The 56,394-nt window shown below is 64.0% G+C and carries 50 protein-coding genes, 1 other RNA gene and 1 riboswitch (1 of these 52 only partly in view); of the genes, 27 read left to right on the top strand and 24 right to left on the bottom strand.

What is annotated here, in order from left to right; all coding sequences use genetic code 11:
• The 6 genes from flgF to ABS769_RS13060 all read right to left on the bottom strand — a co-directional run.
• Positions 1 to 669, bottom strand: the 5' portion of a protein-coding gene (flgF, locus tag ABS769_RS13085; RefSeq protein WP_006450210.1) for a flagellar basal-body rod protein FlgF. It extends 87 nt beyond the left edge of the window; 669 of the gene's 756 nt are visible here — the first part of the coding sequence; it begins with the start codon at positions 667 to 669; its stop codon lies off the left edge, out of view.
• A 142-nt stretch (positions 670 to 811) separates the two neighbouring features.
• On the bottom strand, positions 812 to 2,035 hold the full coding sequence (flgE, locus tag ABS769_RS13080; RefSeq protein WP_317062069.1) for a flagellar hook protein FlgE: 1,224 nt from the start codon (positions 2,033 to 2,035) through the stop codon (positions 812 to 814).
• A gap of 31 nt (positions 2,036 to 2,066) precedes the next feature.
• Positions 2,067 to 2,732 carry a flagellar hook capping FlgD N-terminal domain-containing protein gene (locus ABS769_RS13075; RefSeq protein ID WP_023903961.1) on the bottom strand — a complete coding sequence of 222 codons (666 nt, stop codon included), beginning with the start codon at positions 2,730 to 2,732 and terminating at the stop codon, positions 2,067 to 2,069.
• A gap of 37 nt (positions 2,733 to 2,769) precedes the next feature.
• Positions 2,770 to 3,177 (bottom strand): flagellar basal body rod protein FlgC, encoded by a 408-nt coding sequence (gene flgC / locus ABS769_RS13070; RefSeq protein ID WP_023903962.1) that lies wholly within the window; start codon positions 3,175 to 3,177, stop codon positions 2,770 to 2,772.
• A gap of 3 nt (positions 3,178 to 3,180) precedes the next feature.
• Positions 3,181 to 3,582: a flagellar basal body rod protein FlgB gene (flgB, locus tag ABS769_RS13065; protein WP_023903963.1), complete on the bottom strand. Its 402-nt coding sequence runs from the start codon at positions 3,580 to 3,582 to the stop codon at positions 3,181 to 3,183.
• Positions 3,583 to 3,914: 332 nt separating this feature from the next.
• Positions 3,915 to 4,859, bottom strand: coding sequence for a chemotaxis protein (locus tag ABS769_RS13060; protein ID WP_006450205.1), 945 nt, complete (start codon positions 4,857 to 4,859; stop codon positions 3,915 to 3,917).
• A gap of 363 nt (positions 4,860 to 5,222) precedes the next feature.
• On the opposite strand from ABS769_RS13060, the gene flgA reads away from it, so the two are divergent.
• The 4 genes from flgA (at position 5,223) to ABS769_RS13040 (ending at position 7,973) form a co-directional block, all read left to right on the top strand.
• Positions 5,223 to 5,867: a flagellar basal body P-ring formation chaperone FlgA gene (gene flgA / locus ABS769_RS13055; protein WP_006450204.1), complete on the top strand. Its 645-nt coding sequence runs from the start codon at positions 5,223 to 5,225 to the stop codon at positions 5,865 to 5,867.
• A gap of 66 nt (positions 5,868 to 5,933) precedes the next feature.
• A complete protein-coding gene (flgM, locus tag ABS769_RS13050) occupies positions 5,934 to 6,245 on the top strand; it encodes a flagellar biosynthesis anti-sigma factor FlgM (RefSeq protein ID WP_006450203.1) in 312 nt (103 codons plus the stop codon).
• Between the two features lie 15 nt (positions 6,246 to 6,260).
• Positions 6,261 to 6,593, top strand: coding sequence for a flagellar protein FlgN (locus tag ABS769_RS13045; RefSeq protein WP_006450202.1), 333 nt, complete (start codon positions 6,261 to 6,263; stop codon positions 6,591 to 6,593).
• A gap of 153 nt (positions 6,594 to 6,746) precedes the next feature.
• Complete coding sequence (locus tag ABS769_RS13040) at positions 6,747 to 7,973, top strand: ATP-binding protein (protein WP_268211637.1); 1,227 nt, start codon at positions 6,747 to 6,749, stop codon at positions 7,971 to 7,973.
• A 156-nt stretch (positions 7,974 to 8,129) separates the two neighbouring features.
• Here the strand turns inward: ABS769_RS13040 and ABS769_RS13035 are convergent, their stop codons facing one another.
• A complete protein-coding gene (locus tag ABS769_RS13035) occupies positions 8,130 to 9,851 on the bottom strand; it encodes an EAL domain-containing protein (protein WP_006450200.1) in 1,722 nt (573 codons plus the stop codon).
• A 3-nt stretch (positions 9,852 to 9,854) separates the two neighbouring features.
• Positions 9,855 to 11,987 carry a sensor histidine kinase gene (locus ABS769_RS13030; RefSeq protein ID WP_080949677.1) on the bottom strand — a complete coding sequence of 711 codons (2,133 nt, stop codon included), beginning with the start codon at positions 11,985 to 11,987 and terminating at the stop codon, positions 9,855 to 9,857.
• Positions 11,988 to 12,106: 119 nt separating this feature from the next.
• Here ABS769_RS13030 and ABS769_RS13025 point away from each other — a divergent pair, with 119 nt between their 5' ends.
• Together ABS769_RS13025 and ABS769_RS13020 are read left to right on the top strand one after the other, a co-directional pair.
• Positions 12,107 to 14,893, top strand: a complete 2,787-nt coding sequence (locus ABS769_RS13025; protein WP_317062068.1) for a bifunctional diguanylate cyclase/phosphodiesterase — start codon at positions 12,107 to 12,109, stop codon at positions 14,891 to 14,893.
• 89 nt (positions 14,894 to 14,982) lie between these two features.
• A non-coding RNA gene (locus tag ABS769_RS13020) (sX9 sRNA) lies at positions 14,983 to 15,060 on the top strand.
• A 972-nt stretch (positions 15,061 to 16,032) separates the two neighbouring features.
• Here ABS769_RS13020 and ABS769_RS13015 read toward each other — a convergent pair.
• The 5 genes from ABS769_RS13015 to ABS769_RS12995 all read right to left on the bottom strand — a co-directional run bounded on the left by ABS769_RS13015 (position 16,033) and on the right by ABS769_RS12995 (position 19,947).
• Positions 16,033 to 16,317, bottom strand: a complete 285-nt coding sequence (locus ABS769_RS13015; protein ID WP_176340900.1) for a hypothetical protein — start codon at positions 16,315 to 16,317, stop codon at positions 16,033 to 16,035.
• A gap of 85 nt (positions 16,318 to 16,402) precedes the next feature.
• Positions 16,403 to 17,680, bottom strand: a complete 1,278-nt coding sequence (locus ABS769_RS13010; protein ID WP_317062074.1) for a methyl-accepting chemotaxis protein — start codon at positions 17,678 to 17,680, stop codon at positions 16,403 to 16,405.
• 61 nt (positions 17,681 to 17,741) lie between these two features.
• On the bottom strand, positions 17,742 to 18,356 hold the full coding sequence (gene hflD / locus ABS769_RS13005; protein ID WP_023903971.1) for a high frequency lysogenization protein HflD: 615 nt from the start codon (positions 18,354 to 18,356) through the stop codon (positions 17,742 to 17,744).
• Positions 18,356 to 19,492, bottom strand: coding sequence for a tRNA 2-thiouridine(34) synthase MnmA (gene mnmA, locus ABS769_RS13000; RefSeq protein ID WP_317062067.1), 1,137 nt, complete (start codon positions 19,490 to 19,492; stop codon positions 18,356 to 18,358). Before mnmA ends, hflD begins: the two co-directional genes overlap by 1 nt.
• Positions 19,489 to 19,947, bottom strand: a complete 459-nt coding sequence (locus ABS769_RS12995; protein WP_317062066.1) for an NUDIX hydrolase — start codon at positions 19,945 to 19,947, stop codon at positions 19,489 to 19,491. The genes mnmA and ABS769_RS12995 overlap by 4 nt, the downstream gene beginning before the upstream one ends.
• A gap of 262 nt (positions 19,948 to 20,209) precedes the next feature.
• Here ABS769_RS12995 and clpS point away from each other — a divergent pair, with 262 nt between their 5' ends.
• Both clpS and clpA read left to right on the top strand, forming a co-directional pair.
• Positions 20,210 to 20,530, top strand: a complete 321-nt coding sequence (clpS, locus tag ABS769_RS12990) for an ATP-dependent Clp protease adapter ClpS (protein ID WP_043889778.1) — start codon at positions 20,210 to 20,212, stop codon at positions 20,528 to 20,530.
• Between the two features lie 142 nt (positions 20,531 to 20,672).
• On the top strand, positions 20,673 to 22,955 hold the full coding sequence (gene clpA, locus ABS769_RS12985) for an ATP-dependent Clp protease ATP-binding subunit ClpA (RefSeq protein WP_115038957.1): 2,283 nt from the start codon (positions 20,673 to 20,675) through the stop codon (positions 22,953 to 22,955).
• Between the two features lie 147 nt (positions 22,956 to 23,102).
• Here the strand turns inward: clpA and infA are convergent, their stop codons facing one another.
• The 4 genes from infA to trxB all read right to left on the bottom strand — a co-directional run bounded on the left by infA (position 23,103) and on the right by trxB (position 26,488).
• A complete protein-coding gene (infA, locus tag ABS769_RS12980; protein ID WP_002813418.1) occupies positions 23,103 to 23,321 on the bottom strand; it encodes a translation initiation factor IF-1 in 219 nt (72 codons plus the stop codon).
• A gap of 80 nt (positions 23,322 to 23,401) precedes the next feature.
• Positions 23,402 to 24,151, bottom strand: coding sequence for a leucyl/phenylalanyl-tRNA--protein transferase (gene aat, locus ABS769_RS12975; RefSeq protein ID WP_317062065.1), 750 nt, complete (start codon positions 24,149 to 24,151; stop codon positions 23,402 to 23,404).
• A 192-nt stretch (positions 24,152 to 24,343) separates the two neighbouring features.
• The gene (locus ABS769_RS12970; protein ID WP_317062064.1) at positions 24,344 to 25,462 is read right to left on the bottom strand and encodes a GNAT family N-acetyltransferase; all 1,119 of its coding nucleotides are present in this window, start codon (positions 25,460 to 25,462) and stop codon (positions 24,344 to 24,346) included.
• A 57-nt stretch (positions 25,463 to 25,519) separates the two neighbouring features.
• Positions 25,520 to 26,488: a thioredoxin-disulfide reductase gene (trxB, locus tag ABS769_RS12965; RefSeq protein ID WP_055826724.1), complete on the bottom strand. Its 969-nt coding sequence runs from the start codon at positions 26,486 to 26,488 to the stop codon at positions 25,520 to 25,522.
• A 282-nt stretch (positions 26,489 to 26,770) separates the two neighbouring features.
• Between trxB and ABS769_RS12960 the strand changes: the two genes are divergently transcribed.
• From ABS769_RS12960 to ABS769_RS12945, 4 genes are all read left to right on the top strand, one after another.
• On the top strand, positions 26,771 to 29,128 hold the full coding sequence (locus tag ABS769_RS12960; RefSeq protein WP_006448849.1) for a DNA translocase FtsK: 2,358 nt from the start codon (positions 26,771 to 26,773) through the stop codon (positions 29,126 to 29,128).
• A 289-nt stretch (positions 29,129 to 29,417) separates the two neighbouring features.
• Positions 29,418 to 31,343 (top strand): DUF3857 domain-containing transglutaminase family protein, encoded by a 1,926-nt coding sequence (locus ABS769_RS12955; RefSeq protein WP_317062063.1) that lies wholly within the window; start codon positions 29,418 to 29,420, stop codon positions 31,341 to 31,343.
• Positions 31,344 to 31,407: 64 nt separating this feature from the next.
• On the top strand, positions 31,408 to 32,079 hold the full coding sequence (lolA, locus tag ABS769_RS12950; protein WP_317062062.1) for an outer membrane lipoprotein chaperone LolA: 672 nt from the start codon (positions 31,408 to 31,410) through the stop codon (positions 32,077 to 32,079).
• A 159-nt stretch (positions 32,080 to 32,238) separates the two neighbouring features.
• Positions 32,239 to 33,525, top strand: a complete 1,287-nt coding sequence (locus ABS769_RS12945) for a replication-associated recombination protein A (RefSeq protein WP_317062073.1) — start codon at positions 32,239 to 32,241, stop codon at positions 33,523 to 33,525.
• Between the two features lie 42 nt (positions 33,526 to 33,567).
• On the opposite strand, the gene ABS769_RS12940 is transcribed toward ABS769_RS12945, so the two are convergent.
• From ABS769_RS12940 to ABS769_RS12925, 4 genes are all read right to left on the bottom strand, one after another.
• Positions 33,568 to 34,902: a voltage-gated chloride channel family protein gene (locus tag ABS769_RS12940; RefSeq protein WP_317062072.1), complete on the bottom strand. Its 1,335-nt coding sequence runs from the start codon at positions 34,900 to 34,902 to the stop codon at positions 33,568 to 33,570.
• Positions 34,903 to 34,987: 85 nt separating this feature from the next.
• A riboswitch (Fluoride riboswitch) is annotated at positions 34,988 to 35,063 on the bottom strand.
• Positions 35,064 to 35,232: 169 nt separating this feature from the next.
• Positions 35,233 to 36,438, bottom strand: a complete 1,206-nt coding sequence (locus ABS769_RS12935; protein ID WP_317062061.1) for an acetyl-CoA C-acyltransferase — start codon at positions 36,436 to 36,438, stop codon at positions 35,233 to 35,235.
• Positions 36,439 to 36,594: 156 nt separating this feature from the next.
• Positions 36,595 to 38,967, bottom strand: a complete 2,373-nt coding sequence (locus ABS769_RS12930; protein ID WP_317062060.1) for a 3-hydroxyacyl-CoA dehydrogenase/enoyl-CoA hydratase family protein — start codon at positions 38,965 to 38,967, stop codon at positions 36,595 to 36,597.
• A 25-nt stretch (positions 38,968 to 38,992) separates the two neighbouring features.
• Positions 38,993 to 39,625: a TetR/AcrR family transcriptional regulator gene (locus ABS769_RS12925; RefSeq protein WP_317062059.1), complete on the bottom strand. Its 633-nt coding sequence runs from the start codon at positions 39,623 to 39,625 to the stop codon at positions 38,993 to 38,995.
• A gap of 219 nt (positions 39,626 to 39,844) precedes the next feature.
• Between ABS769_RS12925 and ndk the strand changes: the two genes are divergently transcribed.
• The 8 genes from ndk (at position 39,845) to ABS769_RS12885 (ending at position 47,900) form a co-directional block, all read left to right on the top strand.
• Complete coding sequence (gene ndk, locus ABS769_RS12920; RefSeq protein WP_006448732.1) at positions 39,845 to 40,270, top strand: nucleoside-diphosphate kinase; 426 nt, start codon at positions 39,845 to 39,847, stop codon at positions 40,268 to 40,270.
• Between the two features lie 18 nt (positions 40,271 to 40,288).
• Entirely contained in the window at positions 40,289 to 41,494 is a 1,206-nt protein-coding gene (gene rlmN, locus ABS769_RS12915) for a 23S rRNA (adenine(2503)-C(2))-methyltransferase RlmN (RefSeq protein WP_023903986.1), read from the top strand.
• 10 nt (positions 41,495 to 41,504) lie between these two features.
• Complete coding sequence (locus ABS769_RS12910) at positions 41,505 to 42,278, top strand: tetratricopeptide repeat protein (protein ID WP_317062070.1); 774 nt, start codon at positions 41,505 to 41,507, stop codon at positions 42,276 to 42,278.
• Complete coding sequence (locus ABS769_RS12905; RefSeq protein WP_317062058.1) at positions 42,275 to 43,135, top strand: RodZ domain-containing protein; 861 nt, start codon at positions 42,275 to 42,277, stop codon at positions 43,133 to 43,135. The genes ABS769_RS12910 and ABS769_RS12905 overlap by 4 nt, the downstream gene beginning before the upstream one ends.
• Positions 43,136 to 43,205: 70 nt before the next feature.
• On the top strand, positions 43,206 to 43,844 hold the full coding sequence (locus ABS769_RS12900) for a YfgM family protein (protein WP_023903989.1): 639 nt from the start codon (positions 43,206 to 43,208) through the stop codon (positions 43,842 to 43,844).
• Positions 43,844 to 45,061 carry an outer membrane protein assembly factor BamB gene (gene bamB / locus ABS769_RS12895; protein ID WP_317062057.1) on the top strand — a complete coding sequence of 406 codons (1,218 nt, stop codon included), beginning with the start codon at positions 43,844 to 43,846 and terminating at the stop codon, positions 45,059 to 45,061. The genes ABS769_RS12900 and bamB overlap by 1 nt, the downstream gene beginning before the upstream one ends.
• Positions 45,062 to 45,071: 10 nt before the next feature.
• A complete protein-coding gene (der, locus tag ABS769_RS12890) occupies positions 45,072 to 46,469 on the top strand; it encodes a ribosome biogenesis GTPase Der (protein ID WP_006448726.1) in 1,398 nt (465 codons plus the stop codon).
• 210 nt (positions 46,470 to 46,679) lie between these two features.
• The gene (locus tag ABS769_RS12885; protein WP_317062056.1) at positions 46,680 to 47,900 is read left to right on the top strand and encodes a molybdopterin molybdotransferase MoeA; all 1,221 of its coding nucleotides are present in this window, start codon (positions 46,680 to 46,682) and stop codon (positions 47,898 to 47,900) included.
• A 158-nt stretch (positions 47,901 to 48,058) separates the two neighbouring features.
• Here the strand turns inward: ABS769_RS12885 and moeB are convergent, their stop codons facing one another.
• Positions 48,059 to 49,258, bottom strand: coding sequence for a molybdopterin-synthase adenylyltransferase MoeB (gene moeB / locus ABS769_RS12880; protein ID WP_317062055.1), 1,200 nt, complete (start codon positions 49,256 to 49,258; stop codon positions 48,059 to 48,061).
• Between the two features lie 47 nt (positions 49,259 to 49,305).
• Between moeB and ABS769_RS12875 the strand changes: the two genes are divergently transcribed.
• Both ABS769_RS12875 and xth read left to right on the top strand, forming a co-directional pair.
• Positions 49,306 to 49,521 carry a hypothetical protein gene (locus tag ABS769_RS12875; RefSeq protein ID WP_317062054.1) on the top strand — a complete coding sequence of 72 codons (216 nt, stop codon included), beginning with the start codon at positions 49,306 to 49,308 and terminating at the stop codon, positions 49,519 to 49,521.
• A 194-nt stretch (positions 49,522 to 49,715) separates the two neighbouring features.
• Positions 49,716 to 50,696, top strand: a complete 981-nt coding sequence (xth, locus tag ABS769_RS12870; protein WP_317062053.1) for an exodeoxyribonuclease III — start codon at positions 49,716 to 49,718, stop codon at positions 50,694 to 50,696.
• Here the strand turns inward: xth and ABS769_RS12865 are convergent.
• Positions 50,689 to 50,964 (bottom strand): hypothetical protein, encoded by a 276-nt coding sequence (locus ABS769_RS12865; RefSeq protein WP_115038990.1) that lies wholly within the window; start codon positions 50,962 to 50,964, stop codon positions 50,689 to 50,691. The two genes, xth and ABS769_RS12865, sit on opposite strands and share 8 nt — an antisense overlap.
• A gap of 193 nt (positions 50,965 to 51,157) precedes the next feature.
• Here ABS769_RS12865 and ABS769_RS12860 point away from each other — a divergent pair, with 193 nt between their 5' ends.
• Genes ABS769_RS12860 through ABS769_RS12850 form a run of 3 tightly spaced genes read left to right on the top strand, consistent with a single transcriptional unit; the run spans position 51,158 to position 53,373 of the window.
• Positions 51,158 to 52,411: a molybdopterin molybdotransferase MoeA gene (locus tag ABS769_RS12860; protein ID WP_350498175.1), complete on the top strand. Its 1,254-nt coding sequence runs from the start codon at positions 51,158 to 51,160 to the stop codon at positions 52,409 to 52,411.
• Positions 52,412 to 52,457: 46 nt separating this feature from the next.
• A complete protein-coding gene (gene mobA / locus ABS769_RS12855; protein WP_317062051.1) occupies positions 52,458 to 53,027 on the top strand; it encodes a molybdenum cofactor guanylyltransferase in 570 nt (189 codons plus the stop codon).
• Complete coding sequence (locus ABS769_RS12850; RefSeq protein ID WP_006448716.1) at positions 53,011 to 53,373, top strand: hypothetical protein; 363 nt, start codon at positions 53,011 to 53,013, stop codon at positions 53,371 to 53,373. The genes mobA and ABS769_RS12850 overlap by 17 nt, the downstream gene beginning before the upstream one ends.
• Positions 53,374 to 53,401: 28 nt before the next feature.
• Here ABS769_RS12850 and ABS769_RS12845 read toward each other — a convergent pair whose 3' ends face one another.
• Positions 53,402 to 54,400 (bottom strand): NAD(P)-dependent oxidoreductase, encoded by a 999-nt coding sequence (locus ABS769_RS12845; RefSeq protein WP_317062050.1) that lies wholly within the window; start codon positions 54,398 to 54,400, stop codon positions 53,402 to 53,404.
• 82 nt (positions 54,401 to 54,482) lie between these two features.
• Here ABS769_RS12845 and ABS769_RS12840 point away from each other — a divergent pair, with 82 nt between their 5' ends.
• Positions 54,483 to 55,055 carry an ANTAR domain-containing response regulator gene (locus tag ABS769_RS12840; protein WP_317062049.1) on the top strand — a complete coding sequence of 191 codons (573 nt, stop codon included), beginning with the start codon at positions 54,483 to 54,485 and terminating at the stop codon, positions 55,053 to 55,055.
• Between the two features lie 4 nt (positions 55,056 to 55,059).
• On the top strand, positions 55,060 to 56,124 hold the full coding sequence (locus ABS769_RS12835; RefSeq protein WP_317062048.1) for a CmpA/NrtA family ABC transporter substrate-binding protein: 1,065 nt from the start codon (positions 55,060 to 55,062) through the stop codon (positions 56,122 to 56,124).
• Positions 56,125 to 56,394 lie beyond the last annotated feature (270 nt).

Here is a 56,394-nt window from a genome sequence, read left to right as displayed (position 1 = left end):
TTGCAGCTGGATCATTTCCACCAGCGCGCCGGCGGCGTCCACGTTGCTGCCTTCCAGCATGCCGCTGTTGATGGTCTTGCCGGTGGCAATCTGGAACGCCTGCGCCGGGTCGGTGCTGGTGTTGCGCATCAGCCCGTCCGGGCGCCGCGTCAAACGGTCGGCGGGGGCATCGACCACCTTCATCTTGCCGACGATGGCCATGGTCTGCGGGCCTTCGCCCTGCGGAATGATCGAGATGCTGCCGTCGCTGCCGATTTCCATCGCCTGGTGCGGCGGAATCGTCATCGGGGCACCGCCCTCATCCAGCACCGCGTGCCCATTGGCAGTGACCAGCTGGCCATTGGCGGTGAGCGCCAACTCGCCGTTGCGGGTGTAGGCCTCACTGCCGTCGGGCGACTGCACCGACAGCCAGCGGTCCTGTTGCAGCGACACATCCAGCGGGTTGCCGGTGACCTGTTGATGGCCCTGGCTGCGATCGAAGCCCTGGTCTACATGCAGCGCATCGATCCGCGACGGATAACCCTTGCCCTGGATCTTGAACGCCTCGGTGTTGGCCAACGCGGCCTTGAACCCCACCGTATCGACGTTGGCGAGATTGTGCGACACGGTGCCCTGCGCCTGCAGGGAGGCGCGGGCGCCGGTCATCGCAACGTAGAGAGCTTTGTCCATGGGGCACCGGGATTCGAGAGTCGGGATTCGGGATTCGTAAAAGCAGGGTTGCTGCGAGTGGAGAGAAGGGAGGCGGGGCCGGTATCCGAATGACGCAATACCGGCTCCTGCCAATCCCTAATCTCCAATCACCAATCCCGGCTTATCGGATATTAATGATCGTCTGGGTGACCTGATCCTGGGTCGAGATCATCTGCGAGTTGGCCTGGAAGTTGCGCTGGGCCACGATCATGTTCACCAGCTGCTCGGTCAGGTCCACCGTGGAGGCTTCCAGCGAGCCGGATTCGATCTGGCCCAGGTCCGAGGTGTCCGGCGCACCGGTGCGGGCGGCGCCGGAGGTGTAGCTCTCGGCCCACATGTTGTTGCCCTGCGACTGCAGACCCTGCGGGTTGACGAAGCTGCTCAGCGCGACCTGGCCCAGCGGCTTGTCGGCGCCGTTTGAGTAGCGCGCGAACACCACGCCGCTGGTATCGATGCTGATTTCGTTGAGCTTGCCGCTGGCGTAACCGTCCTGGCGGGTGTCGCGCAGTGCGAACGCTTCGCCGTACTGGGTCGAGCCACTGACGTTGAGCTGCATGTTCAGCACGCCGGCGCCGGTGCTCGGGGTGAACGGGTCCATCGCGATGATGCCGTTGGCCGGGGTGGTCAGCGCGCCGGTGTCGGAGAACTGCAGCGTGGTGGCTGCGCCGACCGCGGTGCCGTCCACGTAGTTGTGCACCTGCCATTCGTTCGGGTTGGCGGTCTTGACGAAGTAGGAGGTCTGCACATGGCTGACGCCCAGCGAATCGTAGACGTTGATGCCGCCGGTGGAATGGCTATAGGTCTTGTCGTCGGCCGGGTTGAACGGGGTCACCGTCGGTGCGGTGGCATTACCGGGCAGAGTGAAGGCCAGGTTGACCGTGGAGGTCGACTTGGGCGGGCTGTCGGTGGTCAGCAACTGCAGGTCCGACAAACGGCCCACGTCGAAACCATTGCCGCTGGGGTTGGGCGCGAACACCTGCAGGCGTGCGCCCTGCGGGTTGATCACATAGCCGTTGGCATCGGTCTGGAAGTTGCCGGCGCGGGTGTACATCTTGGCGCCGTTGGAGGACACGGTGAAGAAGCCTTCGCCGGAAACCGCCAGGTCCAGGCTGCGCCCGGTCGGGTCGATATTGCCCTGCGAAAACTGCTGCGCCACATTGCTGACGCGCACGCCCGAACCCACCGCATTGCGCGACAGACCATAGCTGGTGCTCTGGAACATGTCGGCAAACTCGGCGCGCGATTCCTTGAAACCGGTCGTGTTGACGTTGGCGATGTTGTTGGAAGTCACGTTCAGATCGGCATTGGCTGCGTTGATGCCGGACAACGAGGTATTGAAAGCCATGGATGAGGTCCTTTAAGTGTCGGTTGCCGGCTCAGCTGACGCGGAGCACGTTGGCGAGCGGGGAAGTGCCTAGCCCGGTCAGGTTGAGATACAGGCCATCGGAGCCGATCGTGACGCTGTCCACCGGTGCGTCCACGTAGGTGGCCAATTTGCTTTTGGCACCGGCGGTGTCGGTCTGGGTGGCGGTGACGCCGTATTTGCCGGCGGCCATGCGGTTGCCGTTGGCATCGGTGCCGTCCCAGGCGAACGACACCTCACCGGCGGCACTGGATGGCACGCTGAGCTGTTTGACGAAGGTGCCGTTGGCGTCGGTGATTTCGAAGTTGACCGTGCCGGCCGCTGTTGCGGCGACCACGCCCTTGGCCGAGTTGGTGGCGTCGATGGACACCTGCGCCGACGGCACCAGCACGTTGTGGCCGACCAGCGCCGCGCCCTTGAGCACCTGATCGCTGCTTTGCGATGCAGAAAAATTGCTGACCTTGGTATTGAGATCGCCAATGCCCTGCACAGTGGAGAACTGCGCCAACTGGCCAAGAAACGCGCTGTTTTCCATCGGTTTGAGCGGGTCCTGGTGCTGCAGCTGCTCGGTCATCAACTTGAGGAAGTCGGCCTGGCCGAGCGCCTCTTCCTTCTTGGCGACGGTGCTGCTGGTGCTCAGGCCGAGCGTTTTATAGAGGTCACTGCCGATCGTGCTCATCTGGAAAGGTCCGTTAGTAAAGGTCAGCTAAGAAGGGTCAGCGACCCATCGTGAGGGTCGCGAGCGCCAGTTCCTTGGCGGTATTGAGCATTTCCACGCCGGCCTGGTAGTTGCGCGAGGCCGAGATCATGTTGACCATCTGCGCCACCGGGTCCACGTCGGGCGAGAACACGTAGCCGTCGGCATCGGCCAGCGGATGGCCGGGCTCGTAGCGACGGATCGGCGGTGCGTTGGTGGTGGTGATCTCCTTGACGTTTACCGAGGTCAGGCTGGGATCCTGGCGGTTCTGCTGGGCCTGGAAGATCGGCTCGATCGGCTTGTAGGTCGCCTCGGCCGAGCCTGCGACAGAGTCCGCATTGGCCAGGTTGGAGGCGATCGTGCTCAGCCGGACCGATTGCGCATGCAGCGCAGAGCCGGCCACATCGAAGATGGGAAGATTGCTCATGACTTATTGGCCCGTGATCGCGGTGAGCATCGAGCGCACCTTGGATTCGAGGAAGCTCAGCGAGGCGCGATATTCCAGCGCGGCGCGGCCGTAGGCTGCACGTTCGGCGTCGGCATCGACGGTGTTGCCGTCCAGGCTGGGCTGATCGGATTCGCGGGTGATCTGGAACGGGTTGAGCCCGCCGCTGCTGCCGATTTCGTAATGCTTGGCGTCGGTGGTCTGCATCAGACTGCCGTCGCGCACGCCTTCGGCGGATTTCAGCGCGGCCTCGAAGTCCATGTCCTTGGCCTTGTAGCCAGGGGTGTCCACATTGCTCAGATTGCTGGCAATGAGCTTCATGCGCTGCTCGCGCAGCGGCAGAGCATCGCCGTGGATGCCGAGGAAGGACGAAATGGAGTTGGACACGGTGCTCTCCCGCGAAGTGTTACCAGGGAGAAAGCAAAGTTTGTGCCAATCGAGGTGGTACGGGCCGCAGAACGCGAAGAATGATCGGTGCTGCCGACGGACGGCGCCTTGGCCGTCCGCGAAACGCGATGGACCTGTGTCCGTCACGACGGTGGTTCAATCAAGCGCGCCAAGCCGAAGGTTCGGCATTACCTGAGGCGGTCTGGCGTCGGCAGGTGTCAATTCAAAAGCGCGTGGACGCACCGACCACTTCTATGACGCGGAGCCCTTTGCAGCCCGGCGCGACGCCTTGTTGCTGCTGTCGGCTCGTATCCAGCAGCCGATTGGCCTGATCAGGCCGCTTCGGCGACCACTTTCAGGCGCGCCAACACATAATCGGCCAATTCGTGGGCGCTGTACTTGGCCACGAAGGCATTGGCGCCGACCTGTTCGACCATGGCGTTGTTGAACACACCCGACAACGAGGTATGCAACAGCACGTACAGGCCTTGCAGTCCCGGCGTGCGCCGGATTTCCGTCGTCAAGGTGTAGCCATCCATCGCCGGCATTTCGATGTCGGAGATCACCATCGCGTAGCGGTCGGCCGGATTCTCGCCTGACGCTGCCACCTGCAAGAGATGGTCCAGCGCCTGGCGGCCGTCAGACAACAAGGTTGCCGCGACGCCGAGCTGGTCGAGCACGCTGCGGATCTGCTGACGCGCCACCCGCGAATCGTCCACCACCAGCACCTGGAACTGCCGGTCGTAGGCAACTAGCTGCAGCGAGGGATCCAGCTGCACGTCCTTGCTGACCTTGGCGATGTCGGCGAGCACGCTTTCCACGTCGATCACCTGGATCAACTCACCCTGGAAGCGCGTTACCGCCGTCAAATAAGTGGCTTCGGCGCCAAGTTCCGGCGGCGGATGGATATCTTCCACCGCAATATTGACGATGCGCTCCACGCCGCTGACCAGAAAGCCCTGGACCGAGCGATTGAACTCGGCCACCACCAGATAGCCAGGGCCGTTTTCGGAAAGCGTGTCGCGCTCCGGGTGGCCGATGGCCAGGCCCAAGTCCAGCACCGGCACCGAGCGCCCGCGCACGTCGGCAACGCCGGCGAACTCGGTCGGCAGGCCGGGTACCTGAAACAGGTCCGGGCGGCGCAGCACTTCCTGCACCTTGAAGACGTTCACGCCAAAAAGCTGGCGCCCGCCCAGCCGGAACAGCAGCAGGGCCAGTCGGTTGTGGCCAGCCAGACGGGTGCGCTGGTCGATGCGGTTGAGCAGATCGTGGGTCATGGGGCAGATATCGACAGGGTGGCCCAATAACTTGAGGGGGGCTTTGCAGGCTGCGGAGTGCCACCGGGATTCGGGAATCGGGATTGGGGATTCGCTCAAGCGCTGGGATGGGGTGATTCGGGATTCGGGATTGGCTCAAAGGCGTGCACTAGCGAGTGGTCAGGCCGCTGCTGCTTCTGCGTCCTTGAAAGCTTAAGTGACAATTGGTCGGATAGAGGCAGTGGGTGAAAGGGCCTTGGCAACGAGTAAACGAATCACCAGCCAAGCCGCTTTTACGAATCCCCAATCCCGAATCCCCAATCCCGGCAAAAAACAGGCACACCTCTTGCACTGTCTGTTCCGTCTTCCTCCGGATCTGGTCCCATGCGCCTGCTACTGCTTGTCATTCTGTTGGCTGCCGCTCCGGCCTGGGCCCAGAGCTACCAGTCTGTCGATTCCATCCGTGCTGCGGCGCTTGCCACCGTTGGTCCCGATGCCGAGGCCGAGGCCACGCTCGATCCGGGCCTGCGCATGCCGGCCTGTCCGATTGCGCTGCAGGCGCAGCCCACCGGGACCAACACGGTCGAAGTGGCTTGCCCGCAGCCGGCCGGCTGGCGTCTGTTCGTGCCGCTCAAGGTGCGTCGCAATCAGGACGTGCTGGTGTTGCGCCGCGGCATCAGCGCTGGAGAAACCATCTCGCTGGCCGATATCAGTATCGAGAAACGCGATGCCGCGCGCATTGTCGGCGCGGTACTGGCCGATCCGGTGGCTGCGGTGGGCAAGACGGCCCGGCGCATCCTGCCGGCCGGGTCGCTGCTGTCTTCGAACGATCTGGTCACCCAGCGGCTGGTGCGGCGCGGCGATACGGTGCCGCTGGTGTCGCGCAACGGCGGTCTGGAAGTGCGCATGAGCGGTCGCGCCTTGTCAGATGCCGGCGAAAACGAGCGCGTCTCGGTGGAAAACTCGTCCTCGCGCCGGGTGGTGCAGGGAATCGTCGAAGCGAGCGGGACCGTTGTGGTGTCCAGATAGAAATTCGCTATAAAGTTTTTTTTTGGCATGCCGTTATCCCCTACGACCTGTAGAGGAGTTCCTGACATGACCCAGAAAATCGAAGGCAATCTACCGACCGCCGCCACCCTTCGTACCGCCGCCACAAGTAGCAAGATCGCTTCGGCCGGTGAAGACCGCGCGTCCCCGATTGCAGCACTTCCGCCCACCGACAGCGTCAAGCTGACCGGCGAGGCCACCAACCTGCAGAACTTGCAGCGCACGCTTTCGCAGTCCTCGGCGATCGACACCGGTCGCGTCCAGGCCGTGAAGGAGTCGTTGCAGAACGGCAGCTATTCCATCAACCCGGATGCCATCGCCAGCCGCATGATGGATCTGAATCAGCAACTGGCGGGTTAATCCCCAGCCGAAAGGATGAACGTGAACGAGTTCCTGCAACGTCTCAGCGACGCGCTGGCCGGCGAACGCCAGGCATTACTCGAGAACGACATCGATGGGTTGATGCGGCATACGCAAGACAAGCTCTCGGCACTGCGCGCGCTGGAAGCGCGAATGCCCGAAGGCGAAGAAGCGCGTCTGCGCGAACTGGCCGAAGCCAATCGCGCCAACGGCGCGCTGCTGGCACGCCGGCGTCGCGAAGTGAACTGGGCGCTGCGTCACCTGGGCCGCACCGAGAGTGCACCGTCCTATGACGCCAAGGGTCAATCGAGCGTACTGCGTGGCGGGCGTTCGCTGGCAGTGGCTTGAGCGATTAACCTCGCGTAGAGCGTGTGTGCGCGTTGTCCAGCGCACATGCGTCGCGCAATCCGATCTGCCCGGCGTGCCAGATCGTGGCGTTGCGCAATACGGCGCGTAGGCGGTTGGGCGTATATTGACGCGTCTTCTACGCCGCCTCTTCCCGTGACTGCCAAGTTTTTTCTCAATCAGACCCTATTGCCGTCTTCGGACATGCTGCGCGCCTTCGGCGACCAGATGCTCGAGGGCGTATTGCTGTTCCGCGCAGACGGGCAGCTGATTCTGGCCAACGCCATCGCGCGCCAAAGCCTGTGCAAGGAAGACCCCGACGACGATCGCAATCTCGGCGAGCGGATCTCGCAGGTCTTGCCGTCAGACGCCCTCAATCAGGCGCGTAGCAAGGGCACCTGGACCGGCAGCTTGCCGGTCGGCGACCGCGTGGTCATCGCGCATCTGTACTACAACGAAGAGCAGGGCGTCGGGCACTTTCTGGCGTTGTTTCACAACATCGAAGGCCAGCAGGATTACGAGCGCGAGCTGCAGCAGCGCCACGCCGAATTGCGCCAGGCCTACCTGCGTTTGAATGGTGCACAGGACAAACTGCTGCAATCGGAAAAGATGGCCTCCATCGGCCAGCTCGCTGCGGGCGTGGCGCACGAAATCAATAATCCGATCGGTTATGTGCACTCCAACCTGGGCAGCCTGCAGGAATATCTGCGCAGCCTGTTCACACTGATCGAAGCCTACGAGCGCGCGCTGCAGGCGCCGGATCCAAAGGCGCTGATTCCCGAAATCGACGAGATCCGCAACCGCGCCGATATCGACTTCATCAGCCGCGATCTGCCGCAGCTGATGGCCGAGTCGCGCGAAGGCATCGAACGGGTGACCCGCATCGTGCGCGACCTCAAGGACTTCTCGTATTCGGACCGTTCCGAGTCGTGGAAGATGGTGGACCTGCACGCCGGTCTCGAATCCACGATCAACATCATCTGGAACGAGCTCAAGTACAAGGTGACCCTGGAGCGCAATTACGCCGAGCTACCGCTGGTGGAATGCCTGCCGTCCGAGCTCAATCAGGTCTATATGAACATGCTGCTCAACGCCGGCCAGGCGATTGTCGAGCGCGGCACGATTACCGTCACCACCGGCCGCGACGAGGCCGAAAACGTCTGGATCCAGTTCCAGGACACCGGCGCCGGCATCGCCCCGGACCTGATGCAACGCATCTTCGACCCATTCTTTACCACCAAACCGGTCGGCAGCGGCACTGGTCTGGGCCTGTCGATTTCCTACGGCATCATCAACAAGCACCACGGCCGTATCGACGTCGAAAGCACACCGGGGCAGGGCGCGAGTTTCCGCATCGTGTTGCCGGTGCGGCAGCCGCGGTAGCGCTGGCGCGCTGGGATTGTGATTCGGGATTAGGGATTGGGGATTGGCAAGAGCAGCTTTGCGGCGCGCTTGCGGTTTGCTTTAGCAAATCCCCGGTTGCAGCTCCCGACTATCGCTGCCGGCTTTAACCAATCCCAAATCCCCAATCCCAAATCCCTATTCCCGGCCGTTCCGCAACTCATCGTGCGTGCGGAAGGCCTGACGAATGTGCTCGCGCAGTTCGTCGTCGTTCCAGGGTTTGGTCAGGAAGCGGTAGATCGCGCCGCGGTTGATCGCCTCGGTCACGGTGGCCAGATCTGTGTAGCCAGAGAGCACCAGGCGCACGGTGTCGGGGTAGAGCATCTTGACCCGGCCCAGGAACTCGGTGCCGCTCATGTCGCTCATGCGCTGGTCGGACAGGATCACCTGCACGTCGTTGGTGGCGAGCAGGTCGAAGGCATCGCGGACATTGCCGGCGGCCAGGATCCGGTAGCCGTCGCGGCGGAACAGGCGCACCAGCGAGCGCAGCACGTTTTCTTCGTCGTCCAGCAGCAACAGCGTGCGGTCGGGGCGGCTTTCGGCAAACGATTCCGGGCGCAGATAGCGGCGACGTAACGCCATGCCTGCCGACTCGGCCGACATCGGTTCGCCGAACAGATAACCCTGGAAGATGTCGCAATCGTTGCGACGCAGAAAGCCCAGCTGCGCCTGCGATTCCACACCGTTGGCGATCACCGTCATGCCGAGCTGGTGGCCCATCGCGATGATCGCGCGCGCAATTGCCGCCTCGCGGCTGCCGGCTGGTGCGCTCTTGATGAAGCTGCGATCGATCTTGAGTCGATCCACCGGATACCGCACCAGCGCGCTCAGGCTGGAATCGCCGGTGCCGAAATTGTCCAGACTCAGGCTGATGCCTTCGTTGCGCAGGTTGGCCATCGTCTCGTGGACGAAGTTGACGTTGTTGGTCAACGCGCTTTCGTTGATTTCCAGCGTGACGAATTGCGCTGGCACGCCAGCGGTCTGCAACATGCCCATGACTTCGTTGAAGAAGCCCGGGCGCAGCAACTGCAACGTGGACACATTCACCGCAATGCTGAAGTCGTCGAACCCCTGGTCGCGCCACAGACGTGCCTGGCGCACCGCGTTCTGCAGCACCCATTCGCCGATCTGCACGATCACGCCCAGGCGCTCGGCGGTGCGCATGAAACGCTCCGGCACCAGCATGCCCAACGTCGGCGATTGCCACCGCAGCAAAGCTTCCATGCCCACGATGCGGCCGTCGCGTGCGCTCACCAGCGGCTGATAGCGCAGACGCAGCTCGCCATGCGGAATCGCATCCACGATCTGCCGCGCGATGATGCTTTCGCTATGCGCACTGGTGGTCGAGTTACGCGTGTACAGCCGCACCGTGTTGCCGCCTTCGCGCGCGGCCTGGTAGCTGGCTTCCTCGGCGTAATCGAGCAGGATCGACAGCGAGCTCGAGTGTTCCGGGCACAGGCTAATGCCGACCTTGCCGGTCATGAACAAGGTGTACGGCAACACCGACAACGGCAATTCCAGCTGCTGGCGGATCTCTTCGGCGAAATCTTCCGGCAATGGGGTGTCTTCGCGACGCACCGCCACCACCACCATTTCATCGCTGCCGTGACGCCACAACTTGCCGCGCGCGCCAAGGAAATCCTGCAGCCGTCGCGCGACCAGCGTCAGCGCCTGATCGCCGACCTCGGCACTCATGTTCTCGTTGATCGAGGCAAAGTGATCGATATCGATATGGAACACCATCAATGGCGGGCCGCCGGATGCGGCAGCGTCCACCAGATGCAGCAGTTCGGGATTGCCTGCGCCCAGGCGCGTGGGTTTGACGATTTCCAATCCAGGCGGAATAACCGGGCTCCACATGACTCAACGTCCACCATCGTCGTGGACGGACTCGCCGACCGGGTGATAGGGCAGGCGCAACGTCACGCGCGTGCCTGCTCCGGGGGCTGATTCTATCGCGAGCGCGCCGCCGACGGTTTGCGCACGCTCACGCATCACGATCAGCCCAAGACCGCGCGGGCCTTCGGGTTCGAAGCCATCGCCGTCATCGCTCACTTCCAGGCGAAAGCTCTGGCTGTCGATTGTCTGCAGGCTCATGCGCACTTCGCCCGCGCACGCATGCCGCAACGCATTGGTGAGGCTTTCCTGCGCGATGCGAAAACACGCCTGTTCGATTTCGTTGCCGGGGCGTACGTCCAGGGCCTGGATATCCAGTTCCAGGTGCACCTGCGAGGCGCGGAACAACATCGAGGCTTGCCAACGCAGCGCCGCTTCCAGACCCAGTGCATCGAGTTGTGGCGGGCGCAACAGCATCGACAGATTGCGCAGCTTGGTCACCGTGCTGTCGGCCAGCGACACCACCTCGAGCAGATCCTCGCGACGCGCGGCCGGGTCAAGCTCGTCCAGCGCCGCATGTGCGGATAGCTTCATCGCGGTGATCGCCTGGCCGATATCGTCGTGCAGATCGCGCGAGATCGCGCGGCGCTCGTCTTCCTGCAACGAGAACAACCGCTTTGCCATCGCCTGCAGTTCGGCATTGCTTTCGGCTAGGGCGTCGCGCATACGCTCGGGTTCGCTCAAATCACGCACCACCAGCAATTTGCAGGCGCGCCCGCCGTAGCGGATATCGCCAGCTGACAAGCCGGCATAAAAGGTGCTGCCATCGCGACGGCGCATCGCCCGTGCGCTGGACACCGGTTCGTTGCGGTCGCTGCCTGCGCGCAGATACTCGCGCACGATCGGCAGATCGTGCTCGCCGACCAGCGTCTGCAACGGTTCACCCAGAATGGTCTCGCCCTGGAAGCCGAATTGCGTCGAGCCTGCCGCATTGGCATACATCACGTGCTCGTCGGCCAGGATCAGCACACCATCGGGTAGCACACGCACCAGCTCGCGGAACTGTTCCTCGCGCTCGCGCAGAAGGCGCCGCGATTGTTCGCGCTCGCTCACATCCTGCAGCGTGCCGTGGATATGGCGTGCGCCGCTCGTCGTGGTGACGCTCTCGGCACGCAGGTGCACGGTGCGCGGCTGCGAGTCGCCGCCAGTGAGCGGTAGCAGCACATCGATCTGCACCTGCCCACCAGTGCACATGTCTTCGATCATCCGTTCGATGCGTGCCTGGGTGGCGGTATCCGAGGCGGTCAGCAATTCTTCCAGCCGATGTTCGCGGCGATGCATCGGCACGCTGCGACCGAGCAACCGATACACCGCCGGCGAATAACGGCCCAGACCGGTGGCGCGATCCAGCTGCCACGAGCCCAGCCGCGCGATGCCTTGCGCTTCTTCCAGCCGCTCAAGCGCTTCGTCGCGCAGGTGCTGCGCCTGGCGCTCCTCGCTGCGGTCCACGGTGACCACCAGGCGGGCAGGGCCGCTGGCCAGATGCAGCTGATTGCTGCGGATCTCGACATGGCGCGGGCCGCTGCGGGTCAGCAGATCCTCGTGCAGGGTGCAGGTGTCGTCGCCCTTGGCACGGATCTGGGTGATGATTTCTTCCAGGCGCACGCCGTCGGCATTGGGCCAGATCGCCTGCAACGTCTGCTGCAGAAATTCGTCGCGCTCCCAGCCGAAGAATTCCAGCGCTGCCGGGTTGGCATCCAGGATGCGCAGCGTGGCCAGGTCGTAGATCAGGGCCGGGCTGGGCAGGGCGAGGAACTTAGCCTGCAGCAGTGCCTCGGATTGCGCCAGCTGGGCGTGCTCTTCCACGATCAGCGCGACAAAGCGGCGCAGCACCAGATGGATCACGATGCTCGATACCACCAGAAAGCTCGCATCCGACCAGCGCTCCGGCATGGCGGCGCCGGCCAGGTGCAGCAGCCGGTTGCCCAGCAGCAACCACACCACACCAGTCAGCAGATACAGCCCTGTCAGCGTCCACAGACCCTGTTGCAGGCGTTCGGCGAGGCGAAGTCGGGAAACGGGGGCGGACGAAAACGCGGGCGCGGCAACGGGATCAGGCATGGGTCCGCGAACGACCTTTGGAGCGGGCGATGCAGCCATCTTAGCCGTAACTCGGCCCGGTTCGGTCGTGCCGCAAACAGGTACCTCAACTAATTGCCAAAACGGCCGTTATCCATTGCGACTCCGAGGCAGGGGTCGATTCTTCGGAGTGTTCCAGAGTGGACTCAGGCGTCATTGCAAGCATGCTGCAGCACCCGTTGACCTCAGCGGTGGTGTTGTTGGATGCGCATGGTCAGCCTCTGGCGGCCAACCGCGTTGCGCAGTCGCTTGGATTGCCGGCAACCCTTGGTTCCTATGCCGAAGTTCTGGAAAGCAGCCGAGCCCAGGTGGCCGATAACGGCGGCATGGCGGCCTGCGTGCTGCCGGGCACCGGCGGCGGGCGTCTGGAAGGTTGGTTGCGCGCAGTCTGCGACGAACACGGCCAGGTGATGGCCTTCACGCTGAGCATTCCCGAGCCGGTGGGCGCCGATGGCACCAGCCGCTGGGAAATGGGTCTGGACAGCGCCGATCACGGTTTGTGGGATTGGGATATTCCTGCCGACGTGGTGTACCGCTCGGAGCGCGGGACCCGCATGCTCGGTTACTTAGAGCAGCCGCTGCCGAACAATCTCACCGCCTTGTCCGGGTTGATTCATCCCGACGACCATGCGCTGGTCAGTGCCGCCGTACAGGCGCACCTGGATGGGCGCACCGATACCTATGTGGCCGAATTCCGCTTGCGTCAGAGCGATGGCCAGTGGCGCTGGATCCTCGATCGCGGCCGCGTGGTCTCGCGGACCGCCGACGGCCGCCCGCTGCGCATGGTCGGCACGCATACCGACGTGCATCACCACAAATTGCTCGAGCAGCAGCTGCGCGAGCAGCAGGCCCAGCTCGAAGATGCCCAGCGTATTGCCAGCATGGGCAGCTGGAGCTTGGACACGCTCAAAGACGCGTTGTGGGTCTCGCCCGATTTCCTGCAGCAGCTCGGCATGACCCAGGTACGGCTGCAGAGCATTCGCGACATCCTGCGTCTGCTCGGCCGGCCCTCGATTGCGCAGTTGCGCAGCGCCTGGCGCAAGATCAAGCACGAAGGCATGCCGATGCATTTCGAGCTGGAAATCAATGGCCTTGCCGGCATCAATCCGCATCATCTGCGGGTGTGGGCACAGCCGGTCTTCGACGGCGACGGCACCATGGTGCGCCTGCTCGGCCAGCTGCAGAACGTCACCGAGCAACGTCAGACCGACGCGCTGATCCGCTGGCGCACCGAGTTGCTCAATCGCGTCTCTGCGCTGGGTAAGATCGGCGGCTGCGAGATCGAGGTCGATACCCGGCGCATGCAGTGGACCGAGGAGTGCTATCGCATTCATGGCCTGCGCAAGGAAAACATCACCCTGGAGCAGGCGCTGTCGCTGTACACCCAGGATTCGCGCGACGCCTTCGAAGCGGCGCTGCTGCGGATTTCCGATGGCGGCCTCCCCGAGCAGCTGGAGCTGTGTTTCTACCGCAACTCCGGCCAGCGCGTGTGGGTGCAGGTACTGATCGAGCTGGACCGTCGCGAAGGCCTGCCGCCGCGTTTTGTCGCTTTATTTCGCGATGTCACCCGCGAACGCGAAGCCAACGAGCGCATCGAGCTGCTGGCGCACTACGACCGTCTGACCGGCTTGCCGAATCGCTTTCTGCTGCGCGAGCAGGCAGAGAACGCGATTCGCGAAGCACACGAGCGCGGTCAGGTGCTGGCGATGCTGCTGATCGATCTGGATGGCTTCAAGAGCATCAACGATTCGTTCGGCCATGCCACCGGTGACAACCTGCTCAAGCTGGCGTCTTCGCGCCTGCATCAGCATTTGCGCAACAGTGATCTGTTTGGTCGCTTCAGCGACGACGAATTCATCGTGCTGCTGCGCGATCTGGGCGAGCCGGAAGATGCCGGCCACGTGGCACGCAAGTTGATCAGCGCGCTGGGCGAGCCGCTGCGCAAGGACCACGTCACTCTCAAGCTCGGTGCCAGCATCGGGATTGCGCTGCAAGGCGATGGCCTGTCGGATTTCGATAGCCTGCTGCGCGCCGCCGATGCGGCGATGTACGCGGCCAAGGAATCCGGCCGCAACACCTTCCATTACTACAGCCAGGACGTGCTGCTGCGTGCGCAGCGCCGCTTGGAGCTGGAGCACGCGCTGCAGGGCGCGCTCGAGCGCGAAGAATTCACGCTGGTCTACCAGCCGCTGGTCAACACGGTCGGCGATACCTCGCCGGCGATCGAAGCGCTGATGCGCTGGAATCGTCCAGGTCATGGTCCCTGTAGCCCGGTCGAGTTCATTCCGATCGCCGAGGAATGCGGCGAAATCGTGCGCCTGGGCGAATGGGTCATCGGCGAAGCCTGCCGGCAAGCCGTTGTCTGGGACCGCGCCGGGCTCAATTTCAGCCGCATCGCGGTCAATGTGTCTGCGGTGCAGCTGCGCGAGCGCGGCTTTGCCGAGCGTGTGCTGGAAATCTGCCGCGACAACGGCTGGTCGCCGTCGCGGCTTGAGCTGGAACTGACCGAGTCCGCATTGATCCGCGATTCGGATTCGCTGCGCCGCTGCTTCGAGCTGTTCGAACAGAACGGTGTGCTGCTGGCGGTAGACGATTTCGGTACCGGCTTCTCGAATCTGCACTATCTCAACCGTTTCCCGGTGCAGCGCCTGAAGATCGACCGCAGCTTCGTGCAAGGCATGCTCGACGACGCCAACACGGCCGAAGTCACCCAGGCCATCGTGCATCTGGGCCATGCACTGGGTATGCAGGTGGTCGCCGAAGGTGTGGAAACGGTGCAGGAAGACGCATTGCTACGCCTGCAGGGTTGCGACGAGATCCAGGGTTACTTCTACTCACGCCCATTGTCGCCACGCGACATGGCGCAGTGGCTGCGCGAAGCCGAAGCCGGCATGCGCCTTGGCGCTCGTCTGGTCGTCGCCAACTGACGCAGTTGTGTTGCATCGCCTGCATCTAGAGCGGCCAATAAGACTACTGCGGAGCCGCCAGGCGGGTGCTGCCGGTGCTTGGAATCGGCATCTACCACTCATGCATTCCGGTTCGCCTGCGCCTTCCACGCCTACCCTGATGACTGCTCGCCACGTTTTCGTGAGCCGCTGCTGGTCAGTCGAGGCGCGACGCCCTTACCAGCGCCAAGCAGCTAATCAGCGGTCTATAACTGATCTATCGAGCTATCGAGTCGTAGCGTCGTTTGGCTAAGATCAAAAGTTGAGTCAGTCGAGGGCGCGATGCCCTCACCGCTCGCGGGACGCGCCGCAAGTACGTCCATGTAGGCTCGGTGGCGGCATCCATGCCGCCACACGGTCCCGCAATCGGTGAGGACACCGCACCAGGACGTTTGTAGGTTGTTTCGCTGAAAGTCTGCCTGATGCTTGACTTGCTTGGGATGCTGATCAGACGAGCCGTTATCCGAACATTGCACGTCGTACATTGCTTGCAACCATGCACACCGACCATCTCGACTGGTCCTTGCCCGCCCACCGTCGCGGGACCTTACGCGGCATGGATGCCGTGTAAGAGCCTACATGGACGTACTTGCGGCGTGTCCTGCGATGGTGGGCGGGCAAGGGCCCTGCAGCCAAACCGCAGATCATCCGCTCTACGACCGATCTATCCGCAGTCTCCAACAGCGTGAAGAAAACGGAGATGTCGAATCCTAGCAGCGCTTAGATGCAAAAAACGCTTGGTCAATCGAAGGCCCTACAACCAAGCCGCAGATCAGCCGCTCCGCAACAACACATTGCGAGCGTCTAATACCCCCAAGAAAACCAAGATCTCACGGCTTTTTTATCGCGAGCAAGCACCCATCTCGCAAGCGCACTCGCGCGCAGGAGGTGTCGTGCCACATCGTTCCCATGACATCGCAGCGATCGAAGCATCAAGTCGTGTCGTGTCGCAGAAGTCGCAGAGCAGGTGGGCAGGGGAGACGTCACCCTGATGCTGCAATCGAAAGGTGCTGCGTGGTTCAGAGCCAGGCTTGTCGGCACCGCCTAACCCATCATCGATAACTCAGGCAGTCACGACAACCAGCGGGGCGCCTGCCGAGGCACGCCCCGCCGTTTCGACATCAGCGTCCGGACACGCTGACCGCAGCACCGTCCAGGCCCAGATCCCAGGCCACGGTGGCGAACAGCAATTCTTCTTCGCTGCTGCTACGGCGCGGATGGATCAATGCCTGCACCTCCGCACGTGCCGCACATTCCAGCCGTTCCAACGCAGCCGGCATGCGCACGCGTCGCGGCGTGGGGCGGGCAGCATCGCTCTGCGCGATGCGCTCGGCCTGTGCGGCCGCAACGACCGCTGATTCCAGCACGGCGGTGGGTCTATCGACGGTCGGGGTGAGAAGCGTCATGAGCGGAACACCAGGTCGTTGCGGAACGACAAATCCCCGGGGAGGCCGGGGAATGTCGGGAGTCAGAGAGTGCGTGGCATCGGTCTTAGAACAACTCGACCGTGCCTGCACCCATACCTTGCTGTGCAACCGGCTTGTGCGGCGGGCGTTCCCACTCCACACGCATGTCGCGCAGGCGGTTGGACACCTTGGCCAGCGCGGCGACCAGATCGCTGTCATACACGCCGCCATTGCGATGCAGCAGTTCCTGCAGCGCCACCGCTTCACGGTTGATCGCGGTGAGGCGATCGAGGTGAGTGTGGATGCCGCTCAGCGTCTGCGTGGCGATGTCCTCGAACTGCAGGGCACGCACGGCTTCGGCCACGCTACCGTCGATGGAGCGTGCGCACTCGGAGATTTCGCGCATGCCATCGCCCAACGAGGCGTTGATCTGAGCGACATTCTCCAGCATCGCCGCCGATTCATGGCGGGCTTCGCGGGAACGATCCATGTGGCGCGAGGCCAGCTGCGAGACCGTTTCACGCACCTTGGAGATCGATTCCTTGGAGCTATGCGCCAGCTTGCGGATCTGTTCGTTGAAGGTGGTGGAACGCTCCGACAGGTTGCGCACCTCGTCGGCGACCACCGCGAAGCCACGACCGGCTTCACCGGCACGTGCTGCTTCGATGGCGGCGTTCAAGGCCAGCAGGTTTGTCTGGTCGGCAATCGACTTGACGTCTTCCAGCAGTGCGAAGATGCCATCCAGGTGCTGCGCCATCTCATCGATGTGATGCACCGTGTTGGTACTTTGGCCGCTCACCTGTTCCAGCGCTTCCACCAATTGCTCCATGCGGGAGCTGGCGTGCTGGGCGAAGCGGGCGACGTCGACGCCGGCGCTGCCATCGTCACCGGCACGGTCGACGATGCGGGCCAGTGCCTGGCTTTGCTGACGCGACTTGCGGTTCATCGCTTCGAAGCTGCCACCCAGACCGGACACGGCCTGGCGGATCAGTTCGCGGGCACGCTCGACTTCCGAGCGCGAACCGTCGACTTCGTTGCTGACGAACGTACGCAGTTCGTTGAGCAGTTGATCCTGCTCGCGCAGGATGCGGGTCTGGTCAGGATTACGCCGGAACTGGGAATACGTCACCCAGGCAGCGAAAACCAACCAACTAAGGGTCATGGTCGCCAGGATCGCCCAGCGCACCGAAGCGGGCCAGTCGAATCCGACAGCGAAGGGAAACAGCAAGGTCAGAGCCAAAGGGGCGGCTAGACGGATCAGTGGAAGTGAATACATGGGCGTTCTCGGCAGAGTCACGGTTGCTGTATCGGCCGTACCCCCTTTGTCTTTAGCGACGATCGCCACATCGTCTCGCCCATTCAACCGCTGTTGACGCGCGCCAGCGGCCGCTAGCGCACGCGTCAAAGCATGTTTGTCGCGGAACTCAACGCAGCGCGCGGTCCACCGCTTCGAGCATTGCGCGCTTGGCAAACAGAAAATCCCACAGGCTGCCACCCATCTGGCGCCACAACACCGCCGAGCGGACCGCTGCCAGCAGCAAGGCGCGGATTTCTGCGACTACGCCGGCCTGGCCCAGATAATGCGGGTTGCCTTGCACCATCACCTTGGGGCGCAAGTGGCTGATGGTCTGCGCATACAGCGCCCCCAGCGCGCTCAGCACGTCGGGGTGGCCACTGTCGCCCAGGGTCTGTGCCTGACGCGCCGCAGCCTCGATCCCGTTAGACACGGTGGTGACGGTGGCGGTGTCGCGCACGAAGCGGCGCTCCAGTTGCAGCACCGCCAGCGCCAGCCGCGGCAGCACCTCGTCCTGGCCCTGATTGCGGAAATAGTTGTGCAGCAGCCGCAGGCCTGGCGCCAGGTCGGTTGGCGAGCCGTACACAGCTTCGGGCGACGACGCGTCCACCCGGAATACGCTATCCATGGCGGTGCGCACCGTCGCAGCCTCCGAATGCCCGGTTTCGGCGATCCGCCGCACCTGCTGCAAGGCCTGGGCGACGCCGGCCAGCGCCAGCACACGGTGATCCATGGAAGAACTCATCAAGCCACTACCTCGGGTAAAAAAGAAGATCCCGCCAATTGGCGTTCCATCGGTGCATCGGTGGCCGCAATGACTGCGCCCCCCAGGCATTCTTCGCCGTCGTACAACACCAGCGACTGCCCCGGCGTCACCGCACGCTGCGGCCGCTCGAAACGCACCTGCACGCTGCCATCGTCGCGCACCTCCACCGTGCACGGTTCATCGGGCTGCCGGTAGCGCGTCTGTGCGGTGCAACTGAAGCTGCGCGCCGGCGGTGCCCCGGTGACCCAATGCGCCTGCTCGGACTGTAGCCAGTGCGATTGCAGCAGCGGGCTGTCGCGGTCCTGATCGACGTACAACACGTTGCTCGCCACATCCTTGCCCACCACATACCACGGCGCCGCAGCACGCCCACGCACGCCGCCGATGTTCAGGCCTTCGCGTTGACCCAGGGTGAAATAGAACACCCCCGGATGTTCGGCGATGCGCTGCCCCTGCGGGTCGCGGATCTCGCCGGTGCGCGCGGGCAGATAACGGCCCAGGAACTCGCGAAAGTCGCGCTCGCCGATGAAGCAGATGCCGGTGGAATCCTTCTTGGCATGCGTCGGCAGCCTGGCGTCCTGGGCGATCCGGCGCAGCGTACTTTTTTCCAGGTCGCCGATCGGAAACAACGTCGCCGCCAGCTGGGTCTGACCCAGTTGATGCAGGAAATAGCTCTGATCCTTGCCGCGATCGGCACCGCGCAACAACCGCCAACGCCCGCCGCTGTGCGCCACCCGCGCGTAGTGACCGGTGGCGATGCGTTCGGCGCCCAGCGCCTGGGCCGCATCCAGAAAATGCTTGAACTTCACTTCGCGGTTGCACAGCACGTCCGGGTTCGGCGTGCGCCCGGCTGCGTATTCGGCCAGAAAATGCTCGAACACACCGCCCCAGTACTCGCTGGAAAAATCGCGGAAGTGGAACGGAATGCCGAGCACCCCGCACACCGCCACCGCATCACGACGATCATCTTCGGCGCGGCAATCGCCGCTGCTGTCGTCGGCCCAGTTCTGCATGAACAGCCCGGCGATCGACTCGCCTTGCTGGGCAAGCCGCCAGGCGGCCACCGACGAATCCACGCCGCCGGATACGCCAACGATGATGCGCGGCGTACTCATCCGACGTGCCGCACCAACGCCAACGGATAGCGCTGACCTGCCAGATAATCTTTCACCACGTCCCACACCAGCGGACTACGTAGCCGGCCGGCCGCGCTGTGTAGTTCTTCCGGAGTCATCCACAGTGCGCGCACCACCCCGGTATCGAGGCTGCGGTCGGGGTGGTGGGTCAGCGCATCGGCGACGAAGGCAAAGCGCAGAAAACACTGGCCGCTTGGCGCCACCCACTGGTAGGTGCCGATGAACTGGGTCAGCTGCACATCCCAGCCGGTCTCTTCCAGGGTCTCGCGCACCGCTGCGTCCAGCAAACTTTCGTTCGGCTCCAGATGTCCGGCCGGCTGATTCAATAGCAGGCGGCCGCCGATGGTCTCCTCCACCTGCAGAAAGCGCCCGTCGCGCACCACCACAGTGGCGACGGTGACATCCGGATGCCAGCGTTCTACGGGCGTGTTCATCGACATTGGCTCCGGCGGATGGAAAACCGGCGCGCAGCATCCGCACTCGCCACGATCACAACCCGTCTCACAGCTCGGCTCAGACGATCAGGCGTACCAAGCCGCGGCGCGGATCGTTGCGTAGTGGAGGCGCACGACGGTGCTAGCGGCAGCGCGGTCACGGAATCGGTCATCAAGGGCCAGCCAGGGAATCGGAGACAAATTGTGCGGGCCGCGGCGCAAATCGTCCAATGCGCGCAACGATGAACCGTATAATGGTCACATGCCTCGTAATACTACGCACGAACACGATCACGGCCTGATGGTCGAAGCCAGCAAGCCTGAAGTGGCGCCACCGCCGCGTTATCAGGTGCTTCTGCTGAACGATGACTACACCCCGATGGACTTCGTGGTGACCGTTCTGGAGCAGTTTTTCAACCTGAGCCTGGAGCAGGCGACCCAGGTCATGCTGCATGTCCATACCCGTGGGCGCGGTGTCTGCGGGGTCTACAGCCGCGAGGTCGCCGAGTCAAAAGTGGCGCAGGTCAACGAGTTTTCGCGGATGAACCAGCATCCGCTGCTGTGCACGATGGAGCAGACCTGAGTTCGGTCAGGGATCATTCCAGCAGTGCAACACTGTGGCTGCAATCACATACTAACGCCGTCTGAACATGCCTATCCGATAGGGTTGTGGTAAATCCCAACAAAAGCCGCATATTGTTGGCAACAGCCGTTCGGAGTTACCAATGTTCAGCAAAGACCTAGAGCAAACCATCGGCCAGTGCTACAAGCGAGCACGCGAGGCGCGTCATGAATTCATGACCGTCGAGCACCTGCTTCTCTCGCTGCTGGACAACCCTTCCGCCCAGGCCGTCCTCAAGGCCTGCGGTGCGGACCAGGTGCGTTTGCACAACGACCTGGAACAGGCGATCGAGGCCTCGGTCTCGCGCCTGGCAGAAGACGATGGCCGCGATACGCAGCCGACCCTTGGCTTCCAGCGGGTGCTGCAGCGCGCTGTCTATCACGTGCAGTCCTCTGGCAAGAAGGAAGTCACCGGCGCCAATGTGCTGGTCGCGATCTTCGGCGAAAAAGACTCGCACGCGGTGTATTTCCTGAATCAGCAGGACATCACCCGCCTGGACATCGTCAATTACCTCTCGCACGGCATTGCCAAGCTCGGTGAAGACGGCGAGCAGCCGTCCGCGTCTGACGGCGAGCCCAAGAGCGAAGGTGGGGAAGGCGAGGCCAAGGGCGATGCGCTGGCCGAGTTCGCCACCAACCTCAACGAGCAGGCCCGTAACGGCAAGATCGACCCATTGGTCGGTCGTGCCGACGAAATCGAGCGCACCATCCAGGTGCTGTGCCGCCGGCGCAAGAACAACCCGCTGTACGTGGGCGAAGCCGGCGTGGGCAAGACCGCGATCGCCGAAGGCCTGGCCAAGCGCATCGTCGACAACGACGTGCCCGAGGTGCTCGCCGAGGCGGTCATCTTCTCGCTCGACCTGGGCGCGTTGGTGGCTGGCACCAAGTACCGCGGCGACTTCGAAAAGCGCCTCAAGGGCGTGCTCGCGGCGCTGAAGAAGGTGCCGAATGCGGTGCTGTTCATCGACGAGATCCACACCATCATCGGTGCGGGTTCTGCGTCGGGCGGCACCATGGATGCGTCCAATCTGATCAAGCCGGCGCTGTCGTCTGGCGAGCTGCGTTGCATCGGTTCGACCACGTTCCAGGAATACCGCGGAATCTTCGAAAAAGACCGTGCGCTGGCACGTCGCTTCCAGAAGATCGACATCGTCGAGCCGACCGTGGGCGAGACCTTTGAAATCCTGCAGGGCCTCAAGCCCAAGTATGAAGCGCACCACGGCGTGACCTACGCCGACGACGCGCTGCAGGCCGCCGTGGATCTGTCGGTCAAGCACATCGGCGATCGGTTGCTGCCCGATAAGGCGATCGACGTGATCGATGAAGCCGGTGCCCGTCAGCGCCTGCTGCCGGAAGGCAAGCGCAAGGAGCTGATCGACATCGAAGAGATCGAGACCATCGTCGCTAAGATGGCGCGGATTCCGGCCAAGCAGGTCAGCGCGACCGACAAGGACGTGCTGCAGCATCTGGAGCGCAATCTAAAAATGGTGATCTTCGGCCAGAACCCGGCGATCGAGACGCTGGCCGGCTCGATCAAGCTGGCGCGCTCGGGCCTAGCCAATCCGGAAAAGCCGATCGGCAACTTCCTGTTTGCCGGCCCCACCGGCGTGGGCAAGACCGAAGTGACCAAGCAGCTTGCGCTGCAGCTGGGCATTGAGCTGGTGCGCTTCGATATGTCCGAGTACATGGAAGCGCATTCGATCAGCCGCCTGATCGGCGCGCCTCCGGGCTATGTCGGTTTCGACCAGGGCGGCCTGCTGACCGAGAAGGTGGTCAAGACGCCGCACTGCGTGCTGCTGCTGGACGAGGTGGAGAAGGCGCATCCGGACATCTTCAACATCCTGTTGCAGGTCATGGATCGCGGGATCCTCACCGACACCAACGGGCGGGAGGCGAACTTCAAGAACGTGATCCTGGTGATGACGACCAATGCCGGTGCCACGCAGGCATCGCGGCGCTCGATCGGCTTTACCAAGCAGGATCATTCCACCGATGCGATGGAGTCGATCCGTCGCGGGTTCACGCCCGAGTTCCGCAACCGCCTGGATGCGATCGTGCAGTTCCAGCCGCTGGGCTTCGACCATATCCTGCGGGTGGTGGACAAGTTCATCATCGAACTGGAAATGCTGTTGCAGGAAAAGCACGTCTCGCTGTCGGCAACCCCGACCGCGCGCGACTGGCTGGCCCAGCATGGTTTCGATCCGCTGATGGGTGCACGCCCGATGTCGCGCGTGATCCAGGAGAAGATCAAGCGCCCGCTGGCCGACGAATTGTTGTTCGGCAAGCTGATCGCTGGTGGCCGGGTCAACATCGACGTCAAGGATGGCGAGCTGGTGGTGGAAGCGCATCCGGAACCGGAGCGTTTGCTGCCGGCCACTGTCGACTGATCGCGTTGCGGTCTTGAAACGAAAAAGCCGCTCATTCGAGCGGCTTTTTTTGTGTCTGCGGCATCTATCGCGCTCGTCTCCGCCACACAAATCGTAGGTACGACAAAAAGCGGCCAATGGCCGCCTTGCGTCTCACACCAGAACCGCTTACTTCATGCGGTAGGTAATACGACCCTTGGTCAGGTCGTAGGGAGTCATCTCAACTTTGACCCGGTCGCCGGTCAGGATGCGGATGTAGTTCTTGCGCATACGGCCGGAGATATGGGCGATGATTTCATGCCCGTTTTCCAGCTTGACCCGGAACGTGGTGTTGGGGAGCGTCTCGCTGACGCTGCCTTCGAATTCAATGGAGTCGTCTTTCGACATGTAATCCTGTGCAATCACGGCTGGCCCGGGAGGGCCGTAAGGGACAGCATTTTACGCTCCATCTCCCCGGGGTGCAAATTTTATGTTAAGCGGACGTCAGCGAGCGCGCTGGCAGGCCGCTCGCCGTAGCGCTCGGACCAGTTGCCGGGCAGCGCAGGTTGGGCGACCTGTCGCCGCACCTGCTGCAGGAACTGCGCGCGTGGCAGGCGTTGCGCGCCCAGGCGCATCAGGTGCGGATTCTCCACCTGCGCATCGATCAGTGGCCATCCGCAGCCATGCAGATACTCAGCGAGCGCTGCCAGCGCCACCTTCGAGCCGCCGCTTTCGGCACTGAACATGCTTTCGCCGAAAAACATCTGGCCGATCGCCACGCCGTAGATGCCGCCAACCAAACGCGCACCATCGAACACTTCCAGCGAGTGCGCGTGGCCCAGGCGGTGCAGTTCGATGTAGGCCTGCTGCATCGGCGTGGTGATCCAGGTGCCGTGCTGGCCTGCACGCGGCACCGATGCGCAGGCGTTGATTACCTGCGCAAAGGCAGTGTCGGCACGCACGGTCCAGGTGCTGCTGCGCAGCTCGCGCCGAAAGCGCGAGGACAGATGCACGGCATCGGTACGAAAGACCGTGCGCGGATCCGGGCTCCACCACAGGATCGGCTGGTCGTCGGAGAACCACGGGAATACGCCGTGCGCATACGCATTGAGCAACCGCTGCGGCGACAGATCGCCGCCGAGTGCGAGCAAGCCGTCCGGTTCGCGCAAAGCGTGTTCGACGGGCGGAAACGGCGCGGCAGGATCGGCGTCAAGCAGGTAGGGAAGGGGGCGCGACATGCGGAGAGTTTAGAGCCTGCCATGCGGTTCGCACTGAGGACGCTTGTAAATCGGCTGCACTCACGTGACGACATCGTCGTGTGTTGTCAGCGACTCTCAGCCGAAGAGCGCAGTGCGCTCTCGCAGCCATCAGGCACGCATGACGACTGCGTCCGTCGCGACGCGTCAGGCATGCGGGTCAACCGCGCGGCATTAATCACGGAATGGGCTGTGCTCGAACAGCTCACGCGCATGTTGGGCGACAGCCTCGCGCTCATCCGCGCACCATTGCGCCAGCGGTTCGCGAAAGGCAGGGTCGGCGATCCAGTGGCGGCTGCGTACCAGCGTCGGCAAAAAGCCCCGCGCGATCTTGTGTTGGCCCTGAGCGCCCGGTTCGAACCGGCTCAGGCCTTCGCGCAGGCAATATTCGATGCCTTGGTAATAGCAGGTTTCGAAGTGCAGGCCCGGTAGCGCTTCGCCGCCCCAGTAGCGGCCGTAGAGCGTGTCGTGGCCTCGCAGGCACAGCGCGCCGGCAATTGGGTGTCCGTCCAGTTCGGCCAGAAACATCACCAGTTGACGTGGCAGGTGCTGGGCCAGGTGTCGCAGGAATTCCGGCGTCAAAGCCGGCGAGTTGCCGTATTCGTTGAAGGTCTTGAGGTAGAAGCCGTACATCGCGTCCAGATCGGCAGCGCTGGCTTCGTCGCCGTGCACCACGCGCAACTGCACGCCGGCGCGCTGCACCTTGGTGCGCTCCTGACGAATGTTCTTGCGCCGCTTGTGGTCCATCGCCGCCAGGAAACTTTCGAAATCGCTCCAGCCGCTGGCGTTGTGCCAGTGGTATTGCAGATCGTTGCGCTCCAGCCAGTCGGCATCGAACGCGGCGTCTTCGTCGACTGGGTAGAAATTCACGTGGGCCGACGACAGCCCGCTGCGCTCCACCAGTTCGCGCATCGCCGCGAGCAACTGCGGGCGCCATTGCGCCGCGCCAAGCAGGCGAGGGCCGGTCACCGGCGAGTAGGGCACGCCGCACAGCCACTTGGGGAAGTACTCCTGCCCGTAGCGCGCATAGGCGTGCGCCCAGGCGTGATCGAACACGAATTCGCCGTGCGAGTTGTTCTTCAAATATCCCGGCGCAGCGGCGACCAGCGTGTCGCCGTCCCACAACGTCAGGTGCAACGGGTTCCAGCCCCAATCCGGGCGTAGGCAGCCCTCGCGTTCGAGACCTTGCAGGAAGGCATAGGACACGAAGGGATGGGTGCCGTCGTGCAGCGCATCCCAGGCGCCGGCCGGAAGCTCGTCCAGTCGGCGGCACCAGCGGGCGGTCACGCTCATGCGTGCGGCCCGCGGGGAGCTAGGCTGCCCGCACGGCGCGGCCGGCGGTCAGCCACCTCAGGCGCTCTTGTCGAGATAACGCTCGGCATCCAGCGCGGCCATGCAGCCGAAGCCGGCCGAGGTGATCGCCTGGCGGTAGTGCTGGTCGGCGACATCGCCTGCGGCGAACACGCCGGCCACCGAGGTCTCGGTCGCCGCGCCGTTCAGGCCGGAGCGGATTTCCAGGTAGCCGTTATTCATCGCCAGCTGGCCGTCGAACAGCTGGGTGTTGGGATGGTGGCCGATGGCGACGAAGAAGCCGTGCGCAACGATCTCGCGAGTGCTGCCGTCGATGGTGGACTTGACCCGCACGCCGGTGACGCCTGCATCGTTGCCCAACACTTCGTCGATGGCGTGGTGCCAGACGGTTTCGATCTTGCCGGCGGCAACCTTGGCGAACAGCTTGTCCTGCATGATCTTTTCGGCGCGCAGCGTGTCGCGGCGGTGCACCAGATAGACCTTGCGGGCGATGTTGGACAGGTACAGCGCTTCTTCGACTGCGGTATTGCCGCCGCCGACCACGACCACGTCCTGGTCCTTGTAGAAGAACCCGTCGCAGGTGGCGCAGGCGGACACGCCGCGGCCCTTGAAGGCTTCTTCGCTGGGGATGCCCAGGTACTTGGCGGTGGCACCGGTGGCGATCACCAGCGCGTCGCAGGTGTACTCGGCGCCGTCGCCGCTCAGGCGGAACGGGCGCTGCGAGAGATCGGCGGTGTGGATATGATCGAAGATCACTTCGGTCTCGAAGCGCTCTGCATGCGCCTGCATGCGGCTCATCAGGTCCGGGCCCATCAGGCCATGGGGGTCGCCCGGCCAGTTGTCGACCTCGGTGGTGGTCATCAGCTGACCGCCCTGCTGCAGGCCGGTGATCACCACCGGCTTGAGGTTGGCGCGCGCGGCATAGACCGCGGCGGTCCAGCCGGCCGGGCCGGAGCCCAGGATCAGCAGGCGGGAATGCTTGGCGGGACTGGCAGATGAGGCGCTCATGTATACTCGCGATCTAGGAAAAGGCAGGGCTGGCGCATGAATTCGCGCCCCTGTGGCGGCATAGAGTGGCGGTCCCCACCCGGTGAATCAAGGCGGCGCGATGGAACTGCATGAACCGCAGATGGCATGGTCCGCCCAGTACGCGTAGTCGACGCCGCCTTGTGCGGCGTTTTTCGTTCACTGGTTGGTGCCAAGGCAAGCGGTGAGGTTCAACAGCTGAAACTGTGGCGTCAGTCGTTTATTATCAATCACTAACAGCATATTTCTAAGGTCTGGCTACAGGTGGCAAAGCAGGTTCCCGAACGCAGCAAGCCCGCAGAGGGCAAACCGTCCTCGCGCAAGACGGCGGTGGCGGACAATCCGCGTCGGCAAAAGCTCTGGCGCGATCTGGCATTGATCGCGGTGGCGCCGTTGCTGCTGTATCTGCTGGCCAGCCTGTTCACCTATTCGGCGGCCGATCCGGGCTGGTCGCAGACCGGCAGCGTGGTCGCACCGGTGCACAACATGGGCGGCCGGGTCGGTGCATGGACGGCCGACGTGCTACTGCAGCTGTTCGGTTATGTGGCCTTTCTGCTGCCGGTGGTGCTGGGTGCGGTGGCCTGGATCGCCTTGTTCGGCATGGACAAGGAAGGGCAGGCCGAGGCCGATCTGGGGCCGGCCCTGCGCCTGGTCGGCATGGTGGGGTTCCTGATTTCTTCGACCGGCTTCCTGCACCTGCGCCTGTTCACCGGCGATGTGGCCGGGGCCGGCGGCATCCTGGGGCGGTTGGTCAGCAATTCGCTGAGCGCCGGGTTCGGTGCGTTGGGCGCGAACCTGTTCGTGATGGTGCTGTTGCTGGTGTCGATCACCCTGGCCACGGGGTTGTCGTGGTTTGCGCTGATGGAACGTATCGGTAAGGGCGTGTTGGCACTGGGGCCGCTGATGCAGCGCAAGACCCACCAGGCCACCGAGTGGCAGCAGACCCGCGTCATGCGCGAAGAGCGCGAGGAAGTGCGCAAGGTCGATGCGGTCAAGCAGGCCAAGCGTGAGCCGGTCAAGATCGAGCCGCCGCCGGCACCGGTGGTGGAAAAGAGCGAGCGCGCCAAGCGCGACACCCAGATTCCGATGTTCCAGGGCGTGAGCACCGATGGCTCCGATCTGCCGCCGCTTGCCCTGCTGGACGACCCCAAGCCGCAGGCCAAGGGCTATTCGGAAGAAACGTTGGAAACGCTGTCGCGGCAGATCGAATTCAAGCTCAAGGACTTCCGCATCGAGGCCCAGGTGGTCGGGGCTTATCCGGGTCCGGTCATCACCCGCTTCGAGATCGAGCCGGCGCCAGGCATCAAGGTCAGCCAAATCAGTTCGCTGGACAAGGACATTGCGCGCGGGCTGTCGGTCAAGTCGGTACGCGTAGTGGACGTGATTCCGGGCAAGTCGGTGGTGGGTCTGGAGATCCCCAACGTCACCCGCGAGATGATCTTCCTGTCGGAGTTGCTGCGCTCCAAGGAATACGACAAGTCGCCCAGCCCGTTGACGCTTGCGTTGGGCAAGGACATCGCCGGGCGCCCGACGGTGGCCGATCTGGCGCGCATGCCGCATTTGTTGGTGGCCGGTACCACCGGCTCGGGCAAGTCGGTGGCCGTGAATGCGATGGTGCTGAGCCTGCTGTTCAAGGCCTCGCACAAGGAGCTGCGGATGCTGATGATCGACCCGAAGATGCTCGAACTGAGCGTCTATCAGGGCATCCCGCATCTGCTGGCGCCGGTGGTCACCGACATGAAGGAGGCCGCCAATGGCCTGCGTTGGTGCGTGGCCGAGATGGAACGCCGCTACAAGCTGATGAGCGCGGTGGGCGTGCGCAACCTTGCCGGCTTCAACAAGAAGATCAAGGACGCCATCGACGCCGGCCAGCCGATGATGGATCCGCTATTCAAGCCCAATCCCGAATTGGGTGAGGCGCCGCGGCCGCTGGAGTCGCTGCCGTTCATCGTGATCTTCATCGACGAATTTGCCGACATGATGATGATCGTCGGCAAGAAGGTCGAAGAGCTGATCGCGCGTCTGGCACAGAAGGCGCGTGCGGCCGGCATCCATCTGATTCTGGCCACGCAGCGGCCGTCGGTGGACGTCATCACCGGCTTGATCAAGGCCAATATTCCAACCCGCGTGGCGTTCCAGGTCAGTTCCAAGATCGATTCGCGCACCATCCTGGATCAGTCCGGGGCCGAGGCGTTGCTGGGCAACGGCGACATGCTGTACCTGCCGCCGGGCACGGCGCTACCTGACCGCGTGCATGGTGCCTTCGTCAGCGACGAAGAAGTGCATCGTGTGGTCGAGCACCTCAAGGCCAGCGGGCCGGTGTCCTACGTCGAAGGCGTGCTGGACGAAGTGCAGACCATGGGCGACGGCACCGTGGTGGGTGCGACCGGCTTGCCTGAAAGCAGCGGCGGTGGCGGCGACGAATCCGATCCGTTGTACGACGAGGCCTTGCGCATCGTCACCGAAACCCGGCGTGCCTCGATCTCTGGCGTGCAGCGACGCTTGAAGATCGGCTACAACCGCGCCGCGCGTTTGATTGAAGCGATGGAAGCGGCCGGCGTGGTCAGCCAGCCCGAGCACAACGGCGACCGCACCGTGCTGGCACCGCCGCCGCCCAAGTAATCGGCAACCGGCAACCGGCAACGCGGCGCCTGTCGGCTTACGCGTGGCGCCGCGTTCCGGGCTTAGGGGCGGCTAACAAACCGTGGCGAGAGGCCGCGTCCCGCAATCGGCGAGGACACCGCACCAGACAGGTTGCTGCTTGGTTTTGTCGGCCGCTCTTATCCGGATTGCGTGCGTGTATCCGCAGACACATGGATGCGGCGATGTTGGAGGCCTGTGCCTGACGCTGCGGCGCACACCGGCTACCCTGTTGAGCAAGGGCCGCTCCGGCCCGTCGTGATCGAGACCCATGCTGCGTCGTCCTGTGTTGCTGCTTCTGCTGCTGATCTCATTGCCGCTGCTGGCTCAGGCCCAGCAGCAGGCTGCGCCTGCCGCCGCTGCGGCACGCACGCAGGCCGACACCAACTACAGTTTCGTGCGCTATCGCGCCGACTACGAAGTACGTGCCGACGCCAGCAGCGTGGAAACCGACGAATACGAGATCCTGCTCAAGACCAAGTCGGCAGTGGAGCAGTTCAGCCAGGTGCGGCTGAGCTATAGCGAGAAGATGGAAACCCTGGAGGTGCTGCAGGCCTACACCGTCACCGCCGAAGGGCTGCGCCAGGACGTGGCGGCCGACAAGATCTACACCCAGGAAAGCTATTCCAGTGCGGCGGCAGCGATGTACGCCGACCGCAAGGTCAAGGTGGTGGTGTTTCCGAATCTGGCGCCGGGTGCGCGCATCGTCTACCGCGTGCGGCGTGCGCAGAACACCCCGTACTTCCCCGGTTATTTCAGCCTGTGGGAAACCTTCAGCGTGTTCGCGCAATACGACGATGCGGTGGTCACGCTGGTGGCGCCGAAGGCGTTGCCGATGCATTTATCGGTGCGCGGGCTGCAGGGCGGCACCAAGCCGGTGGTGCGCGGCGATCAGGCGCGCTGGGAATGGCGCTACCAGCGTGCCACGCCGATGAAGAACCAGAACTGGAGCGCGGCGACCTGGGAGTTCAGCCCGACCTTGATGGCCAGCACCTTCGACAGCTGGTCGCAGATGGGCCTGGCCTACCACGTCAAGGGCGGCCGCGCTGCTGCGGTGACGCCGGCGATCCAGTCGCTGGCCGACGAGGTGACGCGTGGCATCGACGACCCGCGTGCGCAGGCGGCGGCGTTGTATGCCTGGGTAGCGCGCAATATTCGCTACGTGGCGGTGTACCTGGGCAACGGCGGGCTGGAGCCCAACAGCGCCGACAGCATCCTGGCCAACCACTATGGCGACTGCAAGGATCACACCGTGATCCTGGAAGCCTTGCTGGCCGCCAAGGGCATCGCCAGTACGCCGGTTCTGATCGGCGCTGAGGGCGGACCCACGTTGCCGCCGATTCCGGTGCTTGGTCGTTTCAACCATGCGATCACCTATATCCCGGCGTTCGATCTTTACGTGGATTCGACCAACCCCTACGCGCGCTTCGGCCAGCTGCCGGCTGGCGATCTTGGCGCGCCGGTGGTGCATACGCTGGACGGCAAGGTCACGCACACCCCGCCCAACGACCGCAATGTCAACCGCTACGTCGCGCGCACCGAGTACCGCTTCACCCCGCAAGGCGGCCTGCAAGGCATGACCACGCTGGATAGCGGGCAGACCGGCGAGGTGGGCTTGCGCGCGATGTTCGTGCAGCTCAACGCGCAGAACCGCAATCGCATCGAAGAATCGATCATTGCCCAGTCCGGCTTCGACGGCACCGGCGATCTGCTGATCCAGGGCGACCCGCTGGATCTGGATGCGCCATTCAATTACCGCTACACGTTCCAGGCCAACGATGCGGTGGATTTTTCGGTGGTCGGCGGCATGACCTTGCCCGATATGCCCGGTGCCGAATCGACACGCGGGATCTATACGACCACCTCGGCCGAAGACAATCTGACCCCGTTCTACTGCAACGACAGCGTGCGCGAAGAAACCTATGTGGTGAGCTTCCCCGCGACGGTGCCGATCATCGCGATCCCGCGCAGCAGCACCTTTCGCAATGCGGCCGGCGAGTATGCGGTCGAGTGGACGCGTCAAGGGCAGACGGTGACTGCGGTGCATCGGCTGCAGCGTGCCGCAGTGCGTGGGCCGCAGGCGCTGTGTCAGCCGCAGGATTACCGCGCATTCCGCGAGCTCTACCAGCAGGTGCGGCGCGGCTTTCGCGGGCAGATCGTCTATGGCGATCTGTCCAAGGTGCAGACGGCGCAGTGAGAGGGATCGATTCGTCGCTGCTGCGATCTGAACGCGTCGTGCGATAGCGCTCGCCCATTCATCTATGAAGTATCAAAATCCACGCATGCCCTTTTGGAAGACCGCGATGCATCGCCAGCTCCGTTATGCCGTCCTCGCCACCGCCCTGTTCGCCAGCACCGCATTTGCCGGTGCACGTCAGGAGCTGGATACGTTCACGCGCGGCCTCAAAGGGCTGGACGGGCAGTTCAGCCAGCAGGTCTCCGATGCCAATGGCCGGGTCAAGGAAAGCTCGAGTGGGCGGGTGGCATTGTCGGCGCCGCGCCAGTTCCGTTGGGAATACGCCAAGCCCTACAAGCAGCTGATCGTTGCCGACGGCAAGAAGGTGTGGGTGTTCGACCCGGACCTGGAGCAGGTCACCGTGCGCGCGCAGGGCAGCGAAGAACAGAACAGCCCCCTGGTCGCCTTGATCGATCCGGCACGGCTGGACAAGCAATACGACGTCAGCGAAGAGGCTGCGCCGCGTGATGGGCTGCAATGGCTGTCGCTGACGCCCAAGGTCGACACCGAAGCCAGTTTCCAGATGGCCTCGCTGGGGTTCGGCAAGGATGGCCTGGCCAGGATGGAAGTGGTGGATGCGGTCGGCCAGCGCACCGCGATCAGCTTCAGCGGCTGGAAGCGCAATCCGGCCTTCGCTGCAGACACCTTTCGCTATACGCCTGGCAAGGGTGTGGACGTGGTCGGCGACGCGCAGTAAGCGCTCGTTCGACGCATCCGCACTGACAACGGCCTTCTTCGCAGAAGGCCGTTTGCTTACGCGATACAATGACGCGTGGCACGAACCAAGCTCCCCATCGCTCCCGAAGCCGATCTGCTCAGCGTAGACGGCGAGCATCTGCGCCCGCTGGCCGAGCGCATGCGTCCGCGCACCCTCGACGAGATGGTAGGGCAGAAACGCCTGCTGGCACCCGACAGCGCATTGCGACGCGCGGTGGAATCCGGCCGCGTGCATTCGATGATCCTGTGGGGGCCGCCCGGTTGCGGCAAAACCACCCTGGCGCTGCTGCTGGCGCATTACTCGGATGCCGAATTCAAGGCGATCTCGGCGGTGTTGTCGGGATTGCCGGAAGTGCGGCAGGTATTGGCCGAGGCCGCGCAGCGCTTTGCCAGCGGCCGCCGCACGGTGTTGTTCGTCGATGAGGTGCATCGCTTCAACAAGGCGCAACAGGACGCGTTCTTGCCGCATATCGAGCGCGGCACGATCCTGTTTGTCGGTGCGACTACCGAGAATCCATCCTTCGAATTGAACTCCGCATTGCTATCGCGTTGCCGCGTACATGTGCTGGAAGGCGTCTCGCCGCAGGACATTGTCGAGGCCTTGCAGCGTGCGCTGCACGATTCGGAGCGTGGGCTGGGGCGGGAGACCATCCAGGTCAGCGATGCCTCGCTGCTGGAAATCGCCAGCGCTGCCGATGGCGATGTGCGCCGCGCATTGACGCTGCTGGAAATCGCGGCGGAACTGGCGACGGGCGAGGGTGGCGAGATCACTCCGCAGACGCTGTTGCAGGTGCTGGCCGACCGCACCCGTCGCTTCGACAAGAACGGCGAGCAGTTCTACGACCAGATCTCGGCGTTGCACAAATCGGTGCGCAGTTCCAATCCGGATGCGGCGCTGTACTGGCTCACGCGCATGCTCGATGGCGGCTGCGACCCGGCCTATCTGGCGCGGCGGCTGACCCGCATGGCGATCGAGGATATCGGCCTGGCCGATCCACGCGCGCAGAGCATGGCGCTGGAAGCCTGGGACATCTACGAGCGGCTGGGTAGCCCGGAAGGCGAGTTGGCGTTCGCGCAACTGGTGCTGTATCTGGCCAGCACCGCCAAGTCCAACGCCGGCTACGCGGCCTTCAACCAGGCCAAGGCCGAGGTGCGCGCCACCGGCACGCAAGAGGTACCGCTGCATCTGCGCAATGCGCCGACCAAGCTGATGAAGACGCTGGGTTACGGGCAGGACTATCAATACGACCACGATGCCGAAGGCGGCATCGCCCTGGATCAGACCGGGTTCCCCGATGCGATGGGCGAGCAGGTCTATTACAACCCGGTGCCGCGCGGGCTGGAGATCAAGCTCAAGGAAAAGCTTGATCGTTTGCGCGAGGCCAGGGCGCAGGCGCGCGCCGACAAGGGCAGGGCCGGGACCTAGCGCAGCGGCAGGTCGAGCAGCTGCCGCGACGGCCTGAACGACTCATCGCCCGTTGTCGTTTGAGTTTTGCTGGTCCGCCGCGGCGTTGCGCTGCGGGTCCGCCGCAGGCAGGTCGGCATGCCGTGGGTCTTCGTCCGGACCGATGCGACGCCAATGATGCTTGCCATTGCCGATGCGCTGCGCGTGATAGATGCCGCGATGGCCGGAGAACAGGTAGGCGGTGATGCAGGCGACGGCGGCAAAGGGGGCGATGTCGGCGCCGAACAGTTCGACCGCCATCAGCGTCGAGGCGATCGGGGTGTTGGACGCGCCAGCGAACACCGCGACCAGGCCCAGCCCGGCCAGCATCGAAAACGGCAGTTGCAGCAAGGGTGCCAGTGCGTTGCCCAGGGTCGCGCCGATATAGAACAGGGGGGTGACCTCGCCGCCCTTGAAGCCGGTTGCCAACGACGCCACGGTGAAGCAGGCCTTGCCGAGAAAATCCCAGGGTGCCATGGGTTCGTGGAAGGCGCGCACGATCTCCGGGATGCCCAGCCCGATGTAACGCTGCGTGCCGAGCAGCCAAACCGCCAGCGCAATCACTACGCCGCCGAGCAGGGGCCGCAGCGGTGCATAGGCGATCGCCTGCTTGACCGATCGGCCCAGACGATGCGTGGCCGTGGCGAACAGCCTACCGGCCAGGCCGAACACCACGCCGGCCGCCATCACCGCCAATACGCTGCCGACACCGACCGGCACTATGCGCTCGATCGCATAGTGCGTGTGTTGGATGCCCCAGGCCAAGCACACCTGATTGGCGACCATCGCGGCCACCGTGCAAGGCAAGAGCGCGTCGTAACGCAAGCGGCCGATGACTAGGACTTCGAGTCCGAAGATCGCACCCGCCAGCGGCGTGCCGAACACCGAGGCGAAGCCGGCGCTGATGCCGGCCATCAGCAGCAGGCGCCGGTCCTGGTGCAGGAGACGGAACACGCGCGTCAATTGGTCGGCGAGCGCCGCGCCCATCTGCACCGCCGTGCCCTCGCGCCCGACCGAGGCGCCGAACAGATGGGAGATCACCGTGCCCCCCATCACCAGCGGCGCCATGCGCAGCGGCAGCGTTTTCCGGGGATCGTGGATTTCGTCGATGATCAGGTTGTTGCCCGCGTCCACGTCCTTGCCCAGCAGGTGGTAGACCAGGCCGACGCCGAATCCGGCCAGCGGCAACAGCCACAGTACCCAGGCATGGCCTTCCCGCCAGGCGGTCGCCGCCTCCAGCGCCAGCAGGAACAGCGCCGACGCCGTACCCGCCACAACGCCCACCACGCTGGCGATCGCCAGCCACTTGGCAAGCTGGAGGAAAAGATCGAAATACTCGGTGCGGCGGAATCTGGACATGGCAGCCTGTCGTTTGGAACGTGAGGGCTGGCACGGCACGGAGTTGTGAGCAGAGACACGCCTACAATCCCTGGTCCGGGCCAGAGTTCTTGTAGGCGTCATCAGTAGCTATCGCTACGGTTGATGGTACAGCGCGGAGGAACGCCATCTCCGAGCGGGCAGAATAATCCCGCGCCGCTTGGCTGTCCAGCCGCTTCCCTGTGACGCGGCCTGGTAAGCGGTCCGCTTGCCGACGGCAATGGATCGCGGACACTGGATTGGAGCGCGCGGGCTCCAATCCAGTCTGGGCCATCGCAGCGGCAGTCGCCGCCGTGCCGCCGCTGGCCCGCCTTACAGCGCTTCGATAATGCCCGCCGCGCCCATGCCGGTGCCGATGCACATGGTCACCATGCCGTACTTCTGCTGCCGGCGGCGCAGGCCGTGCACCAGCGTCGCCGCACGGATCGCGCCGGTCGCGCCCAGCGGGTGGCCGAGGGCGATCGCGCCGCCCAGCGGGTTGACCTTGGATGGATCCAGTTCGCTGTCGCGGATCACCGCCAATGCCTGCGCGGCGAAGGCTTCGTTGAGCTCGATCCAGTCGATTTGGTCCTTGGTGAGGCCGGCCTGCTTGAGCGCCTTGGGAATCGCCGCGATCGGGCCGATGCCCATCACTTCAGGACGCACGCCGGCCACCGAGAAGCTGACAAAACGGGCCAGCGGGGTCAGGCCGTAATCCTTGATCGCCTGCTCGGAGGCCAGCAGCATCGCACCTGCGCCGTCGCTCATCTGCGAGGAGTTGCCGGCGGTGACGCTGCCGCCGAACTGGCCGTTACGGAACACCGGGCGCAGCTTGGCCAGGCCTTCGAGCGAGCTGTCCGGGCGCGGGCCTTCGTCGGTGTCGACCAGCCGCTTGCGCAGCGCGATGACATTGCCTTGCAGGTCGGGCTGATGCGAGAGGATTTCGTACGGGGTGATCTCGTCGCGGAACTCGCCAGCGGCGATCGCAGCGATGGCTTTTTGATGCGAAGCGAGCGCAAACGCGTCCTGATCCTCGCGCGAGACCTTCCATTCTTCCGCGACCTTCTCGGCGGTGATGCCCATGCCATAGGCAATCGCCACGTGGTCGTCGGCGAACACGTTCGGCGACATGGCGACCTTGTTGCCCATCATCGGCACCATCGACATCGACTCGGTGCCGCCGGCCAGCATCAGGTCGGCGTTGCCCAGACGGATCTGGTCGGCCGCCATCGCCACGGCCTGGATGCCGGACGAACAGAAGCGGTTGATGGTCTGACCGGCCACGGAATTGGGCAGGCCGGCCAGCAGCACGCCGATACGCGCCACGTTCATGCCTTGCTCGCCCTCGGGCATGGCGCAGCCGATGATGGCGTCGTCGATCCGCGACAGATCGATGCCCGGCGCCTGCGCCACCACCGCACGCAGCACGTGCGCCAGCATGTCGTCGGGACGGGTATTGCGGAACACGCCCTTGGGCGCCTTGCCGACCGGCGTGCGGGTGGCGGCGACGATGTAGGCTTCTTGAATCTGCTTGCTCATGTGGCTTTCTCCGAAAGCCGGGAATGGGGAGTGGGGAATCGGGAATCGCTAGTGCGGATTCGCCTGAGTTCACCCTCGACATCCACCGGCAGAATAGTGGGAGGAGTAGGGAATCGATTTGGCTTTTCACCATTCCCGATTCCCCATTCCCGAATCTCAGTTCCTCAACGGCTTACCCGTCTTGAGCATGTGCCCAATCCGCGCCTGGGTCTTTTCCTGCTGGGCCAGTTCGACGAAGTGCTTGCGCTCCAGCTTGAGCAGCCATTCTTCGTCGACCAGCGCGCCGCGATCGACTTCGCCGCCGCACATCACCGTGGCGATGCGGGTGGCAATTTCATAGTCGTATTCGCTGATGAAACGGCCTTCCAGCATGTTGACCAGCAGCATCTTGAAGGTGGCGATGCCGACGTCGCCGGCGACCTGGATGCGGCGTGCCGGCAGCGGCGCGCGGTAGCCGCCTTCGGCCAGTGCACGCGCTTCGGCCTTGGCGATGTGCAGCGCTTCGAAGCTGTTGAACACGATCTTGTCGGTGGCGCGCAGCAGGCCCAGTTCCTGGGCATTGACCGCCGAGTTGGAGACCTTGGCCATCGCGATGGTTTCGAAGGTCTTCTTCAGCTCGGCGAACACATCGCCACCCGGGCCGGCGGCAATCGATGCGCGCACGGCGATTTCCTTCAACCCGCCGCCGGCCGGCAACAGGCCGACGCCGGCTTCGACCAGGCCGATGTAGCTTTCCAGCGAGGCCACGGTCTTGGCGCTATGCATCTGGAACTCGCAACCGCCGCCCAGCGCCAGGCCGCGCACTGCCGAAATCACCGGTAACTGCGCGTACTTGATGCGCTGGCTGGTGGCCTGGAAGTTGGCGACCAATGCTTCGAACGCATCCACCTTGCCGGCCTGCAACAGGCCCAGCGCGCCAGCCAGATCGGCACCGGCGGAGAAGGGTTCCTTCTGCTGCCAGATCACCAGCCCGGCGAAGTCTTTCTCCGCGCGGCCCACGACTTCCTGCAAGCCGTTAAGTACGTGATCGGAAACGGTATTCATCTTGGTCTTGAAGCTGACCACGGCGATATCGTCGCCGTCATGCCACATGCGCACACCATCGTTTTCGAACACCGTCTCGCCCGGCGAGAACTGCTCGCCCAGCAACGGATCGGGGAAGCGCTGACGCTTATACACAGGCAGCGCCGAACGCGGCAGCTTGGCATCGCGCGCCGGGCTGTAGGAGCCTTCGGCCGCATGCACGCCGTCGCGGCCGTCGAACACCCAATTCGGCAGCGGTGCGCTGCTCATGCTCTTGCCGTTGGAGATGTCTTCGGCAATCCACTGCGCCACCTGCTTCCAGCCGGCGGCCTGCCAGGTTTCGAACGGGCCAAGCGACCAGCCGTAGCCCCAGCGGATCGCCAGATCCACGTCACGCGCAGTCTCGGCGATATCGGCCAGGTGATAGGCGCTGTAGTGGAACAGGTCGCGGAAGCTGGCCCATAGGAACTGCGCCTGTGGGTGCTGGCTTTCACGCAACTTGGCAAACTTTTCGGCCGGGTTCTTGATCTTGAGGATCTCGATCACTTCCGGTGCGGCAGTGCGATCAGCGGCGCGGTAATCCTGCTTCTGCAGGTCCAGCACCACGATGTCCTTGCCGACCTTGCGGAAGATGCCGGCGCCGACTTTCTGGCCGAGCGCGCCCTTGGCGATCAGCGCGTCGAGCCACTTCGGCGACTTGAAATACTGGTGCCAAGGGTCGTCCGGCAGGGTGTCACCCATGGTCTTGATCACGTGCGCCATGGTGTCCAGGCCGACCACGTCCGAGGTGCGGTAGGTCGCCGACTTCGGGCGCCCGACCAGCGGGCCGGTCAGGCCGTCCACTTCATCGAAACCCAGGCCGAATTCCTGCGTGTGATGGATGGTGGCCAGGATCGAGAACACGCCGATGCGGTTGCCGATGAAGTTCGGGGTGTCCTTGGCATACACCACGCCCTTGCCGAGCGTGGTGACCATGAAGCTTTCCAGCCCTTCCAGCACCGCCTTGTCGGTGCCCTTGGCCGGAATCAGCTCGGCCAGATGCATGTAACGCGGCGGGTTGAAGAAATGCACGCCGCAGAAGCGGTGGCGCAATTGCTCGGGCAGCACGTCGGAGAGCTTGTTGATGCCCAGGCCGGAGGTGTTGGACGCCAGCACCGCATGCTCGGCCACGAACGGGGCGATCTTCTTGTACAGGTCCTGCTTCCAGTCCATGCGTTCGGCAATCGCTTCGATGATCAAATCGCAATCGCGCAGCTGCTCCAGGCCACTCTCGTAGTTGGCCGGCGTGATCGCCTCGGCCAGCGCCTTGCTGGCCAGCGGGGCAGGGCTAAGCTTGCCGAGGTTGGCGATGGCCTTGAGCACGATGCCGTCGGCCGGACCTTCCTTGGCGGGCAGGTCGAACAGCACGGTGTCGACACCGGCGTTGGTGAGGTGCGCGGCGATCTGCGCGCCCATGACGCCGGCACCGAGCACGGCGGCGCGACGGACTAGCAACGGATTGGACATAGCAATTAGCCTCTTGGTGGAACGTTTACGGTGTGGAATGAGCGCGGAAACCGGGTTCCGCGAAACGAATCAGTTCGCGCGCGGCACGCGCGCGGTGGTCGGCCTCGCTGACGCCGGCCGGGCGCTTGATCAGCCCGAAATCGGCCATCGCATAGGTCAGCGCACCGGCCAGGAAATCCAGGCGCCAATACAACTCTTCCTTGCTCAGGCCCGGCACGCAGGCGGCGATGGCCTTGCCGAATTCGCGCAGCACATGGCCGTAGTGATCGGACAGGAACTTGCGCAGGTTGTCGTTCTTTTCGGCGTAGGCACGTGCGATCACGCGCACGAACGCGCCGCCGCTCTGGCGGTCCTGCGCCATCGCCAGGGCAGGCTCGACGAAGGCTGCCAGCACCGCGGTGAGTTCGCCCGGATGCGTGCGCTTGGCAGCCTCCAGCTGCTGCAGCCGCGCGGTGGTCATCTCGTCCATGCGGCGCCGGAAGACCTCGTTGACCAGGTTCTCCTTGGAGCCGAAGTGGTAGTTGACCGCGGCGATATTGACGTCTGCCTGGGTGGTCAGCTGGCGCAGCGAGGTGCCGGCGAAGCCATGCTGGGCGAACAGCTCCTCGGCCGCGCCGAGAATGCGGTCCTTGGTGGAGAAGTGAGCGGGCTTGGGCATGCGCAGGGGTGGAACTCAATCAAACGATTGTTTGAGTCTACGGGCTGGAGACTGTGCCGGTCATGCGGCAATGCAGCACGATTCAGGAGGCGGTGTGCAAAGGTCTTCACTAAGAGATAGAATTGACCATCGCAAAGAAGCCTAAGCCCGCGTTTTGACGCGGGTTTTTTTCATGATAACCTCGGGTCTTCAAGTGGCCCGCCCAACGGAGATCTTCCCATGGCGCTGGAGCGCACCCTGTCCATCATCAAGCCCGATGCCGTCGCCAAGAACGTCATCGGCGAAATTTACAGCCGTTTCGAAAAGGCCGGCCTGAAGATCGTGGCCGCCAAGTACAAGCAGCTCTCGCGTCGCGAAGCCGAAGGCTTCTACGCCGTGCACCGCGAGCGTCCGTTCTTCAATGCGCTGGTCGAGTTCATGATTTCCGGCCCGGTGGTGATCCAGGCGCTGGAAGGCGAGAACGCCGTTGCTGCACACCGTGACCTGCTGGGCGCGACCAATCCCAAGGACGCTGCGCCGGGCACCATCCGCGCCGACTTCGCCGATTCGATCGATGCCAACGCCGCTCACGGCTCGGACTCGGTCGAGAACGCTGCCAACGAAGTCGCGTATTTCTTTGCCGCTACTGAAGTGGTCTCGCGCTGAGGCCGAGAGAGTCGAATCGTGAATGAGGTCGTGATCCCCTCCGTGCTGCAGGACGTCCCTGTCCGTACCCCGGAACTGCGCAAGCAGAACCTGCTCGACCTCGACCGCGAGGGACTGGAGCGCTTCTTCGCCGACACGCTCGGCGAAGCGCGTTACCGTGCCCATCAGGTGATGAAGTGGATTCACCATCGCTACGTCACCGATTTCGACCAGATGACGGACCTCGGCAAGGCGCTGCGTGCGAAATTGCACCAGCATGCCGAGGTCCTCGTCCCGACCGTTGTGTTCGACAAGCCTTCCACCGACGGCACCCACAAGTGGCTGCTGGCCATGGGCACCGACGGCAAGAACGCGATCGAGACGGTGTATATCCCCGACAAGGGCCGCGGCACGCTGTGCGTGTCCTCCCAGGTCGGTTGCGGCTTGAACTGCACCTTCTGTTCGACCGCCACCCAGGGCTTCAACCGCAACCTCACCACCGCCGAGATCGTCGGGCAGGTATGGGTGGCGGCGCGCCATCTGGGTAATGTGCCGCACCAGCAGCGTCGTCTCACCAATGTGGTGATGATGGGCATGGGCGAGCCATTGATGAATTTCGACAACGTCGTGCGCGCGATGAGCGTGATGCGCGACGATCTGGGCTATGGCCTGGCCAGCAAGCGAGTGACGCTGTCGACTTCCGGCCTGGTGCCGATGATCGACCGGCTGTCGACCGAAAGCGATGTCTCATTGGCCGTTTCGCTGCATGCCGCCAACGACGCGCTGCGCGAGAGCCTGGTGCCTTTGAACAAGAAGTACCCGATCGCCGAGCTGATGGAGTCTTGCGCGCGCTATCTGCGCGGCAACAAGAAGCGCGATTCGGTCACCTTCGAATACACCTTGATGAAGGGCATCAACGACCAGCCGGAGCATGCGCGTCAGCTGGCCCGCTTGATGCGTCAGTTCGACAATGCGGTGCAGTCCAAGGACGCCGGCAAGGTCAACTTGATCCCGTTCAATCCGTTCCCGGGCACGCGCTACGAGCGCTCTGGCGAGACGGAGATCCGTGCATTCCAGAAGATCCTGCTCGACGCGCAGGTGCTGACGATGGTTCGCCGCACGCGTGGCGACGATATCGACGCCGCGTGCGGGCAGCTCAAGGGGCAGGTCATGGACCGTACCCGTCGCCAGGCAGATTTCCTGCGCACACTGGAAGGCCAGGCCGATCGCGATGCGGCGGCGTGATCTCGCGTTAATGGCGGCCATGGCGATCGCGCTTGGCTTGGTCGGCTGCGGTGGTCGTAATGCCAAGGCCAGGAGTGTGGAACAGGTAGCGCCGAGTTACGATTTCCGTGACAGCGCAGCAACGCGTGATCGGATTGCATTGGAGCAAAGACTTGGTCTTGCGAACAATCGCCTGCAAAGTGGTGATTATGCCGCCGCCGAACAGTTGGTGCGTGAGGTTCTGAAAAAAACGCCCAATTCGGTTGATGCGTTGATGTTTCTGGGTGTGATTCAGCAGGGGCAGGGTAATCCGGCAGCAGGTGAGACGTATCGCCGTACCGCTGAACTCGCGCCCCAACGTGGCGATGTGTTGAACAACTATGGTGCTTGGCTGTGTGCGAACGGCCAGGCACTGGAGTCTCTGGCCTGGTTTGATCGTGCGCTGCAGGATTCGAACTACCCACCGGCACCGGCTTTGGCTAATGCGGGTGGATGCGCGCTGCAGTCTGGGCAATCGGAGCGCGCTGCACGCGATCTCCGTAAAGCGTTAGAACTGGATCCGGTCAGCGCATATGCGCTCGAATCAATGGCGCGCTACGAGGCCGGGCGAAAGACCTATTTCGAAGCCCGCGCGTTTATCGAAAGACGTCTTGCGGCTGCACCGGTCACTGCTTCCGTGTTACAACTCGCCATTCAGATTGAGCAAGGGCTCGGCGACAAGGTAGCCGCCGGCCGTTACCACCAGCGGTTGGTCAAGGAATTCCCTGACGCAGCGACCGCCAACCCCGGGGCCAATGCATTGTGATCAATGATTCCCATCCGAACCCTTTCGAGCAGGAAAAGGGCTGCGGACAGCATTTGCGCGAAGCGCGCGAAGCAGCAGGTCTGAGCTTGGAAGATGTCGCCGGCAAGCTACGCATGCCGGCACACGTGGTGCGTTCGTTGGAGCAGGAAGAATGGCAGCGCCTTGGCGCGCCGGTCTTTGTGCGCGGCCAGCTGCGCAGCTATGCGCGCCTGCTGCATGTGGACCTGGAGCCGCTGTTGCTGCAGGCGACCATTGCGCCTGTCGAACCGGTCACCCTGGTCAGCCATACGCACACGCCACGTGCGCGCCGCATTCTCGAAAGCACCGCACGCAAGGCGATGTATGTCGTCATCACCGGTGTGTTCGCCGTGCCGGTCTGGTATGCGACCCGCTCGCATCTGGATGGGAATGCTCCGAGTACGGTGTCGCTGGACAGCATGCCGGAAGCGGCAAACACCGGCACACCCGCCGCGGGTGCAACGCAGCCGGCCAATGCGCCACGCGAGCAACCCGCGCCGTACATCGCGTCGATGACGCCAGTGCCGCGGGCCACGCCCGACGTGGAGACGCCTGCAGCTGCGGCCGCCAGTGGCGGCAGTTTGTCGTTGAGTTTCAGCGGCGACAGCTGGGTGCAGATCCTGTCACCGGATGGCAGCGCGGTCGAAAAAGCGCTGGTGCGTGCCGGCGAACGGCGCAGCTATTCGCCGGGGCAGGTGGGTCGCATCGTGCTGGGCAATGCGTCGGCGGTAGAGGTTCAGCAAGGCGGCAGTATCGTCGATCTGAAACCGTTCCAGCGCGCTAACGTGGCCCGTTTTGCGGTATCCTCCGACGGCTCCGTGGTACCTGCTTCCGAGTGAAGCGGACTGCGGTTTTTCATTTTTCCCTATTGATGTTCCGCGCCTCCGGGACGACGGAGCGAGAGTACGCATGGCGATCGACGATCTGCTGGACGAACACGAACAAGGCGAACGCGTTCGTTCCTGGTTGAGAAAGAATGGCGCGGGTCTGGTGGGCGGCGTCGTGGTTGGCCTGGCCCTGATCCTGGGCTGGCAGTGGTGGCAGAAGCACACCAACACCCAATCGGTGGAAGCCAATACCCGCTACGAGGCGGTGGTGAAGTCGATCCAGGGCAAAGACCTGGACAAGGCCGCCAAAGAGATCGTGGCGCTCGACGACGGCAAGGGCGGTATTTACGCCGAGCTGGCTGCGCTGCGTCTGGCCAAGGCCCAGGTGGATGCCGGCAAGCACGCCGAAGCGATCAAGACATTGCGCGACGTGCCCGCCGAAGGCGAGCTCAAGCAGATCGTGCAGCAGCGCCTTGCGCGCGTGCTGACCGAAAGCGGCAAGCCGGACGAAGCGATCAAGCTGCTGGCCGATGCGCAGGACCACACCAGTCTGGAGATCCGCGCCGATGCGCTGGTTGTGCAGGGCAAGCCGGATGAAGCGCGTGCGCTCTACGCCAAGGCCCTGACCACGGTGGATGTGGCCTCGCCGCAGCGCCGTTTGCTCGAAACCAAGCTGATGGATGTGGGCGGCAAAGTGCCCAATCCGGCGGAGCCGATTTGATGAAGCAGGTTGATATGTACAAGCGCATTGCATTGATCGCCCTGATGGGCGTGTCGTTGGCGGGTTGCAGCACGGTCAAGGGCTGGTTTGCCGGGAAGGATGCTGCTGCCAAGAAGGCGCAGGAACCTGCCGAACTGGTCAAGTTCGAGCCCTCGGTCAAAGTGGACAAGCTGTGGTCTACCGGCGTCGGCAAGGGCGAGGGCCATATCGGTGTGCGTCAGCGTCCGGCCGTGGCCGATGGCAAGGTGTACGCCTCGGCGATCACCGGTGGCGTGGAGGCATTGGACCTGCAGACCGGCAAGCGCGTGTGGGAATACAAGCCCAAGAAAGAAGAGCGCAACGATCGCAAGTTCAAGCAGCGCCTGTCCGGTGGTCCCGGGGTTGGCGAAGGCCTGGTGGTGATCGGTACGCTGTCTGGCGACGTGATTGCGTTGAACCACGCCGATGGCACGGAAAAGTGGCGCGCCAAGGTACCGAACGAGGTCATCGCCGCACCAGCCATTGCGCAGGGTCTGGTGCTGGTGCGTAGCAACGATGGTCGCGTCAGTGCCTTCGACGCGACCACCGGCGAGCGCCGCTGGTTCCATGCCGAGGAAGGCCCGACCCTGTCGGTGCGCGGCAATGCGCCGATCGTGACCGGCCCGGGCGTGGTGTTCGTCGGCAACGACAGCGGCACCTTGAGTGCGCTGGCGCTGCAGGACGGCCGCCCGTTGTGGGAACAGGCCATCGGCGTGCCGGAAGGCCGTACCGAGCTGGAGCGCATGTCCGACGTGGATGGCGCACCGGTACTCGACGGCACCACGCTGTACGCAACCAGCTTCAAGAACGAAACCCTCGCACTGGAAGGCCCGAGTGGCCGTCCGCTGTGGACGCGCGATCACGGCGGCGCCGGTGGCGTTGGCGTGTCGTCCAGCGTGGTGGTGGTGTCGGATAACGCCGGCTCGGTGTGGGGCCTGGACAAGAGCAGCGGTGCGGCGATGTGGTCGCAGGCTGCGCTTGCACGGCGCTCCCTGACCGGTGTGGCCATCCAGGGCGATTACGCCGTGGTTGGCGATTACAAGGGTTATCTGCACTGGCTGAAACTCAGCGATGGTGCACTGGCCGCGCGCGCTCGCGCTGGACGCGACACGCTGCTGGCGCAGCCGATCGTCGTGGATGGCATTCTGTTGGTACAAAACACCGATGGCGATATCACCGCCTTCCGGTTGGCACAATAAGGACTTTGCGATGCTGCCCCTGGTCGCCCTGGTTGGACGGCCCAATGTCGGCAAGTCCACCATTTTCAATGCGCTGACGCGCACCCGTGACGCCCTGGTCCACGACCAGCCCGGCGTCACCCGCGACCGTAACTACGGGGTCTGCCGTCTCGATGAGGAGCGCCCCTTCATCGTCGTCGATACCGGCGGTATCGCCGGCGACGAGGAAGGTCTTGCCGGCGCCACCGCGCGTCAGGCACGTGCCGCTGCCGGCGAAGCCGATCTGGTGCTGTTCGTGGTCGATGGCCGCGAAGGCGCGTCATCGCTCGACGACGAGATCCTGGCCTGGCTGCGCAAGCTGGCGCGGCCGACCGTGCTGGTCATCAACAAGATCGACGGCACCGACGAAGAAACCGTGCGCTCGGAGTTCGCGCGCTACGGGTTCTCCGATGTGGTGGCGTTGTCTGCCGCGCATCGGCAGGGCATCGACGAACTACTGGAAGAAGTCGGTGCGCGCTTGCCTGCCGAAGGTGCCGGCGAGCTGCTGGATACCGACCCGGCGCGCGTGCGCATCGCCTTCGTCGGCCGCCCGAACGTGGGCAAGTCGACGCTGGTCAATCGCCTGCTCGGCGAAGAACGCATGATCGCCTCGGAAGTGCCGGGCACCACGCGTGACTCGATCGCCGTGGACATGGACCGCGACGGGCGTCAATACCGCTTGATCGATACGGCCGGCCTGCGTCGCCGTGGCAAGGTCGAGGAGGCGGTGGAGAAATTCAGCGCGTTCAAGACGCTGCAGGCGATCGAACAATGCCAGGTCGCGGTGCTGATGCTCGATGCCGGCGAAGGCGTCACCGATCAGGATGCGACCATTCTTGGCGCGATCCTGGACGCTGGCCGCGCGTTGGTCGTGGCGATCAACAAGTGGGACGGGCAGAGCGACTATCAGCGTGCGCAGGCCGAAGACCTGCTGTCGCGCAAGTTGGGCTTTGTCAGCTGGGCCGAGGCGGTGCGGATTTCCGCGCTGCATGGCTCGGGCATGCGCGAGCTGTTTCAGGCGATCCACCGCGCGCATGCCTCGGCGACGCATGAATTCAGCACCAGCGAAGTCAACCAGGCGCTGGAAATCGCCTACGAGACCAATCCGCCGCCGAGCATCCGTGGTCACGTCTCCAAACTGCGTTACGTGCATCCGGGTGGCGCAAATCCGCCGACCTTCATCGTGCATGGCACGCGTCTGAAAGTGTTGCCGGAGTCGTACAAGCGCTATCTGGAAAACTTCTTCCGCAAGCGTTTCAAGCTGGTCGGCACGCCGGTGCGTTTCATCTTCCGCGAAGGCGCCAATCCTTACGAGGGCAAGAAGAACACGCTCACCGAGCGGCAGGTGGCGCGCAAGCGGCGCTTGATGAAGCACGTCAAGGGCAAGTAGGCAGCGCTGCCGCGCCGGGCGTGGCGTGTCATCTTCGACGAGCTGGCATGCGTGGCGTGCTAGCTCCAGCTTGGGTTAAGTAACGCGCCTGGAAGCTGCCGTGTTCGTGCGGTTCGTGCTGGCCGCAGTGCCGGCCATGCTCTCTGACGGACAGGTGATCGTTCTGGTCGCCGCTCTGAGCCGGCATGGCGCACTGGTATCCTGCGCGCCATGACCGACTATCCCTCCCGCATTCCGTATGCGCAGGCGCTGCAGATTCTGCAGGCCGTTGCGGCCCAAAACCGCCCGCCCGATGAAAACATCGCCACCTCGCGTGCCGATGGGCGGATTTCCGCTGCCGATCTGATTGCACCGCTGGCACTACCGCCATTCGCCAACAGTGCGATGGACGGCTTTGCGTTGCGGCATGCCGATGTCGCTGGCGGCGATGCGTCGTTGCAACTGGTCGGCGAGCAATTCGCTGGCGAGCGTTGGACCGGCACCCTCAGCGCAGGGCAATGTCTGCGTATCACCACCGGCGCGCCGCTGCCCGATGGCGCCGACACCGTGATCCCGAAGGAAGATGCAGACGAGCGCGATGGTGTAGTGCGCTTCCGCACGATGCCTGCGTTGGGCGCGGCGGTGCGTCTGGCCGGCAGCGATGTGCGTGCGGGCGATCTGGTGATCCAGGCCGGACAGGTGTTGACGCCTGCCCGCATCGGGCTGGCGGCGGCGCTCGGGCTGTCGCGGCTTGCGGTGGCGCCGCGGCCCACCATTGCGGTACTGGCCACCGGTGACGAGCTGGTAGAGCCTGGCATGCCGTTGGGGCCGGGGCAGATCTACAACAGCAACCGCGACATGCTGATGGCGCAGTTGCGGGCACTGGGCTACGCGCCGACGGCGTGGCCGACCTTGCCGGATGATCCGCAGCGGATCCGCACCATGCTGGAAGATGCAGCCGCTGCATTCGATGTGGTGATCACCTGCGGCGGCGTCTCGGCGGGGGAAAAGGATTATCTGCCCCAGTTGATCGGCGAACTGGGCCGTATCCACTTCTGGCGCGTGCGTATGCGCCCGGGCATGCCGGCGGTGCTGGGGCAGATCGGCCGCTGTCTGGTGCTGGGTTTGCCGGGCAATCCGGTGTCGGTGCTGGCGACGCTGATCGCCTACGGTGTGCCGCTGCTGGATGGATTGCAGGGACGCAGCGAACCGCGTCCGGTGTGGCATGCAGCGCTGGCAGGCCCGTGGGACAAACGCCACGAACGCCTGGAGTTTTTGCGCGGGCGCCTGGAGTGCGGCGAGGACGGGCGGTTGACTGCGCTGCCGCATCGCGGCGATGCGTCGCATCTGTTGCGTGGTGCGGCCGATAGCAATGCACTGATCGTGTTGCCTGAGCAGGCACGACGCTTCGAGGCAGGCGAGATCGTGCGGGTGATTCCCTACGCGCTTTGATCGCTCACTGGAGCAGTGGCGAACAACACGTGGCGATAGCTCTCACGCGCGTGTGCGGCAAGCGTGTAGGCGGCAGGTCGAAGCGCTGCGGCCGGGCGGTGTGCCATGACGGCCGCTCAGGCCTGGCTGACGCTGCGCAGTCGATTTAAGTGCCGCTTTCAGCCGACTGCGCTGCCGCAGAACGCGGCGTAGTCGGCATAGCCGGGGAACGCGGTGCCAGGCGCGCAGACCGGGCAATGCGGATCGGGTGGCAGACGGATTTCGCGAAAGCGCATGGCCAAGGCATCGAAGCTGAGCAGGCGCCCGGCCAGGCTGTCGCCGATCCCCAGCAGCAACTTGATCGCCTCGCTGGCTTGCAGCAATCCGATGACGCCAGGCAGCACGCCGAGGACACCAGCGTCGGCGCAGCTGGGCGCAAACTCCGGCGGTGGCGGTTCTGGGAACAGGCAGCGATAGCAGGGCGCATGACCGCGGTTGCGGCCGGCATCGAACACACTCAATTGCCCTTCGAACTGCTGCACTGCGCCGTAGACCAACGGTTTGCCGAGTTTGACGCAGGCATCGTTGAGCAGATACCGCGCAGGAAAGTTGTCCGCACCGTCGATCACCACATCCACGTCCTGCAGCAATGCTTCGACATTGCTGGCGGTGACGCGTGTCTGCAGCGCGTCGACCTGCACGCGTGGGTTGAGTGCGGCGATGCGCTGCGCAGCCGAGGCGACTTTCGCGATACCCACGCTGTCTTCGGTGTGCAGAATCTGGCGCTGCAGATTGCTGCGATCCACCATATCGTCGTCGGCGATGCGCAGATGGCCGATACCGGCAGCGGCAAGATAAAACGCAGCCGGCGAGCCAAGCCCGCCCGCGCCGACCAGCAATACGCGCGCGCGCGCCAGCCGCTGCTGGCCTTCCAGACCGACCTGCGGCAGGCGTAGATGGCGCGAATAGCGCTCTAGAAAATCCTGTTCGTCCGCCGGAAGCGAGGGGCGCACCAGCGGCAGGCCGTCGTTCGTCCACGCGGTGGTGCCGCCGAGTACCGAAGACACCGTTGTATAGCCGTGCGCACGCAGCACCTCGGCCGTCTGCGCCGAGCGCTTGCCGCTTTGGCAGATCACTACGATCTCGCGTGTGTGCTCGGGCAGATGCCGTGCGGGTGCAGTTTCCAGATCGCTCTGCACGATGGCCAGTGCGCCTTCGGCCTGGCCGCTGGCGCGTTCGTGCAGTTGCCGGATATCGATCAACAAGGCGCCCTGCATGGCACGAGCGCGGGCGTCGGCGGGAGTGATGTCGTGGCTGCTCATCCCGCTATTGTCGCGCAAACCCAGACACGGCGATGTGCTGGCTGGCGGCGTTGGCATCAGGCTCACCGAGGTCGCGGTAGCGTGGACGCAAAAGGAGACCAGTCATGACCCCCGAGATCGATGCGCAACTGAAACACCTCGCCGACGAATTGCCCGATATCCGACGCCAGCACCCGGATGATTTCTGGGATGTCTTCCATGCACGTGCGGAGACGATCACAGCGAAGGCCGATTCGACAGAACAAGCCGCACAGATCGTCAAGCGGATCGACGAGATGCTGGCGGCCCAGCAGCTCGGGCCTGCGGACCCTGGAGCTTGACTAAGCGTTTCGCGCTGCGAGGCCGACAAAACCGGTTCGGCAGTGCTTGCTGCTTCGGCATTCACTGCTGAGCTAACTGTGCGGCATGGCCTTCACATGGGCGGGGTAAGCAGAGGCTTCACCTCGCTTGAGCATCGGCTTCATGCGGCTGCAGCCATTGTCGTTACCTTACGCAAAGGGCCGCTCGCATTCCCATGTCAGCCACCACACGCAAGATCGCCACCTTCAACGTCAATGGCATCCACAGCCGGCTGCCACATCTGCTGGAATGGCTGCAGCGCGAGCAACCGGATATCGTCGGCTTGCAGGAGCTCAAAGCCACGCAGGAGGCGTTTCCGGAACAGGCGATCCGTGACGCCGGCTATGGGGTGATCTGGCAGGGCGAGAAGTCGTGGAACGGTGTGGCCCTGCTTGCACGGGGCGCAGACCCGGTGGAGATTCGTCGCGGCCTGCCGTGGGACCCAGGCGATAGGCAAAGCCGCTATCTGGAAGCTGCGATTCATGGCGTGGTGGTGGCGTGTCTGTATCTGCCCAACGGCAATCCGCAGCCGGGGCCGAAGTTCGATTACAAGCTCGCCTGGTTTCAGCGCTTGATCCGCCATGCCAAGACCTTGGTCGAGTTGCCGCATCCGGTGGCCTTGATCGGCGATTTCAACGTGGTGCCGACCGATGCGGATATCTACGACCCCAAGGGCTGGCGCAAGGATGCGTTGCTGCAGCCCGAAAGTCGCCAGGCATATGCAGCGCTGTTACAGCAAGGCTGGACCGACAGCTTGCTGGCCGTGCATGGCGATACACCCATCTATACGTTCTGGGATTATTTTCGCCAGCACTTTGCGCGTGACCGCGGCTTGCGTATCGATCATCTACTGCTCAATCGCACGCTGGCGCCCGGCTTGCAGGATGCCGGCGTGGATAAGTGGGTGCGCGCCCTGGAGAAGGCCAGCGACCATGCGCCGACCTGGATCAGCGTGGGTGTGCCGGATGCAGTTGCAGAGACAGTGGTGGAGACCGAGGCTGCGTCGAAGCCGCGCAAGCGTGCGGCTGTGAAAAAAACGCCTGTGCGCGCGACGGAAAAGAAAAGCGTATCGAAGGCCACCGCCAAGAAGGCTGCAGCAAAAAAACCGATGCAGCGCACTGCCAAGCCGCGCAAGGCAGCCAAGCGCGTCAGCTGATGCCACGCAGCTGGCGATGCTTGATCCGTTGCAGCACATAGCCGGTGATGGCGGTCAGCAGGATCAGTGCATTGCTGACGATAAATACCGCATTGCCGACCAGATAGCTGTAAACGATAAACAACACCGAGGCGCTGATCTGACCGACAAACAACCAGCGCGAGACGCCCTGTGCCGCAGGCGACTGCCATTGCTTGTAAATCTGGCGGATCAAGGTTGCGATCAGAATGGCGCTGGCGAGCCAGCCAACAAGGTCGACGAATTGCATGGTGTGCAAAGATGAAAAAACTACCTGCAAGTGTGCGGCGCAGCGTGTTGACGATGCGTTCGAGCAGCGTCGAGCGCTGGGGTGATCGCGTGATCGGTCACTGGTGCATTCGCCGTCGCGGCATGCCTGTACCAGCCGCGCTGGAGGCCGGTATCCTAGCCAGGTCATCCATCGGTCGGCAGTCGCCTTGCTCATGATCAGCTACGCCGAAGCCCTTGCACTGATCCATCAGCAGGTCGCCACACAGGCCACCGAGTGGGTGGACAGTGCGGACGCGCAAGGCCGCGTGCTTGCGCAGGCATTGTCGAGCCCGGCCGAGCTGCCGGCTTTCGACAACAGTGCGATGGATGGATTTGCGTTGGTCACCGATGGCCGCGGTGCAATGACCGCAAGTGAGCACGCGGTCGGTGGCACCGTTGCCGCAGGCGAAGATGCCGGTGGCATTACGGCAGGCGCGGCCTGGGAAATCATGACCGGTGCCGGCTTGCCTGCAGGTGCGGATGCCGTGGTGCCGATCGAACAGGTGGAGCTGCTGGCGCATGACGGCGCACGCCCCAGCCGCATCCGGCTGCGCGTCGATGTGCGTGCGGGCCAGCACATTCGCCGACGCGGTGAGGATGTGGCCTTGCACGATCGCGTGATCGAGGCCGGTACGGTGCTGCGCGCTGCGCATCTGATGCTGTTGGCCGGGCTGGGCTGCGCGCGCGTGCAGGTGGTGCGGCGCCCGCGTGTGGCCTTGATCGCAACCGGCCGCGAATTGGTCGGCGATCCTGCGCAGCCGCTGCAGCCCGGCCAGATCCGCGATGGCACCAGCAGCTATCTGCTCAGTCAGTTGCAGGCTGCGGGTGCGGAGCTGGTATGGCGCGGTCAGGTGGGAGATGACGCTGCCGCCTTCGATGCGGCGCTCGCGCAAGCGCGACATGCGGGAGCCGACGTGATTCTGAGCACCGGTGCGGTGTCGCGTGGTCGCTACGATTTCGTGCCGGATGCGTTGGCGCGACATGGGGCGGCGTTGCTATTTCATAAGGTGGCGGTGCGGCCAGGCAAGCCGGTGTTGTTGGCGCGCTTTGCGGACGGCGCGCTGTATTTCGGTTTGCCAGGCAACCCGATGGCCAGCGCTGCCGGGCTACGCTTTTTTGTCGAGCCGGCCTTGCGTGATTTGCTTGGCATGCCTGCGGAGCGCGGTTTGCGTGTTGCGCTGCACACACCGATGCACGCACGACCGATCTGGCGGCAGCACCTGCGCGCGCGTTTGAACTGCGGCGATGCCGGTGTGATGTGCGTGCAGATCTTGCCGCAGCAAGAGTCGTTTCGCGTGGCGCCGTTGTTGCAGGCCAATGTGTGGGCGGTGCTTGAGCCGCAGGACGATGGCGCCGCGCCCAGTACGACGGCGCAGGTGTTCGGCCTGGGGCATCTGCAGCCGGCTGCACCGGCGATTGCGCCATGAGCGTGCGTTGGCCTACAGCGCGACGCAGTGCCTGCGGGCAGGCGGCATGACCGCCACACACCCGTGGATCGGTGTGGTGCTGGCAGGCGGCCGTTCCTCGCGCATGGGCCAGGACAAGGCGCTGCTGCCGTGGCGCGGGCGTCCATTGGTTGCGCATATGCAGGCGTTGCTGCGCGATGCAGGCGCGCTGGACGTAGTGATCAGTGGTGATCGTCCTGGCTATGCAGGGATTGCCGATGCGCAGCCGGATCTGGGGCCGCTCGGTGGTCTGGCCAGCGTGATCGAGCATGTGGCCGACGCGACGACCTTGATAGTGGTGCCGGTCGACATGCCGCTGTTGTCCAAACCCTTGCTGGATCGACTGCTGGCGCCACCAGACCAACGCTGCGTCGCCTTCGAAGACGAAATGTTGCCGATGCGTGTGTGCGTGGATGGCGTTGTGCGTGAGGTACTTTCGGCATTGATGGCCGGCGCTGCATCGTCACGCTCGCTGCGCGCCTTGCAGCGTTCACTGCAGTGCCATCGCGTGGCTGTCACCGCCAGCGAACGCGGCGCGTTCGTCAATTGCAATACGCCCGAGCAGTGGAGTCAGCTCAGTCATGAAAATCCAGATTGAAGGTCAGCAGCTGCGCTTTCGCATCGACGAAGCCGAATTGGCCGAGTTGCTTGCCGGGCGCACGGTCGATAACGAAAGCCGCTTGCCGAGCGGGCAGGGCGCGCGATTGGTGCGCCACAGCGTGAGCCTGACCGGCGGTCACGCGGCCTGCAACTGCGCCACCGATCATTGGCAGTTGTCGGTGCCGCGCGATGCGCTGGAGGAGCATGCACGGCAGTTGCCCAGCCGCGACGGGCTGAGTTTCAGCTTCGATGCCGGGGCTGGCCATGCCGAACACACGGCGTTGCGCGTGACCTTCGATATCGACGTGCGCGACAGTGCGCGCAAGCGGTTTCCAAAAGCGTGATCCAGCTACGGCCGCAGGTGCGTGCCGCTTATGCGTTGGCGTGCATGTGCATGGCAATGCCGGGCACACGATTACATGCCAGGCCCCGCGCATGCAGCGCTGCTTCAATCGCAGCAGCATCGGCATCGCTGTAGCCGGCGCCGCTGCGCAATGCGACCACGTGCAGGCCTTCTGTCGCCAGTTCCAGCAACAGATGCTGTTGTGCATCGGTATCGCGCGGCAAGGTGCGGCGTTCGGCATCGCGACGCGCCAGTTCCAGCACCGCATCGGGGATGTCGTCGCCGATCAGCAGCACGTCGGCCAGATTCATCGCGCGTAGCGCTTTCAAGGTGAGCAGGCCGGGATCGCCCGGGCCGGTGCCGACCAGTTGCACGCTGCCACGCGCCGGCACCGCCCCGGCATCGTCCAGTGCCGCGGTGAACGCGGTTTCGGCGGCGTCGTCGTTGCCGGCTTGCAGCAGCAACGGCACTTCGCCATCGATGACGCGATCGAACCAGCGCCTGCGCCGATTCATATCGGGGAACTGGCTGCGGATGCGCTCGCGGTGACGCGCAAATAGTCCAGCGAAGCGGCCGACCGAGGCATCCAGCTCGCGCTCCAGCCGTTCGCGCAGACGCCGTGCCAGCATCGGGGCAGCGCCTGCGGAGGAGATGGCGATGACCAGCGGGTCGCGGTCCACGATCGCCGGCACCTGGTAGGTCGACAGCTCTGCATCGTCCACCACATTGACCAGGCGCTGGCGCGCGCCGGCGGCAGCGGCGACACGTTGATTCAACTCGCCATCGTCGGTGGCGGCGACCACCAGCCACACGTCGTCGATCCAGGCTGGATCGAATTCGCCGCCCAACTGCTCGAAGCGACCGGCTTGCATCAGCACTGCGAGTTCGGGCGAGAGCGCATGCGCATACAGACGGATCTGCGCGCCGGCCTTGAGCAGGGCGAGCACCTTGCGCGTGGCGACCTCGCCACCGCCGATCACCAACACGGGGCGCGCTTGCAGGTTTGCGAACAACGGGAACAACGGCATCAGACAGACTCCGAAAAGATGACTCGCACCGACAGCATGTTGCATGGCACCATCCAGCCACGTCCACGCCTCGCTGCCGCCAATGCGTGTTTTGCTAGTCAACGATACCGAAAAGCCGATTGGCGAACTGCGCCAGGCATTGACGCGCGCCGGTTATACGGTGCTCGACGATGTGGCCTCGGTCGGTGCGTTGTTGCATGCGGTGCAGAGCCAACAGCCGGATGTGGTGGTGATCGATGTGGACTCGCCTTCGCGCGATACCTTGGAGCAACTGTCGATGCTGCACGCCCATGCGCCGCGCCCGGTGGTGATGTTTTCCGGCGACGGCGACGATGCGTTGATCCATGCGGCCGTCGGCGCAGGCGTCACCGCGTACGTGGTCGATGGCCTGGCACCGGCGCGGCTGGCGCCGATCGTGCAGGTGGCGCTTGCCCGATTCGCGCAGGAAAGCAGCATGCGCAGACGTCTGGACGATGTGCAGCAGGCGCTGCAGGACCGCAAGCAGATCGATCGCGCCAAGGGCCTGCTGATGGAAAAACGTGGCCTGAGCGAGGCCGACGCCTACGCGGCGCTGCGCCAGCAAGCGATGAAGCAGGGCGTCAAACTGGCCGAAGTGGCGCGACGCATCGTGGCCATGGCCGAGCTGTTGGGATGAACACATGAGCCAAGCCAACCTCCCCGTATTGCGCGTGGCCTACATGCCGCTGATCGATTGCGCACCGCTGATCGCGGCGCAACGGCTGGGCCTGGACCGTGCGCATGGCTTGCAGTTGGAGCTGCAGCGTCAGGCGTCGTGGGCCGGCGTGCGCGACCGTCTGCTGGCCGGCGAGGTCGATGCGGCGCATGCCCTGGCCAGCCTGGTGTATGCGATCGATCTCGGCATTGCCGGGCCGCAATGCCCGATGGCGTTGTTGATGACGCTCAACCACAACGGCCAGGCGATCACGCTGGCACCTGCGCTCGCGCAGGCCTTGGCCGATGGTCACGCGTTGCCGCAGGTGCTTGCCGGTCTGGGCCGCCGTGCGGTGTTTGCGCAGACCTTTCCCACCGGTACGCATGCGTTGTGGTTGTATTACTGGCTGGCCGCGTGCGGGGTGGACCCGATGCGCGATGTGGAGGTGCTCAGCATTCCGCCGCCGCAGATGCCCGAGGCCTTGGCTAGCGGGCTGGTCGATGGCTATTGCTCCGGCGAGCCATGGGCCGCAGTGGCCGAGGCGCAGGGCAGCGGTCGCCGCGTGATCCGCAGTGGGGAGTTGTGGGCGGGGCATCCGGAAAAAGTGCTGGCCTGCCGGCGCGAGTTCGCCGCGCTGCAACCGGAGTTGACCGAGCGGCTGACCGCCTGCGTGCTGGAGGCCTGCCGCTGGCTGGATGCGGCGCCGGGCAATCGCGCGCAATGTGCGCAGTGGTTGGCCGAGCCGCAGCATATCGGTGTGTCGGCTGCGCATCTGGCGGCTTGTATGGACGCCGATATCGAGATTCATGCGAACGATGCGACGGCGCTGGCCTTTCATCGCAATGGTGCGGTGAACATGCCGTGGCTGTCGGACGGCGAGTGGTTCCTGACCCAGTTTCAGCGTTGGGGCTGGCATGACATCCACGACGATGACATCGCGCGGCTGCGCGATATCCATCGGCTGGACAACTATCGGCGCGCGGCAGCCCGCGTGGGTGTGGCTGTGCCGGACGACGATCACCGCGGTAATCGGTTGTTCGATGCGCTCTAGGGCGAATGACTAAATCACTGTGCAGTCGCTAGCTTAGAACACGTTGTCGGCAAGGCAACCAGCATGGTGCCGCATGCACTCCTTACTCCTATGCATGCCCGTAGTCACCTGAGGTCTGTGTCGGTTTTAGAGCGGTTGATCTGCGACTTGGTTGCAGGGCCCTTGCCCGCCCACCATCGCGGGACACGCCGCAAGTACGTCCATGTAGGCTCTTACGCGGCATCCATGCCGCGTAAGGTCCCGCGACGGTGGGCGGGCAAGGACCAGTGG

Source organism: Xanthomonas hortorum (genome assembly GCF_040279205.1).
GTDB classification, from domain to species: Bacteria; Pseudomonadota; Gammaproteobacteria; order Xanthomonadales; family Xanthomonadaceae; genus Xanthomonas; species Xanthomonas hortorum_F.
This window is presented reverse-complemented; position numbering and strand designations above follow the sequence as displayed.

What these genes read in the sequence shown, in the direction of transcription:
- ABS769_RS12900 (WP_023903989.1), top strand. Translation starts at nt 43,206, where the DNA reads ATGGCGATCGACGATCTGCTGGACGAACACGAACAAGGCGAACGCGTT.
- lolA (WP_317062062.1), top strand. Translation starts at nt 31,408, where the DNA reads ATGAAGTATCAAAATCCACGCATGCCCTTTTGGAAGACCGCGATGCAT.
- flgM (WP_006450203.1), top strand. Translation starts at nt 5,934, where the DNA reads ATGACCCAGAAAATCGAAGGCAATCTACCGACCGCCGCCACCCTTCGT.
- ABS769_RS12845 (WP_317062050.1), bottom strand. Translation starts at nt 54,400, where the DNA reads ATGCCGTTGTTCCCGTTGTTCGCAAACCTGCAAGCGCGCCCCGTGTTG.
- ABS769_RS12910 (WP_317062070.1), top strand. Translation starts at nt 41,505, where the DNA reads ATGGCGGCCATGGCGATCGCGCTTGGCTTGGTCGGCTGCGGTGGTCGT.
- flgE (WP_317062069.1), bottom strand. Translation starts at nt 2,035, where the DNA reads ATGGCTTTCAATACCTCGTTGTCCGGCATCAACGCAGCCAATGCCGAT.
- flgC (WP_023903962.1), bottom strand. Translation starts at nt 3,177, where the DNA reads ATGAGCAATCTTCCCATCTTCGATGTGGCCGGCTCTGCGCTGCATGCG.
- ABS769_RS12885 (WP_317062056.1), top strand. Translation starts at nt 46,680, where the DNA reads ATGACCGACTATCCCTCCCGCATTCCGTATGCGCAGGCGCTGCAGATT.
- ABS769_RS12925 (WP_317062059.1), bottom strand. Translation starts at nt 39,625, where the DNA reads ATGCCCAAGCCCGCTCACTTCTCCACCAAGGACCGCATTCTCGGCGCG.
- clpA (WP_115038957.1), top strand. Translation starts at nt 20,673, where the DNA reads ATGTTCAGCAAAGACCTAGAGCAAACCATCGGCCAGTGCTACAAGCGA.
- flgA (WP_006450204.1), top strand. Translation starts at nt 5,223, where the DNA reads ATGCGCCTGCTACTGCTTGTCATTCTGTTGGCTGCCGCTCCGGCCTGG.
- ndk (WP_006448732.1), top strand. Translation starts at nt 39,845, where the DNA reads ATGGCGCTGGAGCGCACCCTGTCCATCATCAAGCCCGATGCCGTCGCC.
- ABS769_RS12835 (WP_317062048.1), top strand. Translation starts at nt 55,060, where the DNA reads ATGAGCCAAGCCAACCTCCCCGTATTGCGCGTGGCCTACATGCCGCTG.
- bamB (WP_317062057.1), top strand. Translation starts at nt 43,844, where the DNA reads ATGAAGCAGGTTGATATGTACAAGCGCATTGCATTGATCGCCCTGATG.
- ABS769_RS12995 (WP_317062066.1), bottom strand. Translation starts at nt 19,947, where the DNA reads ATGAACACGCCCGTAGAACGCTGGCATCCGGATGTCACCGTCGCCACT.
- hflD (WP_023903971.1), bottom strand. Translation starts at nt 18,356, where the DNA reads ATGAGTTCTTCCATGGATCACCGTGTGCTGGCGCTGGCCGGCGTCGCC.
- ABS769_RS13060 (WP_006450205.1), bottom strand. Translation starts at nt 4,859, where the DNA reads ATGACCCACGATCTGCTCAACCGCATCGACCAGCGCACCCGTCTGGCT.
- aat (WP_317062065.1), bottom strand. Translation starts at nt 24,151, where the DNA reads ATGTCGCGCCCCCTTCCCTACCTGCTTGACGCCGATCCTGCCGCGCCG.
- ABS769_RS12945 (WP_317062073.1), top strand. Translation starts at nt 32,239, where the DNA reads ATGCGTCCGCGCACCCTCGACGAGATGGTAGGGCAGAAACGCCTGCTG.
- ABS769_RS12935 (WP_317062061.1), bottom strand. Translation starts at nt 36,438, where the DNA reads ATGAGCAAGCAGATTCAAGAAGCCTACATCGTCGCCGCCACCCGCACG.
- clpS (WP_043889778.1), top strand. Translation starts at nt 20,210, where the DNA reads ATGCCTCGTAATACTACGCACGAACACGATCACGGCCTGATGGTCGAA.
- moeB (WP_317062055.1), bottom strand. Translation starts at nt 49,258, where the DNA reads ATGCCAACGCCGCCAGCCAGCACATCGCCGTGTCTGGGTTTGCGCGAC.
- ABS769_RS13075 (WP_023903961.1), bottom strand. Translation starts at nt 2,732, where the DNA reads ATGAGCACGATCGGCAGTGACCTCTATAAAACGCTCGGCCTGAGCACC.
- xth (WP_317062053.1), top strand. Translation starts at nt 49,716, where the DNA reads ATGTCAGCCACCACACGCAAGATCGCCACCTTCAACGTCAATGGCATC.
- ABS769_RS12840 (WP_317062049.1), top strand. Translation starts at nt 54,483, where the DNA reads ATGCGTGTTTTGCTAGTCAACGATACCGAAAAGCCGATTGGCGAACTG.
- der (WP_006448726.1), top strand. Translation starts at nt 45,072, where the DNA reads ATGCTGCCCCTGGTCGCCCTGGTTGGACGGCCCAATGTCGGCAAGTCC.
- ABS769_RS12860 (WP_350498175.1), top strand. Translation starts at nt 51,158, where the DNA reads ATGATCAGCTACGCCGAAGCCCTTGCACTGATCCATCAGCAGGTCGCC.
- ABS769_RS13015 (WP_176340900.1), bottom strand. Translation starts at nt 16,317, where the DNA reads ATGACGCTTCTCACCCCGACCGTCGATAGACCCACCGCCGTGCTGGAA.
- ABS769_RS12930 (WP_317062060.1), bottom strand. Translation starts at nt 38,967, where the DNA reads ATGTCCAATCCGTTGCTAGTCCGTCGCGCCGCCGTGCTCGGTGCCGGC.
- ABS769_RS12955 (WP_317062063.1), top strand. Translation starts at nt 29,418, where the DNA reads ATGCTGCGTCGTCCTGTGTTGCTGCTTCTGCTGCTGATCTCATTGCCG.
- ABS769_RS12875 (WP_317062054.1), top strand. Translation starts at nt 49,306, where the DNA reads ATGACCCCCGAGATCGATGCGCAACTGAAACACCTCGCCGACGAATTG.
- ABS769_RS12970 (WP_317062064.1), bottom strand. Translation starts at nt 25,462, where the DNA reads ATGAGCGTGACCGCCCGCTGGTGCCGCCGACTGGACGAGCTTCCGGCC.
- trxB (WP_055826724.1), bottom strand. Translation starts at nt 26,488, where the DNA reads ATGAGCGCCTCATCTGCCAGTCCCGCCAAGCATTCCCGCCTGCTGATC.
- infA (WP_002813418.1), bottom strand. Translation starts at nt 23,321, where the DNA reads ATGTCGAAAGACGACTCCATTGAATTCGAAGGCAGCGTCAGCGAGACG.
- mnmA (WP_317062067.1), bottom strand. Translation starts at nt 19,492, where the DNA reads ATGAGTACGCCGCGCATCATCGTTGGCGTATCCGGCGGCGTGGATTCG.
- ABS769_RS13045 (WP_006450202.1), top strand. Translation starts at nt 6,261, where the DNA reads ATGAACGTGAACGAGTTCCTGCAACGTCTCAGCGACGCGCTGGCCGGC.
- ABS769_RS12865 (WP_115038990.1), bottom strand. Translation starts at nt 50,964, where the DNA reads ATGCAATTCGTCGACCTTGTTGGCTGGCTCGCCAGCGCCATTCTGATC.
- ABS769_RS12940 (WP_317062072.1), bottom strand. Translation starts at nt 34,902, where the DNA reads ATGTCCAGATTCCGCCGCACCGAGTATTTCGATCTTTTCCTCCAGCTT.
- ABS769_RS13035 (WP_006450200.1), bottom strand. Translation starts at nt 9,851, where the DNA reads ATGTGGAGCCCGGTTATTCCGCCTGGATTGGAAATCGTCAAACCCACG.
- ABS769_RS12850 (WP_006448716.1), top strand. Translation starts at nt 53,011, where the DNA reads ATGAAAATCCAGATTGAAGGTCAGCAGCTGCGCTTTCGCATCGACGAA.
- mobA (WP_317062051.1), top strand. Translation starts at nt 52,458, where the DNA reads ATGACCGCCACACACCCGTGGATCGGTGTGGTGCTGGCAGGCGGCCGT.
- ABS769_RS13030 (WP_080949677.1), bottom strand. Translation starts at nt 11,987, where the DNA reads ATGGCTGCATCGCCCGCTCCAAAGGTCGTTCGCGGACCCATGCCTGAT.